Annotated in this window: 72 protein-coding genes (2 of these 72 running past the window's edge); 23 read left to right on the top strand and 49 right to left on the bottom strand. The window is 61.1% G+C overall.

Going from position 1 to position 51,333, the window contains the following annotated elements; translation table 11 throughout:
• From B5X69_RS10905 to B5X69_RS10690, 45 genes are all read right to left on the bottom strand, one after another.
• Positions 1-431, bottom strand: partial view of a GP88 family protein gene (locus B5X69_RS10905; protein ID WP_079638732.1) — the 5' portion only. 376 nt of this gene lie to the left of the window's left edge; the window shows 431 of its 807 coding nt (coding positions 1-431); it begins with the start codon at positions 429-431; its stop codon lies beyond the left edge, outside the window.
• 18 nt (positions 432-449) lie between these two features.
• A complete protein-coding gene (locus B5X69_RS10900) occupies positions 450-815 on the bottom strand; it encodes a hypothetical protein (RefSeq protein WP_079638731.1) in 366 nt (121 codons plus the stop codon).
• Complete coding sequence (locus tag B5X69_RS10895) at positions 815-1,018, bottom strand: hypothetical protein (RefSeq protein ID WP_079638730.1); 204 nt, start codon at positions 1,016-1,018, stop codon at positions 815-817. The genes B5X69_RS10900 and B5X69_RS10895 overlap by 1 nt, the downstream gene beginning before the upstream one ends.
• The gene (locus B5X69_RS10890) at positions 1,008-1,202 is read right to left on the bottom strand and encodes a hypothetical protein (protein WP_079638729.1); all 195 of its coding nucleotides are present in this window, start codon (positions 1,200-1,202) and stop codon (positions 1,008-1,010) included. Before B5X69_RS10890 ends, B5X69_RS10895 begins: the two co-directional genes overlap by 11 nt.
• Positions 1,192-1,440 (bottom strand): hypothetical protein, encoded by a 249-nt coding sequence (locus B5X69_RS10885; protein ID WP_139375752.1) that lies wholly within the window; start codon positions 1,438-1,440, stop codon positions 1,192-1,194. The genes B5X69_RS10890 and B5X69_RS10885 overlap by 11 nt, the downstream gene beginning before the upstream one ends.
• Complete coding sequence (locus tag B5X69_RS10880) at positions 1,410-1,796, bottom strand: hypothetical protein (protein WP_079638727.1); 387 nt, start codon at positions 1,794-1,796, stop codon at positions 1,410-1,412. Before B5X69_RS10880 ends, B5X69_RS10885 begins: the two co-directional genes overlap by 31 nt.
• 32 nt (positions 1,797-1,828) lie before the next feature.
• The gene (locus B5X69_RS10875; protein ID WP_079638726.1) at positions 1,829-2,344 is read right to left on the bottom strand and encodes a hypothetical protein; all 516 of its coding nucleotides are present in this window, start codon (positions 2,342-2,344) and stop codon (positions 1,829-1,831) included.
• A 135-nt stretch (positions 2,345-2,479) separates the two neighbouring features.
• Positions 2,480-2,776: a hypothetical protein gene (locus tag B5X69_RS10870; protein WP_079638725.1), complete on the bottom strand. Its 297-nt coding sequence runs from the start codon at positions 2,774-2,776 to the stop codon at positions 2,480-2,482.
• Complete coding sequence (locus B5X69_RS10865) at positions 2,766-2,993, bottom strand: hypothetical protein (protein ID WP_079638724.1); 228 nt, start codon at positions 2,991-2,993, stop codon at positions 2,766-2,768. The genes B5X69_RS10870 and B5X69_RS10865 overlap by 11 nt, the downstream gene beginning before the upstream one ends.
• Complete coding sequence (locus tag B5X69_RS10860; protein ID WP_079638723.1) at positions 2,990-3,313, bottom strand: hypothetical protein; 324 nt, start codon at positions 3,311-3,313, stop codon at positions 2,990-2,992. The genes B5X69_RS10865 and B5X69_RS10860 overlap by 4 nt, the downstream gene beginning before the upstream one ends.
• A complete protein-coding gene (locus tag B5X69_RS10855; protein ID WP_139375751.1) occupies positions 3,310-3,537 on the bottom strand; it encodes a hypothetical protein in 228 nt (75 codons plus the stop codon). The genes B5X69_RS10860 and B5X69_RS10855 overlap by 4 nt, the downstream gene beginning before the upstream one ends.
• Positions 3,538-3,767: 230 nt before the next feature.
• Positions 3,768-4,865, bottom strand: coding sequence for a hypothetical protein (locus tag B5X69_RS10850; protein WP_079638721.1), 1,098 nt, complete (start codon positions 4,863-4,865; stop codon positions 3,768-3,770).
• The gene (locus B5X69_RS10845) at positions 4,865-6,835 is read right to left on the bottom strand and encodes an ATP-binding protein (RefSeq protein WP_079638720.1); all 1,971 of its coding nucleotides are present in this window, start codon (positions 6,833-6,835) and stop codon (positions 4,865-4,867) included. The genes B5X69_RS10850 and B5X69_RS10845 overlap by 1 nt, the downstream gene beginning before the upstream one ends.
• A gap of 11 nt (positions 6,836-6,846) precedes the next feature.
• Positions 6,847-7,209 carry a hypothetical protein gene (locus tag B5X69_RS10840; protein WP_079638719.1) on the bottom strand — a complete coding sequence of 121 codons (363 nt, stop codon included), beginning with the start codon at positions 7,207-7,209 and terminating at the stop codon, positions 6,847-6,849.
• Positions 7,206-7,511 carry a hypothetical protein gene (locus B5X69_RS10835; RefSeq protein WP_079638718.1) on the bottom strand — a complete coding sequence of 102 codons (306 nt, stop codon included), beginning with the start codon at positions 7,509-7,511 and terminating at the stop codon, positions 7,206-7,208. The genes B5X69_RS10840 and B5X69_RS10835 overlap by 4 nt, the downstream gene beginning before the upstream one ends.
• 53 nt (positions 7,512-7,564) lie before the next feature.
• Positions 7,565-7,993: a hypothetical protein gene (locus B5X69_RS10830; protein ID WP_079638717.1), complete on the bottom strand. Its 429-nt coding sequence runs from the start codon at positions 7,991-7,993 to the stop codon at positions 7,565-7,567.
• Positions 7,975-8,163 carry a hypothetical protein gene (locus B5X69_RS10825; protein ID WP_079638716.1) on the bottom strand — a complete coding sequence of 63 codons (189 nt, stop codon included), beginning with the start codon at positions 8,161-8,163 and terminating at the stop codon, positions 7,975-7,977. The genes B5X69_RS10830 and B5X69_RS10825 overlap by 19 nt, the downstream gene beginning before the upstream one ends.
• A complete protein-coding gene (locus B5X69_RS10820; RefSeq protein ID WP_139375750.1) occupies positions 8,163-8,633 on the bottom strand; it encodes a hypothetical protein in 471 nt (156 codons plus the stop codon). Before B5X69_RS10820 ends, B5X69_RS10825 begins: the two co-directional genes overlap by 1 nt.
• Positions 8,626-8,892: a hypothetical protein gene (locus tag B5X69_RS10815; RefSeq protein WP_079638714.1), complete on the bottom strand. Its 267-nt coding sequence runs from the start codon at positions 8,890-8,892 to the stop codon at positions 8,626-8,628. Before B5X69_RS10815 ends, B5X69_RS10820 begins: the two co-directional genes overlap by 8 nt.
• A gap of 137 nt (positions 8,893-9,029) precedes the next feature.
• A complete protein-coding gene (locus B5X69_RS10810) occupies positions 9,030-9,788 on the bottom strand; it encodes a hypothetical protein (protein ID WP_079638713.1) in 759 nt (252 codons plus the stop codon).
• Positions 9,789-9,971: 183 nt separating this feature from the next.
• The gene (locus B5X69_RS21445) at positions 9,972-10,121 is read right to left on the bottom strand and encodes a hypothetical protein (protein WP_176141568.1); all 150 of its coding nucleotides are present in this window, start codon (positions 10,119-10,121) and stop codon (positions 9,972-9,974) included.
• A gap of 150 nt (positions 10,122-10,271) precedes the next feature.
• A complete protein-coding gene (locus B5X69_RS10805) occupies positions 10,272-10,499 on the bottom strand; it encodes a hypothetical protein (protein ID WP_079638712.1) in 228 nt (75 codons plus the stop codon).
• 1 nt (position 10,500) lies between these two features.
• Positions 10,501-10,866, bottom strand: coding sequence for a hypothetical protein (locus B5X69_RS10800; protein WP_079638711.1), 366 nt, complete (start codon positions 10,864-10,866; stop codon positions 10,501-10,503).
• Complete coding sequence (locus tag B5X69_RS10795; protein WP_079638710.1) at positions 10,863-11,345, bottom strand: hypothetical protein; 483 nt, start codon at positions 11,343-11,345, stop codon at positions 10,863-10,865. The genes B5X69_RS10800 and B5X69_RS10795 overlap by 4 nt, the downstream gene beginning before the upstream one ends.
• On the bottom strand, positions 11,342-11,590 hold the full coding sequence (locus B5X69_RS10790) for a hypothetical protein (RefSeq protein WP_079638709.1): 249 nt from the start codon (positions 11,588-11,590) through the stop codon (positions 11,342-11,344). Before B5X69_RS10790 ends, B5X69_RS10795 begins: the two co-directional genes overlap by 4 nt.
• A gap of 54 nt (positions 11,591-11,644) precedes the next feature.
• Complete coding sequence (locus B5X69_RS21945) at positions 11,645-11,965, bottom strand: DUF2958 domain-containing protein (protein ID WP_245798702.1); 321 nt, start codon at positions 11,963-11,965, stop codon at positions 11,645-11,647.
• Positions 11,962-12,105: a hypothetical protein gene (locus tag B5X69_RS21940; protein WP_245798701.1), complete on the bottom strand. Its 144-nt coding sequence runs from the start codon at positions 12,103-12,105 to the stop codon at positions 11,962-11,964. The genes B5X69_RS21945 and B5X69_RS21940 overlap by 4 nt, the downstream gene beginning before the upstream one ends.
• Entirely contained in the window at positions 12,105-12,716 is a 612-nt protein-coding gene (locus tag B5X69_RS10780) for a hypothetical protein (RefSeq protein ID WP_079638707.1), read from the bottom strand. Before B5X69_RS10780 ends, B5X69_RS21940 begins: the two co-directional genes overlap by 1 nt.
• Before the next feature lies 1 nt (position 12,717).
• Entirely contained in the window at positions 12,718-12,969 is a 252-nt protein-coding gene (locus B5X69_RS10775; protein WP_079638706.1) for a hypothetical protein, read from the bottom strand.
• On the bottom strand, positions 12,962-13,219 hold the full coding sequence (locus B5X69_RS10770) for a hypothetical protein (protein ID WP_139375749.1): 258 nt from the start codon (positions 13,217-13,219) through the stop codon (positions 12,962-12,964). The genes B5X69_RS10775 and B5X69_RS10770 overlap by 8 nt, the downstream gene beginning before the upstream one ends.
• Positions 13,220-13,224: 5 nt before the next feature.
• Positions 13,225-13,542 (bottom strand): DUF6197 family protein, encoded by a 318-nt coding sequence (locus B5X69_RS10765; protein WP_079638704.1) that lies wholly within the window; start codon positions 13,540-13,542, stop codon positions 13,225-13,227.
• The gene (locus B5X69_RS10760; protein WP_079638703.1) at positions 13,527-13,847 is read right to left on the bottom strand and encodes a hypothetical protein; all 321 of its coding nucleotides are present in this window, start codon (positions 13,845-13,847) and stop codon (positions 13,527-13,529) included. The genes B5X69_RS10765 and B5X69_RS10760 overlap by 16 nt, the downstream gene beginning before the upstream one ends.
• A 223-nt stretch (positions 13,848-14,070) precedes the next feature.
• Positions 14,071-15,183 (bottom strand): hypothetical protein, encoded by a 1,113-nt coding sequence (locus B5X69_RS10750; protein WP_079638701.1) that lies wholly within the window; start codon positions 15,181-15,183, stop codon positions 14,071-14,073.
• Positions 15,176-15,487 (bottom strand): hypothetical protein, encoded by a 312-nt coding sequence (locus tag B5X69_RS10745; protein WP_079638700.1) that lies wholly within the window; start codon positions 15,485-15,487, stop codon positions 15,176-15,178. The genes B5X69_RS10750 and B5X69_RS10745 overlap by 8 nt, the downstream gene beginning before the upstream one ends.
• A 58-nt stretch (positions 15,488-15,545) precedes the next feature.
• Positions 15,546-15,872 carry a DUF7296 family protein gene (locus B5X69_RS10740; RefSeq protein ID WP_139375748.1) on the bottom strand — a complete coding sequence of 109 codons (327 nt, stop codon included), beginning with the start codon at positions 15,870-15,872 and terminating at the stop codon, positions 15,546-15,548.
• Positions 15,872-16,093: a hypothetical protein gene (locus tag B5X69_RS10735; RefSeq protein WP_079638698.1), complete on the bottom strand. Its 222-nt coding sequence runs from the start codon at positions 16,091-16,093 to the stop codon at positions 15,872-15,874. The genes B5X69_RS10740 and B5X69_RS10735 overlap by 1 nt, the downstream gene beginning before the upstream one ends.
• Complete coding sequence (locus tag B5X69_RS10730) at positions 16,093-16,494, bottom strand: hypothetical protein (RefSeq protein WP_079638697.1); 402 nt, start codon at positions 16,492-16,494, stop codon at positions 16,093-16,095. Before B5X69_RS10730 ends, B5X69_RS10735 begins: the two co-directional genes overlap by 1 nt.
• A gap of 380 nt (positions 16,495-16,874) precedes the next feature.
• A complete protein-coding gene (locus B5X69_RS10725; RefSeq protein ID WP_139375747.1) occupies positions 16,875-17,282 on the bottom strand; it encodes a hypothetical protein in 408 nt (135 codons plus the stop codon).
• Complete coding sequence (locus tag B5X69_RS10720; RefSeq protein WP_079638695.1) at positions 17,251-17,490, bottom strand: hypothetical protein; 240 nt, start codon at positions 17,488-17,490, stop codon at positions 17,251-17,253. The genes B5X69_RS10725 and B5X69_RS10720 overlap by 32 nt, the downstream gene beginning before the upstream one ends.
• Positions 17,491-17,642: 152 nt before the next feature.
• A complete protein-coding gene (locus B5X69_RS10715) occupies positions 17,643-17,849 on the bottom strand; it encodes a hypothetical protein (RefSeq protein ID WP_079638694.1) in 207 nt (68 codons plus the stop codon).
• Positions 17,842-18,156, bottom strand: coding sequence for a hypothetical protein (locus B5X69_RS10710; protein WP_079638693.1), 315 nt, complete (start codon positions 18,154-18,156; stop codon positions 17,842-17,844). Before B5X69_RS10710 ends, B5X69_RS10715 begins: the two co-directional genes overlap by 8 nt.
• A complete protein-coding gene (locus B5X69_RS10705; RefSeq protein WP_079638692.1) occupies positions 18,156-18,536 on the bottom strand; it encodes a hypothetical protein in 381 nt (126 codons plus the stop codon). Before B5X69_RS10705 ends, B5X69_RS10710 begins: the two co-directional genes overlap by 1 nt.
• Positions 18,529-18,711, bottom strand: coding sequence for a hypothetical protein (locus tag B5X69_RS10700; RefSeq protein ID WP_079638691.1), 183 nt, complete (start codon positions 18,709-18,711; stop codon positions 18,529-18,531). Before B5X69_RS10700 ends, B5X69_RS10705 begins: the two co-directional genes overlap by 8 nt.
• A 122-nt stretch (positions 18,712-18,833) precedes the next feature.
• Positions 18,834-19,328, bottom strand: a complete 495-nt coding sequence (locus tag B5X69_RS10695) for a hypothetical protein (RefSeq protein WP_079638690.1) — start codon at positions 19,326-19,328, stop codon at positions 18,834-18,836.
• Positions 19,329-19,409: 81 nt separating this feature from the next.
• Positions 19,410-20,075, bottom strand: a complete 666-nt coding sequence (locus tag B5X69_RS10690; protein WP_079638689.1) for a hypothetical protein — start codon at positions 20,073-20,075, stop codon at positions 19,410-19,412.
• Positions 20,076-20,401: 326 nt separating this feature from the next.
• Between B5X69_RS10690 and B5X69_RS10685 the strand changes: the two genes are divergently transcribed.
• Positions 20,402-20,719: a hypothetical protein gene (locus B5X69_RS10685; protein WP_079638688.1), complete on the top strand. Its 318-nt coding sequence runs from the start codon at positions 20,402-20,404 to the stop codon at positions 20,717-20,719.
• Here the strand turns inward: B5X69_RS10685 and B5X69_RS10680 are convergent.
• From B5X69_RS10680 to B5X69_RS10670, 3 genes are read right to left on the bottom strand one after another with little or no spacing between them, the layout of a single operon-like run.
• Entirely contained in the window at positions 20,716-23,205 is a 2,490-nt protein-coding gene (locus tag B5X69_RS10680) for a phage/plasmid primase, P4 family (RefSeq protein WP_079638687.1), read from the bottom strand. The genes B5X69_RS10685 and B5X69_RS10680 overlap by 4 nt on opposite strands.
• Before the next feature lie 2 nt (positions 23,206-23,207).
• Positions 23,208-23,732 carry an HNH endonuclease gene (locus B5X69_RS10675; RefSeq protein ID WP_079638686.1) on the bottom strand — a complete coding sequence of 175 codons (525 nt, stop codon included), beginning with the start codon at positions 23,730-23,732 and terminating at the stop codon, positions 23,208-23,210.
• Entirely contained in the window at positions 23,729-24,265 is a 537-nt protein-coding gene (locus B5X69_RS10670; protein ID WP_079638685.1) for a hypothetical protein, read from the bottom strand. The genes B5X69_RS10675 and B5X69_RS10670 overlap by 4 nt, the downstream gene beginning before the upstream one ends.
• 189 nt (positions 24,266-24,454) lie before the next feature.
• On the opposite strand from B5X69_RS10670, the gene B5X69_RS10665 reads away from it, so the two are divergent.
• The 15 genes from B5X69_RS10665 to B5X69_RS10595 all read left to right on the top strand — a co-directional run bounded on the left by B5X69_RS10665 (position 24,455) and on the right by B5X69_RS10595 (position 35,812).
• Positions 24,455-26,122, top strand: coding sequence for a phage terminase large subunit family protein (locus B5X69_RS10665; protein WP_139375746.1), 1,668 nt, complete (start codon positions 24,455-24,457; stop codon positions 26,120-26,122).
• Positions 26,123-26,125: 3 nt separating this feature from the next.
• Entirely contained in the window at positions 26,126-27,589 is a 1,464-nt protein-coding gene (locus B5X69_RS10660; protein WP_079638683.1) for a hypothetical protein, read from the top strand.
• A gap of 2 nt (positions 27,590-27,591) precedes the next feature.
• The gene (locus tag B5X69_RS10655; RefSeq protein ID WP_079638682.1) at positions 27,592-27,783 is read left to right on the top strand and encodes a hypothetical protein; all 192 of its coding nucleotides are present in this window, start codon (positions 27,592-27,594) and stop codon (positions 27,781-27,783) included.
• Positions 27,784-27,856: 73 nt separating this feature from the next.
• Positions 27,857-29,005 (top strand): hypothetical protein, encoded by a 1,149-nt coding sequence (locus B5X69_RS10650; RefSeq protein ID WP_079638681.1) that lies wholly within the window; start codon positions 27,857-27,859, stop codon positions 29,003-29,005.
• An 18-nt stretch (positions 29,006-29,023) separates the two neighbouring features.
• Entirely contained in the window at positions 29,024-29,446 is a 423-nt protein-coding gene (locus tag B5X69_RS10645; protein ID WP_079638680.1) for a hypothetical protein, read from the top strand.
• Between the two features lie 14 nt (positions 29,447-29,460).
• Positions 29,461-30,669, top strand: a complete 1,209-nt coding sequence (locus B5X69_RS10640; RefSeq protein ID WP_079638679.1) for a phage major capsid protein — start codon at positions 29,461-29,463, stop codon at positions 30,667-30,669.
• Positions 30,670-30,711: 42 nt separating this feature from the next.
• On the top strand, positions 30,712-30,954 hold the full coding sequence (locus B5X69_RS10635; protein ID WP_139375745.1) for a hypothetical protein: 243 nt from the start codon (positions 30,712-30,714) through the stop codon (positions 30,952-30,954).
• 8 nt (positions 30,955-30,962) lie between these two features.
• Positions 30,963-31,649, top strand: coding sequence for a hypothetical protein (locus B5X69_RS10630; protein ID WP_079638677.1), 687 nt, complete (start codon positions 30,963-30,965; stop codon positions 31,647-31,649).
• The gene (locus B5X69_RS10625; RefSeq protein WP_079638676.1) at positions 31,642-32,196 is read left to right on the top strand and encodes a hypothetical protein; all 555 of its coding nucleotides are present in this window, start codon (positions 31,642-31,644) and stop codon (positions 32,194-32,196) included. The genes B5X69_RS10630 and B5X69_RS10625 overlap by 8 nt, the downstream gene beginning before the upstream one ends.
• Positions 32,193-32,630, top strand: coding sequence for a hypothetical protein (locus B5X69_RS10620; RefSeq protein WP_079638675.1), 438 nt, complete (start codon positions 32,193-32,195; stop codon positions 32,628-32,630). Before B5X69_RS10625 ends, B5X69_RS10620 begins: the two co-directional genes overlap by 4 nt.
• Complete coding sequence (locus tag B5X69_RS10615; RefSeq protein ID WP_079638674.1) at positions 32,623-33,447, top strand: hypothetical protein; 825 nt, start codon at positions 32,623-32,625, stop codon at positions 33,445-33,447. Before B5X69_RS10620 ends, B5X69_RS10615 begins: the two co-directional genes overlap by 8 nt.
• Positions 33,448-33,522: 75 nt before the next feature.
• Positions 33,523-33,723, top strand: a complete 201-nt coding sequence (locus B5X69_RS10610) for a hypothetical protein (RefSeq protein ID WP_079638673.1) — start codon at positions 33,523-33,525, stop codon at positions 33,721-33,723.
• Positions 33,710-34,138 (top strand): hypothetical protein, encoded by a 429-nt coding sequence (locus tag B5X69_RS10605; protein WP_079638672.1) that lies wholly within the window; start codon positions 33,710-33,712, stop codon positions 34,136-34,138. The genes B5X69_RS10610 and B5X69_RS10605 overlap by 14 nt, the downstream gene beginning before the upstream one ends.
• 322 nt (positions 34,139-34,460) lie before the next feature.
• Entirely contained in the window at positions 34,461-35,303 is an 843-nt protein-coding gene (locus B5X69_RS10600) for a hypothetical protein (protein WP_139375744.1), read from the top strand.
• 104 nt (positions 35,304-35,407) lie between these two features.
• On the top strand, positions 35,408-35,812 hold the full coding sequence (locus B5X69_RS10595; RefSeq protein ID WP_079638670.1) for a hypothetical protein: 405 nt from the start codon (positions 35,408-35,410) through the stop codon (positions 35,810-35,812).
• A gap of 2 nt (positions 35,813-35,814) precedes the next feature.
• Here the strand turns inward: B5X69_RS10595 and B5X69_RS10590 are convergent, their stop codons facing one another.
• On the bottom strand, positions 35,815-36,270 hold the full coding sequence (locus B5X69_RS10590; RefSeq protein ID WP_079638669.1) for a hypothetical protein: 456 nt from the start codon (positions 36,268-36,270) through the stop codon (positions 35,815-35,817).
• A gap of 72 nt (positions 36,271-36,342) precedes the next feature.
• On the opposite strand from B5X69_RS10590, the gene B5X69_RS10585 reads away from it, so the two are divergent.
• The 7 genes from B5X69_RS10585 to B5X69_RS10555 form a co-directional block, all read left to right on the top strand.
• Positions 36,343-41,073 (top strand): phage tail tape measure protein, encoded by a 4,731-nt coding sequence (locus tag B5X69_RS10585; RefSeq protein WP_079638668.1) that lies wholly within the window; start codon positions 36,343-36,345, stop codon positions 41,071-41,073.
• A 52-nt stretch (positions 41,074-41,125) separates the two neighbouring features.
• Complete coding sequence (locus tag B5X69_RS10580) at positions 41,126-41,623, top strand: phage minor tail protein L (RefSeq protein ID WP_079638667.1); 498 nt, start codon at positions 41,126-41,128, stop codon at positions 41,621-41,623.
• Positions 41,620-42,075, top strand: coding sequence for an NlpC/P60 family protein (locus B5X69_RS10575; RefSeq protein WP_079638666.1), 456 nt, complete (start codon positions 41,620-41,622; stop codon positions 42,073-42,075). The genes B5X69_RS10580 and B5X69_RS10575 overlap by 4 nt, the downstream gene beginning before the upstream one ends.
• Positions 42,059-42,394 (top strand): Mov34/MPN/PAD-1 family protein, encoded by a 336-nt coding sequence (locus B5X69_RS10570; RefSeq protein WP_176141567.1) that lies wholly within the window; start codon positions 42,059-42,061, stop codon positions 42,392-42,394. The genes B5X69_RS10575 and B5X69_RS10570 overlap by 17 nt, the downstream gene beginning before the upstream one ends.
• A gap of 65 nt (positions 42,395-42,459) precedes the next feature.
• A complete protein-coding gene (locus tag B5X69_RS10565) occupies positions 42,460-42,957 on the top strand; it encodes a tail assembly protein (RefSeq protein WP_139375743.1) in 498 nt (165 codons plus the stop codon).
• Positions 42,957-44,120 carry a helix-turn-helix domain-containing protein gene (locus tag B5X69_RS10560; RefSeq protein ID WP_079638663.1) on the top strand — a complete coding sequence of 388 codons (1,164 nt, stop codon included), beginning with the start codon at positions 42,957-42,959 and terminating at the stop codon, positions 44,118-44,120. The genes B5X69_RS10565 and B5X69_RS10560 overlap by 1 nt, the downstream gene beginning before the upstream one ends.
• Positions 44,121-44,170: 50 nt before the next feature.
• Positions 44,171-51,333, top strand: the 5' portion of a protein-coding gene (locus B5X69_RS10555; RefSeq protein WP_079638662.1) for a phage tail protein. The gene runs 1,111 nt beyond the window's last position; only the first 7,163 of its 8,274 coding nucleotides appear in the window; its start codon is at positions 44,171-44,173; the stop codon falls past the right edge of the window.

The raw sequence follows: 51,333 nt of genomic DNA, 5'->3' as shown, positions 1-51,333 counted from the left end.
GCGAGTTCCTTCTTAACATCGGGGAAAAGCACGAATTTCTTGCGTTCCCACACGATATCGCTGGTTCCGTTGAGGCGAACTGCCGCGATAAGATTTTTCCTATCGGCTCGGCGCACGTGGTCGGCAATCTCGAGAACGAGAATGTTCATGAAGAGGTTACGGTCGTCAAAAAACAGCCGCGTACGCTTCAGTCGAGCCTGGGTTTTAGCCGTCATATAGGCCGGAGATCCAGCGAAGTGCAGACACGCCGCCGTACAGCCAGCCGAGCGCTTCGGACACACCTCTCGCCCCGACATATTACCGGGGGCGAGGTGCAGAACGGCGGTGCTAACGCCCAGTTTTTCGTTCTTCGCGACTTTGGGGTTGCTGCCTTCGTCAGACAGCAAGGAGCGGACCCCCGCGCGGGCGCGGAGGTCATTCAGCAGTGTCATAGGAAATTTCCTAGCTGATCAGCTGGAGGCCCAGCCGAAGAAGAGGTACTGGACGTCGCCCTCGCGGACCTCGATGAGCCCTGCCGGCCCCCGTTTATCGTCCACCCGAGGATCGCAGTCGTCGATCAGCCTCTCGGCGAGATCACGGGCTTCCGCGATAGTGTCGACAGTGTCGATCAGCACGAAGCTGTGCTTCATGCCGATGCCACCCGAGTAGCTGTGGCCGTTCTCGTAGCGGTCTTCGTCGCAGAGCCGTTCGAATGCCGTCTTGGCGTCCGGCCAATCCGCATATCCTGAACGATACTGGTTAGGCGCGAACTCGATGAGTTCACCGGTGGAATAGGTGCCGCGGCGGGCAGTGACGTAAAATGTGTTGGCGCCCATCAGTAGGGCTCCGCCGACGACTCGTAGATCGTCACGCCAGGGAGTACCGACGGGTCGAGCAGCTGCACGAGGCACGCGGTAACGTCGACGTCATTCTCGTCCCCGAAGATATCCCCGGGGTGAACGCCCTGTTCATCCATATAGCTCTGACGAGCGGCGTAGTAGAGGGATTTCTTGTCATCGACACGAAGGTCAATGGTCACTTGGTAATTCAAGGCGGTTCACCTTGCAGACGAACTCGATCGACGTGCCGTCGTCGTGTCCGAAGGGGTATTCGATCTCGGCCTCGATCAAGACTTTGACGGGGCCGTGCTTCTTGAGGTGGGTTGCCAGCTTGTGCCGGCCTTTGGTGACGTCGAGGAGGGCGAAGTCGCTACTAAACTTCATCACCGGGATGCCATGTGCCTGCCGCGCGCTCCGCCCACTTCGCAGCGAGAGCGTCGTCATCCTCCTTGGTGCGGACATTATCGAGAGACCACTCGTAGGACGTGACTTCGCGCTGATCGCTGTTGTCGAACTCGTATTCCTCGACGATGCGCTTGGCCTCATCGAGGGTGTCGGCTTCTATGTCGACCTCCTGAACTGTGCGTTCAGTCAAGTCGTAACGGATGGTGAAGACGGGCATCGTGCCAGCTCCTCAAAGCGCCACGCCACATTCTGGGCGAGGACAGCGAGCCGCGGCAGGTCGCAGCTCTGGATTTCTTCTTCGACCGAGATCTGGCGTCTGACCTCGGTCACGAATTCTTCCCGTTCGGGAACATTTGAAGGGGTCGGGGGCTGTTCAGTGCTAGTTTCTTCCCGTTCGGGAACACGCCCCTCGAGATCGGCGCGCATTTCGTCCATCAGCTTGTTCAGCTCGAACACCTCGTCGCACCAGCTTTGGGCGATCGCCAGCAGCCCGGCCTTATCGGTCGGGATGTCGAACTGCTCGAACTGCTTGTTTACAGCGCGAGCGTCAGCCTGCGTGCCGGCGATGATCATCCGGCCGTTCTCGTCTTTGGTTCGGTAGAAGATCACGGCAGCAACGCCTTCATCTCCGCCATCTTGGCGTCGAACATTTCCTTTGCCCGGCGGTTGATCTCCTCGTCGGTGAGACGATTGACGCGCTTTTCGATCCGGCTTTCGACGTCTACATCAGCGACTGCCTTCGCGATCGCGTCGGAGTAGGCTTTCGAGATCTGGGCGACAGCGTCGTCGATGACGGCGCTCTTATGAGCATCGACCAGCTTCTGGATCTCAGCCTTGACTTCGGGAGAAGGCTGGAAGCGGGAATACCAGTCGCTGCTGCGGCGAACGAGCCTGGCCTGCAGCGCGTGCTCAATCTTTCCTTGGATATCGCTGTCTTCCTGAACAGCGCGCATAACCGCCGAAAGAAGTTCCGGCTGTGCCACTTCAAGTAGGCGGCGTGCGTCTTTCTCATAGAACCGCCGGCCGAGCTCGGAGAGCAAAGCAGATTTCAGTTCCAGTTCGAATTCGGGGTCATCATCGACAAGCGCGCGAAGCGCCTTGCGATCGAGGGTGATTTTCATTCTTCAACTCCTGCCCAAAGCATCGCGTGCCCACCGAAACACAGGTGCCAGTAGCGCCAATATTTCAGGGCAAGCGGATCGCTCCGTTTGAGTTTCTTGCGGTGGTATTTGCGTAGGCGGTCGTGCTTCCAGCGGTCACGCTTCGGGATCATTGGGCACCCAAACCCACGCCATGACATAGGCGCCGTCGTCGCTAACCGAGACCACGGCGTGGTCATCGATCTCGCACTCGCCTTCACGGACGAAATCGAGCTCGGCCGCGACGGCCCGGTAGGCCGGGTCCTTGGCGTCGGGGCTAAGATAAGTGTCGATGCGGTTAAGCAGCAGCGACGTCTCGTCCTCGGTGAGGGGACGTCCGGCTTCGAGATAGTCCTTGAGAAGAGCCATCTCGCCGTTCGTGAAGCAGACCCAGGTCGCGCTGTCAGTCGACATCTTCGACCTCCTCGACGTCGTCGTCGACGGAGACGATCGTCATGGCAGGTGACACCGAAAAGTCCGGCAGATCCTCGTGGTCGAAGGGGAGACCGCTCACGTCGTAATCGGTGTCGATCTCGCCCTCGGCGACAACCGCGGCCCGGGCTTCTTCAGGGGTGTTCGCCTTCACATAGGCAGTGGCGGCGACTTGGCATTCGACGCGGAAAAGCTTCATGCTTCCTCCTTCACGAAGACCGAAAAATCCCCGTAGAATTTGCCATCGTGCTCGACGAGACCGTCGACGACGGGCAGGTGGTGGTCGGTGGGGTGGATATCGCTCAGCTCACGGCCGCCTGCCCACGATTTCATCTCGGCGAACTTCTCGGGAAAGAACTCCTCAATGACGTCGAGATGCGCTGCGATCTTGATGTCGCACATGTAGGTGACGTGAACATAGTCGAGAGGACCGATTGTCGGCCCATCGAACCCCCAGTCGTCGAGCTGTTCGTCAGGCGCGTTGCGGCCGTGGAAGAGGTGTAGATAAACGCCGGTCACAGGAGGGCCTCCTCAACAGCGACGAGCTCGTTGATCGCAACGCGCACGCGGCGCGCCGCTTCTTCAGCGTCGTCACAGCCCTCGTCCTCCGAGAGCTCGATCATCAGGAAGGTGAACAGGGTGTCGCCGACGTCGTGGATTTCGTCGGGCTGGACGTGATCGAATTCGCCGTCGGCATAGATGTTGGCGACGATGCGTTGGGGTCGATTGAACTTATTGGACATGGGGCCGTAGCTCCAATCGATCACTGGACGTTTCCATCCATAAGCGTGCTCCGCATTTCAGCGGCTCGTGCGGTCGGTAAACGAACCGGCCAACGACCTCGCCATCGACGACGAGATCGACTTCGTGGGCTCGCTCGGAGCCCCGATAATCCCGGAGGATTATCGGGGGCTCGTTGGTGCCGTGTTTCCGGTTGGAGGCGATGGCACACTGCGCGACATGGAGGATGCGCTTACGAGAGCGGCGGGAGTTCGCCATGGACGTGCTCGCCAGTGCTCAGGAAGAAGCCGCGCTTGTCAGGGCCAACAAGGACCCAGCCCAGCGGCGTCGTCGGTTCGTGGGGATGGGCGTCGGCGATCTCATAGGGGTCGATCCAGTCGAGGCACTCGACGAGATCCCAGTCGTCCTCGTAGGCGTCGCAAACGCCGTCTGCACCCGCCGTCACGAGGTTGCCACCGATCTGATAGACCGCCTTGTCCTCGGTTGTGCCTGGGAGGAGCTGAACCTCGGTGCCGTCGCCCGTCTCCCAAGTCTGGCCCGGCCAGTAGCGGAACGTCTTGGTCTCTTCCGTACCGTAGAAGACGGTGGTGGTGCCGAAATACTCGTCGATCTCGATGGGCGACGTCTCATCGATGATTTCCATCCGGCAGCACCGGCCCTTGGTGTCGTTGTAGTCACGCGGGATGGCCGTGACGTCAGCGGGGTCGATCTTCACGATCATCACCGGGTCGTCGCTGGAGCCGACAGGGCCTTTCTTCAGATACTCGATCGAGCAGAAGTGAATGCCGGAGGAGCAGGTGCGGTCAGGGTCCTCGTCGCACTCGCCCCGCGGCATCTCGAGAACGGCGCCAACCTTGTGAAAAAAGGTGCTGCCGGTCCTGTGATCCCAATAGTCTTTCTTCACTCGCTTGAAGGCGAGGATAAAGCCATCAGGGGTGATCGGCAGATTGGCCTTCTCGATCCACTGGTAAAGCTGCTGCTGAGCCCGATAAGATGGATTACCCTGCAAACGCTCCAGAAAGGCGACGAGCGGGGCAACAAGACCGTCCTCGCCACTCTTCAGGAAAGCGAGGATCTTGCGGGTGAGGTAGGTGTCGACCGGGCGATCCTGATATGTCAGGACGCCATCCTCAATGCGGACATAGCCCTGCATGTACCGGACCACGGCTTCCTTGATATCGACGAGACCTCGATAGAATTCGACATCGTCAACGCCATCGCGAAGGGCCTCGCGGACCTTCTCGAACTGGGCGTGCGACGAAGGAACGACAACGGGTTTGGACCCGAGCATCAGGGTGATGCTCTGGTCGGTCATGATATAGGGGATCATCAGATGAACTCCTTGAGGAGCTGCTTCAGCGGCTCGCTCAGATAATTTGCTTCGAGGAGGGCTTTCGCCCGCCACTGCTTGGTGTTGAATGCGTTGGCGAGCCGCTCAGTATTGAGGCGAGGCGGCAACTTGGGAGTGACGGCGTCCTGCAGAACGGCAGGGGCGCCCTTCGCGGGTTTGATGTATTGCTCGTGCAAGGCAAAAATCTTGCCAAGCGGCGTGTTCGGCTTCGGCGCCCGCGGGAGCCGATCGACATATCGCAGGAGGGGTCGCAAGTGCTCGTCGTTGAGCAGGGCCTTCGCCTGCGGCAGGGTCGGGTATTCGGAAAGCTTTCGAGCAAATGCGGTTTTGTAAGCTTTCTCGAAGGGCGTGAAATGCTTCACGGCCTTGGCATCGCCCTTGTTCACGAAATAGATCTCATCGAGCGGAATGAGGCCCGACAGGATCTGTTCCTGAAGCGAGTAAGGGATCCCGAAATTCTCCATCACAACGACAATGCCGTCATGAGGCATAACAATTTCCTCCATGTGATCCCGCCACTTAGCGCCCCATTTCGTGATTTGGCGGTATTGGAAAACACGGGCGTCAGTGCGCTGCGCACTCGCATATCTGGCCCGCTCGGGCTTCGGCAGATCCGAAGTCAGGATGACGTCCTGCGGATTGCCATAGGCTTCGAGTGCTTTCTCGCCACGAAGGACGAGAACTTCCTGGCCGCTGTAGAGGTTACTCTCGGCCCAATGACGGATGCGAGCGATGTTAGCGTTCTTCGAGCTCGGCTCGAGATCGTCATAGATGACGTACTTGATGCGGTACGGCGTGACGCTGAGGTGGCTTTCCCAACGCGCGGGTGGAACCTTGTGAGCGCGACGTGAGAGCTCGAACTTCCACGCTTCGACGCCCGACATCACCGGGGGAGTCAAATACTGCTTGATCTCCTGGCCGCGCCAGCGCGCGTACTGGGTCACGAGCTTGCCGCGGCCGATATGATATTCGCCGCCGATTTCTTCATGCATGGCGATCGTCGCCGCCCAGAGCGAGGGTTCCTTGTCGAACATCGTCGGGATCGAGGCGACGACCTCGTCGATGATCTCTTCAAGCTTGTCGGCGATCGTCTGGTTGGTGAGATCGCTGTAGAGCAGCGTCTCGCGCGACGGCGTGATGCTGACCGATCCGATCGGGACATAAAGATCGAGACCGCAATAGAAGAAGGGATTGAGCCGATTGTTAGACCGGAGCTCGTAGGGCAGCTTCGTCACTTCCACGGGGTAGCGCACGCCGCCCATGACGACGTGGAAAGTGCGTGTCTTATTGATAATGCCCCAGCCGTCGCCGAACTGGTCATATCTGACCGGTTCTATCGAATAATTGGTCACTTTTGGGAACGGAGTGAAGAAGGGGAGCACCTTTTCCGCGGCTTCGCGAAAAGCTCCGAAATCGCTGACTTCGACTGGGAAGCTGACCTCGACACCGTTGGGGGCGCTGGTCGGCTCCTGGGACAAGAGCGCGATCGCCGGGATGCTGTCCTCGTCCTTGTACACCGAATAGACCGAGCAGATGCCGTCGTGCGTGGAGACGACGACGTACTGGTCGGTGTAGGAGAAGGGCGCCTTTGAGCCGATCCCCCAGCCCCCGATTTGGTCGTTCGACTGGTCCTTGGTCGAGCCATCGGTGTAGGCCATGTACGACGTCATCATGAACTCGTGGCTCATGCCTATCCCGCTATCGGTGACACGGAGATAGGGATCGAACTCGTCGGGAAGCCAGACCGTGACCGGGGTCTCGATCTTGCCCGCCGCGGTGTGGGCGTCGATGCCGTTGGCGACGAGCTCGCGCACAATCGCCGTATATTTGTCCGCGTAGATCTGGGTGGCGAACATGTCGAAGACCTTCGCCGTGGCTTTGACGGTGGCACGCGCTGTCTCCATCACGCCCGAGGGCGTGACGTTGCGTGCCTCATGCTGAAGCAACATGTTGAAATTCCTTATCCGTAAACGATCTCACCGTAGACGGCGAGCTGCAGGAAGACGTCGGCGTCTTCCGCGTCGTAGGTTTCATCGACCACGGCGAGTGCCCGCCGCGGGTACAGTTCGTTGAGGAGGCGCCAGCCCTTTGCGAGGGTGTCGGCGTCGATCGTGTGAACGTCGCCCTCGCAATCCGTCAGCGCGAGCTTGAAGGGCGAGCAGTAGAAGCGGGGGTCGGCGTAGTAGGGGGGCTCGAACAGATCCGTGCCGCTGACGAGCTCGAGCTCGTGAGCCCAGTAGCCGCATCCGCCTTCAATGGCGGTCACCATCAGGTCGGCGAGCATGCCTGGGCTGAGGGAGTAGGTCACGGTTGCGTCGATCACAGCACGATCTCCCTGATAATCTTGGACATCTGCTTGTCGCCTTGGACGTAGCCGGGGCGGGGGGCGTCGGATGTGGGGGTGCCAAAGCCGGCCTCCTCGATCTTGTCGACGCGCAGGAGCGCCCAGCAGGGTAGGGGACGGCTTGCCTCGCCGTCGATCTGAAAGCCCCGGATAACGGGGGCGTTGTCCTTGACCGAAAGGCCCACAGCGTGGACTTCGATCGTCTTCGGCTTACCCTCATAGAGGATGCACAGGGGGATGGCGCGGTCGAGCGCCTCGACCGCGAGTTCGATAATGTTCATGTGGTGAGAGTCCCTAAAACGGTAGCGTTTGATAGGGCGTTTGGGGGTAATCGCTATGCGAGATAGTTGAATTTCTCGGGCAGCGGATCGGGTCCGCACGTGATGGCGGTGAGCTCGTCCTCGTCGGGGATGGGCTTACCGTCGAGTAACCATTTGATCCGAAGCCCTGCGCCTCGGGGCGTATCATCAACCAGCGCCCATTCGCCGCTGAAACACCATTCGGCTTCCTCCGACCACCAGCGCAGGCCAAATTGGCGAAGGCAGTAGCCCCGCCATCCTTCGTCTAACTCGGGTTTGATGCCGGCACGCGGCCCGTGGCCGAGCGCACAGGCAACCGTGCCACAGGAGTGCACCGAATCTTGGGGGAGATACTCGACCTCTGTTCCGGGGATCCTGCAGAAGGTCCCCATGTCGAAGTCGTCGTAGTCGGGGGGTAGGGCCAGCAGGTAATCTGCCAGCTTGTTCAGATTGTCGCGGTGCATTTTATCACCTCAAGGGCTTCGCGGGCGGCCTGGGAGAGCTGCTCGCGGGTCTGCCAATCGAGCGTCGAGTGAAAGATCACATGACGCATAACGTCTTCGATCTCGGCCAGCAGTTCGGGGTCAGCGACGCCAGTGGCTTCGCTGATCGTCTGGGTATATTGAGAGGTCATCAGTGATCTCCCTTGGGTTGAGCGAGGGCGGCGCGGAGCATGGCGTCCCATATTTCGTCCACGACGCGGCGGATTGGCTGCCTGCCTCCCCATAGGTCACTGCTGAAAGCGGCCAGATACATCGCCTCGGTGGGTTCGCGCGGCACGGTGACACGCTCGGTTTCATCAACCTCCTGTGCGGGGGTGGCGGAGAGGGCGGCGAGATCATCTGCGATATCGAGCGGGTCTGTATCGAGGATGCCGCTCGGAAGCGTCATATCGTGATCGTTGGCGAGAAGCCAATCGGAGATGGCGCGCAACCATTCTTCTGCTCGCTTTACCGCATCCTCCCCCGCCGCGCGGTTCTCGCCTGACGGGACGTAATTCGGGTCTGCCGCACGCGCTGCCGATTCCATTGCGGCCCTGAACGGCGCATAAAATTTCTTTGCACGTTCTGCTGCTGCACGCGCCTCGTCCCACGCATCACTCATGGACGCGCTCGATCATGGGGTTCTTGATCCACATGCGGTCCCAGTTTGCGCGATTGTCGTAGGCCATCCAGTGGGCGAGAGCCGCTGCAGCTTCCTCGTAAGTCGCAAAGACCGTGGCTTCGTCGGGGCGGTGGGGTCGGACAATATTGGGGCCTTGCCCAACGAAAAGCTGCCCGAAGCGAACCTGCCCGTAAGCATATTTCGCGCCGCGCTTGGCGCGGGAGGGCTTCTTGATGGTGAAGCGGATTCTATATGGCATTTCGCAGGGTCTCCAGACGTGGCCGGACAAGCAGGCCCTGCTCGTCGGCGTATTTGTTCCTCAGGTTTTGGAGGTGCGCCTCGCTTTGGCGAAGCTGGGTTTGCAGGCGGTCGTGGCGCGCAAAGGCGCGGCGGAGTTCAGCCGCCGTAGACTGTCGTGTCATAGAGGCGATCCCCGGTCGGAAGGTCGTTGTGCAGGGCGTAGAGGATGCGCTTGCCGGCGCCTTGGGGCGTGTTGTCGATCTCGCTCCACGAAGCGCTGAACATATAGTTGGTCAATCTGGTGTTGTTTCCGAAAACACGAGGAATGTAGTCGCCCCAATACTCACCCGGAAGCGATGGGATGCCTGCCATCGGTCCATGACCACCGGCGCAGGCGACGGTTCCGCATTCGGTCGCGCCCGGGCTACGGCCGTCCGCGGTCCACCACGACATGTCGAACTCTTCGTAGTCCTCGGGCAGCGCAATCAGATAGGCCGCGAGACGGCGCAGGTTCTGATACTGTTCGAGGGTCAGGCCGTGCGGATATGCGAAGCCTTCGGTCGAGTTGTGGGCAAGGAAGTGGCGGATGCGGAGGGCGGCCGCCCAGGGGCAGTCGACGTTGCTCTCACTGAACAGAAAACGGTACGCAGGGGAATAGAAGGGGGCACCGAGAAGATCTGCCGCCACATCGTTCCAATTCGCCTGCCCCTCCCAGCCGCTGATGCCCGTGTAAGGAACATGGCCTACGGCGCAGGCTGAGGTGCCGCAATGATCAGGATTACGGACGGAGATACCATCGAAAGACGTATCGTCACAATTATACACATCCATGTTGAAGTGGGCGTAATCGACCGGCAGCTCAATCAGGTAATCAGCCAAGATCGATAGGTTGTGCCGTTGTAGATCGGTGAGCATTGTCGAGCTCCTCGAGAATAGTGAAGCCAAGCGCGAAGGCTTGTTGCCGTGTTCGGCAGGATTTGATGAAAAGGGCTTTCGCCTGGTCGTACTGACCGGCGAGGAGAAGTTCGGTGATCGGATGATGGGCCATAGTTTTGGGTCTAAATAAGAGACCCGGAGCCCGTGACTTGTGAGGGGGAATTATGCGTACGCAATCCCGGCAAATACTGCGAAAAGACCGAAGGCCAGATCGAGGAGGTGGACGGGGCTGAAGCCGTGGTCGAGGATTTCGGCGAGCGCGCCTCCGAGAATGTAGCCGCCAGCAATGCTGGCTGCGAGTGCCGCTGTCATATTTCGTTCCTTTCCATGAACTTGATCAGGCTCTCGCGGTGCTTGAACCGGCCGAGGCGCTGGAGTTGGTCGAGGGTGTAGCCGTCTTCCTTCGCACGGCGGAGGACGCGGACCTTCTGCTGGTTTTGGATGCGGCGGGCGTGCTGACCCCTATGTGGTTGGCAGAGCACGCCTTTTCTCCTCGCGGCGCTGACGCGCCAGAAGATCCTTGGCCTTCGGGTTCGTAAGGCCGAGCCACTTGCCGCGGCCCATGTAGTGGACCTTGCGGGGCGGCATCGTGATGTAACCGAGGAGCTTACCAGTTTTCAGGTCGATCTTCGGATGGACGGGCTTGGAAGGGAGGACTTGCCGCTGGATGCGGCGGACGAGACTGCTCATATTACCAAGCTTTCTGGAATTGGGTTTTGATGACGACGTAGTGGTCGCAGTCGGCGATGCCGGAGACCACGAGGTGGCCGATGTTGCCGGGGTTGGCGACGTGGAGAGTGTCGGCGGCGGTGTAGGAATAGTCACCGCCTTTCCAGCCCTGGAAGGTGCGGCCGTCGATCGCGCTCTTGAGCTCGTCGTGCAGGTCGCGGACCGTGGGCTGCGCATCGGGCATGTTGGAGTGGCCCAATGCCGGCTCGGCATAGATGCCGCGCCACGAGGCTACGGTCGTGGGACGCGCCGGGAAGTCGAACTCGATCAGGGCGTCGGGGTCGCAGTTGCGAAGGAGAACGATAAGGTCGCCGATCGTGATCGTCATGAGGCGTACCTTTTGTCGAATTCGCGGTAGAGTTGGCGGTGACCCCGGCAGGGCTCGTCGCAATCTTTGGGGATTGGCTTGTCAGCTAGGACGTAGCGGATGCGCGCGGCGGCGCCCCAGTGGTGGTTGTCGACCTCGTCCCAACCTCCGCCAAACATCCAGTACCAGCGGGGGCCGAACTCGCCGGATTCACCCGTGAAGAGACAGGAGTAGCTGTTCCAGTCGACACGGTGGTCGTCGAAGATCATTTTGGGCGGGACGTAAATGCCTGCTGCAGGGCCGTGGCCGACTGCGCAGGCGACGGTTCCGCACGAGGCGACCCCGCCGTTGTGCAGGGCATAGTCCTTGACCGTCTGCACCGCCGCGTGATCGGGTACGAGATAGCTGTCCATGTCGAAGTGCTCGTAGGACTTCGGCAGGCTCTCGAGGTAGGTCGCGAGCTTGTCGAGACGCTTGCGGTTGATGGATTTCAAGGTCATGCTACTAAGTCCTTGATGCTCTCGATTGCGAGGCCGAGGCGGAATTTGAGGATCTCGCAGGCGAGACCCGTCGCAACGATGAACTCGCCGTTGTGCTCGAGCCGGTTCAGATTGAGGGTCAGGGAGTCGTAGGCCTCGGTGGCTGAGTGCATCGCGATATCGAGCACGCGCTCGGCCTGGTCCCGCTCGACGCCTTTGGCGATGAGAAGGTCGACGTTGGATTTGCGGAATTCTTCTGCGGTCATGTGCAGGGGCTCCCAGAATTTGGGGCGGACGGACAGGTGTTGCGGAGGAAGTCGCTATGCGACTTGCAGGATAGATCCCGCCGTGCGGGCCTTGTCGGCCCATTCGGTAATGGTCAGATCGGTTGAGAAGTGAATGTCTCGCTCGATGCCGAGGCCGAAGGGGAGGCGGAGGCCTTGTAGTTCCTGGAGGCTGATGTAGCCGAGCTCGGGACAGCCGAATCCCAGGTCGGCGAGGCCGAACAGGGTGTCGCCGTCTTCGTCAAGTTCGGAGACGAGCCACGTTGCGGCGCCGACGGGATTGAAGAATTTGACGAGGGGTTTGCCGGTCTGGTTCGTTTGAAGTGCTTTGACCAGCGACGCGGTTAGGAGTTTCACTTGCGTTTCTCCGCGGCAAGGGCTTGGCGAATGCGGTCGAGCACGGCCTTGCGGTGGTCGTAGAAGTCGTCGCTGTGGGTGCGAACGCGCTGGAGTTTGGGGTCGTATTCGCCGACGACGGGGCGGGGGCGGGGAGGCATCACCATGTTCTATGCTTTTCGGCGACCCACTCGCCGCCGTCGTATTCGCAGATCTCCCATTCAACGTCGTCGGGGATCTCAACGATTTCGAGCTGGGCGAACTCGCCATTCGCCGCGGTGCCGAGCTCCTCGACGGCGGCGATGAGGGCCGGGTCGTCGCGGTCGAGGTCTGTGTCCGAGATGCGTGCCGCCGAAAACTCGGCATTGATGCGCTGACGCTCTTCCAACGGGAGAGTTGCCCAGTTGTCCGGGACCTCGATCGGCTCCGGCACCAGCCAGTAGGTCCAGTATTTGACCAGACTGAATTTCCCTTGGCGGGGATAGAGGGTCAGACCCTTGTGCCGGGCGTAGGCGAGCATGCCCTCGTGGCTGAGGCTGAAGCCGCCGTAACAGCGGTTGACTACGATTTTGCGCGTTTCGCGAAGCGCCTCGCCATAGCTATTGGCCATTTCCTTGGCCGGAGTCAGCGTGTAGCTGCCGTCCCTGTTGTCCACCCAGATGACGCGCTTGGCGTCCTCCCAGTCGTGGACGAGCTCGAGGGGGAGGCGAAGGAATATGTCGCCGTTGGGGTCGCGATCGACCCACTGGCTAAAGACGTTGCCTTGGCGCATGTCAGAGTTCCTTGACGTAGGGCGGCAATTCGACCCATTCCGGCTGATCATCAGCAATGGGCAGGGCGTAGCTCTGAGCCTCTTCCTCGGTGAATACGGTAGCGGTAGCGAGAGCCCCGAAACCGTCCTCGTTGTTCCAGAAGAGCAGGGGTTCGTGCCCCGTGTCGTCGTCGAGCGAGCCGACGCGGGCGCAGATGACGTAGCGAACGCTCTGGCCCTCGGTGTTCAGGTAGGTTTTGCCGAGCTCAATCACCGGCGTTCTCCTTGAGCTTGAGGTAGGCCTCGATCAGCTCGTCGCGGTTGGCGAAGCCGGTGCGGCGCTCGATCTTCATGTCGAGGAACTGCGGGGTGTGGTCCTCGAAGTAGGAGCGCAGTTCGCAGAACTGTTCCACGCCAACGAGGTTGGCCTTGAAGATGTGCTTTGCCTCGGCAACGCCGTGGCCGTTGACGAGATAGACGTTCATCTCGCCGGGCATGTCGGCGAGCAGGGCTCGGAGTTCCATGACCTTCATAGCGCAGCGATCCTCTCGTCGAGCAGGGCGAGGACTTCGGCGTGGGTGTGGGTGTCGTTGAAGCGGACGTAGGAGACGCCGTTGAGGAGCGGGCTCGCGTTCAGGTGGTCCTCGATTTCGTTTATGTTCCCGCCGAAGTCGGACCCCTGCGTCTGGTAAATGGCGCCCATCAGGCAGAAGCAGACAGCCTCGCGGGCGGGAACGGTAATGGGTGTGCCCTCGATGGTGCGACCGCAGTAGTGCTGCGTCCAGCGCTGGGGGTCGGCGAGGAGGTCGCGGATGGCTTGGAGGTCCGCTCTCAGATCGTCGGCCATGCGAGTCCCCTTTTGGCGAGAAGACGGGTGAGCGCGGTGGTGTTGCTCGTGTCGAAGGCGTACTGGAGGTCTGACAGCTCCTGGAGCTGGTCCGGGTCGGCGAGATGCACTCGGTGGTCGGCAACAAGCATGCTGATCACCGAGGGGTCGCGGCCGCCGCGCAGCGGTTCATCCGCGGCCTCGCGTTCCTCGGGAGTCATCATTGCGCCGATGATGCAGGGCGCCGAATAGGTGCACTTGCCGATGTGGGGTGCGGCCTCGTCGACGTGGGCTTGGGTGAGGTTGTTGAGGTCGATTGTGGTCATTGAGAATTCCTCACAGTGAATCGCGTCTTCTCGTCGGCGGCAAAGAGCGTGCCGTCGTTGTTGACGTAGTGGGTGCACGCCCCGCGCACTTCCGAGGTCCAGGGGCTGGTTGGAAACTCGACGGGGGCGGCGTCCGGGCGATGGTGATAGGTGCGGTCTATCTTGACCCGAAAGGCCGGCCCGCCGTCGCGTGGCACGGCCTCGATGGGCCTATCCCAGTCAATCACGCTCGAACCTCGACGGTGGGCTCGGGCTTGATGAGGCCGAGCTCCTTGAGCACGAGAACGAGGTTAGTCTCGGCGCTTTGAAAGGGACTTCCGTTGCGGACGTAGAATGCTCGGGCCTCGCTCTCGGTCATGCGCTTGATCTCGACCGTGTCGGGGTCTTCCTCTTCCAGATCGGTAAGATTGGTCTCAAGATATCCGATCCAGATCTCGCCGTCGTCCCAGACGCCGCCGTGAAGCGCGGTGGGGTCGCCGGTGACTGTGCCGGTCTTGCCCCTCCGGTCCGGTGACCAGATGCCGGTGTATTTGACGCGCCGGGTTGGGGTTTCGGGGGCGACGGCACGGCGGTAGCCAATGATGTCGCCGGCGCAATTGCCGCGGTGGTCCCAAATGGCATATGGAGAGGGTGTCTTCCACAGCGTGCGGTCACGGAAGATAACTTCCTTGCCGTCCCAGTCAGCCGGCGCGTTATCACCGCCCGGCCAGTAGACGAAGTCGGTGCCGTGCTCCTGGTTGTAGCGCTGGACCGTGTAGTAGGGGTGGTCTTTGGGGAGGCGGATGCTGATCGGGCAGTCTCCTTTGCCACCCCATACCCACCACAGGAGAGTTTTGCCGTTTTCTCCGAGCCAGTCGTCGGGCGTGTTTTCAAAGAGACCGATGTCGTCTTCGCGGAGCCAGTCGGGGGCGACCCCGTTCACGATGATGCGGTCGCCGTATTTCTGGTCGGCGGGACGGTAGCCGATGATGTCGTATTCGGGATAGAACCGGCTCCTGGTCGGGGCGTGCTCCCAGCTGCGATCCGCGGCGTCGTCGAAGACGGTGCCATCGCGGTAAAGGATCTCGCCGCCGTCATAGTCCTCGGGCGCGCTCTCGCCGCCCGGCCAGTAGGTGAAGCCCTTGTCGGTTGCGAGGTAGTAGGCGTGGCCCTCGGGGAGGCGGATGGCTTTGATGACATGCCAGCACCAGTTGTAGGCCGGATTGCCTGCGCCGCGCTCGGAGCAGCGCCAGCCGGATGCGGTCTGGAGGTCGACGACAGTTTCGGTGTCGAGCAACCACGAAGGGCGGCCGTTGGGGGTCGGGATCGCGGGACCCCAGTTGATTTTGTCAGTCATGGATGTGGTCCTTGATGGTGCGGAGGTTCTGGATGACGCGGGAGAGGTGGTTCCGGTCGTTGTCGACCCAGATTTCGTCGAGCCGGACGTCGGGGAGGATCGCGCAGACCTCGTCGGTGATGGAGGCGTCGAGCTCGAGCTCGCGGGCGAGGTAGCCGAGGGCGCACCAGTAGCAGGCGCGGGGGTCGAGCACGTTTACCCTGTTGTTGTATTCGTCCTCGGCGAGGTTGCCCCTGCAGCGGTCAAGCGGGTCGGTTTCGAGCCATGCGATGGTGTTGTCGATGGCTTGAGCGAGGGTCACCACGACGAGTGATACTCGTAGTCGAACTCGGGCTTGGCGAGGCAGCGGTCGAGGCCCATGGTCAGGCTCCTTCGTTGCGGGCTTCGATGCGCCCGTCGATGTAATGGACGTAGCCGTAGTCGAGGGGGCGGCCGCCGTAAGGGGTCTCGGGCTCTTCGGTGCCTTCCTCGAAGAGGTAGGTGTCCCAGCGAGGGCCGCAGCATGGACAGGAGCCGCTGTCGTCGTAGCCCTGGATGATGGCGTCGAGCCGGCGCACGGCATCGTCGCGGTCAAGGGCTTCGACACAAAGCGCGAGACCGATACCCCTGGAGGCGTCTTCGTCGAAGTAGCCGCCGCTATTGTTCTGGCGGATGGTCCAGAACTTGGTGGTGATGGTTCGGGTGGGCATCATGAGGTCCTTTCACAGATGATCCGGCCGATCTCGCGGTCGACGGTGACGTTGAATTTTTGATGCGAGCGTTGGAGCGCCCGGCTGAGGCGGTTTCGGGGTTTGACGACACCGTGACCGGGGAGGGTCTTGAGGATGAGTTGGTCTCCGGGCTGGAGCTTCTTCAGCAACAGGCGAAGGACCGGGCGGTCGTCGGGCTCAATGATGATCTCGAGGCGCATCAGGCGGTCCTTGTGATGACGATGACCGGCTCCCCGCGGACTTTGCGGAAGTTGAAGTGGCGGTTCGGGAGAAGGCGCTGGCAGGCGCGGGTGAGGCGCCGCCACATGGTGGGGTAGTGGGGGCAGTGGATCGAAATGGCGTCGCCGGGGCGGGTGAGGGAGCGGAGGGTCTCGTCGAGGGTGTCGTGGAGGCTGAACGGTGGCAGGGGGGTCGCCTGAGGGGCGGGGGCAACGACTTCCTGCGGGTGACGCAGGTAGACCCGGCCCTGGTGGATCTTCAGGCGGACGCCGTGGCGCTTGGCGTACTGGCTGGCAGCGCTGCGGACCGAGGCGTATTTCTCGGGCGGGAAGGGGAAGCTGTCACCGGGAGTGGTGAGCTCTTTGAAGGGGTAGGTCGTCATGGCCCAGGTTGTGGCGCTGGTCGTCGCCGTTGTCGTGGGCGAACGGAGAAGTCGCTGTGCGACTTGACTCGGATATTAACAATCGGGGGTGTTCAATAACTCTATAGAGAGTTTGTTTTGTGCTAGTCGCTGTGCGACTTCTATTAGGATATTAACATCCCTTATATATAAAAATATTTTTAGAGAGAGAGAGAGAGAGAGACCAAATGTAGAGAATAGGAATATATTAGATAGGATATGGAAATATCCAAAAATTCCTTACTCGCCCCCCAGTGCCTATTTTTTAGGCACTGCCTAAAAAATAGGCACTCTCACCAACAAGTCGCACAGCGACTAGCACAAAACAAACTCTCCATAGAGCAATCGAACCGCCCCGATTGTTAATGTTTGCCCTTGAAAAGCAGCCTTCCTGACCGTTTCGCTCGCCTAAGCACCCGCGCATCGACGCCATGAACAGTGGCCCCAGATCGCACAAGTGCGACCGAATAGCTCGGCAACGCGCCCAGCTGCATGAACTTCACGGCATCTTCCTCGGTCACGCTGGCAACATTCCTTCTGATGTCCTCCTCGCGCACGACCACTTCCCGTAAGCCGCGCTCGATCTGGTCGCGGCGTAGCCCCGGCATCAGGATCATGAGGTCTCGCGGGCGGAAGCCCGGTGTCTGGCAAAGCACACCGAACTCGTAGACCCAGAACGGATTGACGCGCTCGAGCCTCCGCCGATAGAGGACGCTCTGGAATTTGGGGCTGGCCTGGTTACCGGACAGGATATCCATATCGAACAGCACGGCAGTATCCACCCTTCAGCTTCTGGCAATCCTCCAGCGTCAGGCCATAGTCGACGACGTAGACGTCGCCGCGGTCGATGACCTCGAACTGGTAGAGCGGTTCCGCCACGACCTCGGCCTTGTCGTGGTCGTCGTCGTTGGAGAGGTGGAGCAGGAGCGCGAGGGGCCAGCAGAGCAGGCCCACAATGATCCAGGGACTATCACGCATAACTCAATCCTTCCTCATGGATGCCGACGAGAATATCCTCGACGAAGCGCGGCTCGACGGCGTAGGAATTGCCCCACATCGGGGCGTCGTCCGGGAGGTGGCGGGCGCACCACGCCCTGGCGTCGTCGGTGATGAGACGGAGCCGGCGTCGCTCACAGGAACTGATCCTCAAGCATCGTGATCAGCCCGTCGAAGTCCTCCTCGGGGCCGAGGAGGTCCGCCAGCATGAAGACCATGTCGTGGTCGTAGCAGTCGGCGAGGTCGAGGAGGTAGTCGTAGCGGCTGGCAAAACCGTCCTCGGCGTAGCGCTCGAGCGGGATAGTCCTCTCCTCGTCGATGCGTTGGCGTGAACTAAGCATAGTATTTGCTCCCTAAAATGACCTCGGCGTGGCGGCAGACCCGGTCGTCGATGTTGGCGACGTCGTCGCGCATGAGCCGGTCCCGCGCGTCGTCGAAGAGGTCGCGCACGGCGTCGACGTGGTCGAAGACATAGTCCTCGAACTTGTCGCGGGGCTCAGCGTTGGGCGTCGTGAAGATCCAGACGCCCAGGAGCACCGCCACGACCCCGAGAAGGCGCAGGAACGCTGCGAGAAGATCGTCGAGAGGCATGGGGGCCGCCACGACGACGACCCCCAGCACGACCACGAGGAGGCCCAGGACGCGCATCACAGCGCGTACCTCTTCCAATTACGGATGGCGTCCTCGATCACGCGCTCGTCCACGCCCACGAGACGTGCCTTGTCCCGGCCGAGGCGCTTGACGACGCGCTTGAGGCTGAGGTCGGGGTGGCGGGTGCGCTCGAAAGTCGCGACGAAGCGGTCATAGATGCGCGCGGCTTCCTCATATTTGCCCTGGCGGCCGGCCCGGACCATGAGATTGGCCTGGAAGAGGGCGGCTTCCTCGGCGAGGCGGGACTGCGCAAAGCGCGGGCTGGGGTCGTTGAACGAGCGAAGATGCCGCTCAAAAACCTCCGAGTTGGTCTCGCCGAGGTCTACGGGCTCGTCGACGACGTCGGCGAAGTCGATATCAAGCTCAAAATCAGACATTACGGATCTCCCCATTGGAAAGGCGGACGCGCAGCTGCTGACCGGTCGCCGCGTTCAAAAGACCGACGACCCCGTCACGGCACGCGGCCGGAAGGATGGTGAAACCCTGAGCCGCGAAGCGCCGGGTTTCAGGGAGCGCTCCGAGGTCGAGTTGAAGAATGTTCCAAACAGGCATGATTCGTCTCTCCTTCGATGGGAAGTCGCACAGCGACTTGTGAATGCGTGCGCGACGCGCACGACAAATCACCCCGGAAAGCGGTGCCGCTCCGGGGTGATTTGTTTCAGATTGTCAGGGACTTAGTCGTCCGGGTTCATCGCCTTGTGATAGGCGTTGGCCATGCGCTCGAACTTGAGCGCGGCAAGGCGGGCATTCTCGGCTTTTTGGGTAATTACCCAGTTTTCGTGCTGCTGCGCGCGGCGCTCGCGCTCTTCCTGGGTCGCGTCCAGGCGCAATTCATCATTGTGCTTGAAAATGGCGGTAAAGGGCTTGTTCGGGCGGAGCGAGGGGTCGGGCTTGTAGGTGCGGCTTTCAACGCCCGCGCCCTCAAGCATGGCGCGCAAGACCTTGCGTTCCTCGACAATCGACTGGCGCAGCTGCTCGACCGGGATCTTGCGGTTGATCTCGCGGAATTCGGGCCGTGGAAGTCGCCGGTTTCGGGCCGCCCGAAAACCCGGAATATACCCCGGGCTTGCTTCGAGCCCGTCAGGGGTCGGATCGGTCCAGCGCGCGAGCTGCTCGGCGTTGGTGCGGACGCGCTGCGCGCGCACGAGGTCGTCAAGAATTTGCGACATGGCGTTGCCCTTTTCGTGGCGGGGAAAAAGGCCCGGTTTTGGGTAATTACCCAAAACCGGGCAGGGGGGCGGGACAGCCTTTTATGCGGCCTCTTTGTGCTCCACCGGGGCAAGGCTGGCGCTTGCCGTTTCAATCGCGGCCATTACCGCGACCAGCTCGCCTTGCACGCCCGCCAGAACGTCGGCGGGAAGCTTGCCGATATAGTCGGCAACGCTGGCGAGAACGCCCTTTGCGTGCTCCACCGGAGAGAGGGCCGGCGCTTTGCCCTCAGCCTCTTTTTCGGCCTCAGCCTCTTTTTCGGCCTCAGCGCTAGCGGGGTCATCCGCCTGAAGCTTCGCCTTGACCAGCGCCCGGATGCTATCGCGAAGGGCGTAAACCCCCTTGGCCGCGCCTTCCGCCTTGGTCACAAAGGCGTCAATGGCCTCGCCGATGGCCGGAACGCTCTCGCCATAGGCCTTGAAATTGTCGTCAATCTCAAAGATTGCCTTGAAGCAATTGCGCGCCGCTTCGCCGCCCTTGGCATAGCGAAGGCCATTAATGCTATCAACCGCCTTGCCCTTGGGGGTCTTGGGATTGCCATGCGCCGCGAGAACGGTAACCGTGAGCGCGGATTGCGTCACGTTGCCAGCCTTGAGGCCACCAAGCGCCATGCGCGCCACGTCATCGCTCTTGTTCGCAACAGCAACGCCGTTCTCGCGAAGCTTGCGAATGTCCGCACCGAGGGCGACCGCGTCAAAAGTAAACATAACCAATTTCCCTTCAAAATTTTGGGTAAATACCCAAATTTCTCCCCGGAATTTGAACGCACGTCTCCCTGCCCCGGAGAGGGGCGGCAGATAGACGGGGGGCATAGGGCAGCATCCGGCGAAGCGCACTTCGCAAGGACCGGCCCCCGGCCCACCCCCTTGATACAGACTTCGCCCAGGCGTTCGCTCCTAAGTTGCATGAAGGGTAACACGCTGATTTTACGTCATTTTTTAGTCGTGAGGGGGCCATTATCCCTTCTCTCTCCCCGGGAAATTTTGAAAATTTCCGCTTGTAATATTATTACGTCGAGGGCATCCTTCACGACATGCGCAACTATCTCGTCCTAGCCACCGCCCTGATCCTCAGCTCCGTGCCGGCGCAGGCCCGAAATCTCAGCCAGGAGCTCGCGCGAGCGCCGGTCGTAGCGCTCTCGTCAGCCAAACCTATCCACGTCGTGGAGCGGTGCCTCCTGCTGATCGATTACGCGCCGCTCGCCACGGCGTACCGGCCGCCCGAGACGCCGAACCGCGGCCTGATTGTTTGGCAGACCGGCGATGTGGTGGAGATCATAAAAAAGGAGGACGGCGTGACCGTCCTCCTTCGCAATACCCGCCTCGAAAAGAAGGCGCGTGACTGTCTCTAGACTTCGCCGAGTGCCTTGATCCGGACTTTTCGGAACATCGCCCGCTTGACCCCGGCCTTGTCCTCGTACGGGACCTGCGGGTAGCCCAGCTCCTCCATCATCTGCAGAAATCGCTCGAAAGTGACGTTGAAGCCCCGGGAAACCTCCCGCATGTAGAAGACATACTGGTCGAAGCACTCGCGCGCGTCCGCTGCATCCTCCATGCTCTCGGTCGGGCGCACCTTGTCGTTCGACTGGAGCCACGCGGCGACGCTGTTGTTCGCGCGCTGGATCTGGTCGAGCCGCGCTAGGTGGCTCTTGGGCTGGGTATAGTCGTTCTGCCGGAGCAGGCGCGCCAGACCCTGCACCGCCCATGCCGCGATCGCCTCCCGCTCCTCGGCCACGAGCACCTCATGATAGTCGGGAATGCGCTCTTCCGCCGGCACGACCTTCTCGAAGTCGAATATCTGCCAGCGGCGGACGAAGCCCATCGACGTGTCGCGCGATCGCGGCAGATGGTTGGAGGCGAACCAGTGTGCCGCGATGGGAGCGAAGGTGAAACCGTCGCGGCCCTTGAACTCGGTGCTCTGGGTTGCGCCTTCGACCACTTCCTTGAACGCCTTGCCGTCGATGACCGTCTCCTCGGGAAGCTCCCCGCACACGTTCAACGTGCGGCCGACCATCCCGGAGAGTTGGAACCGCTGGCCCCAGCGCTCCGGAGACAGGGCGCAGATCGCCTTTGGAGGCATCATCGCCTGCAGCACCTCAAGGGCCTGTGACTTTCCGGTCTTCGCCTTCCCGTAGAGCAGGAAGGCGCGCTGAAACCGCGGAGCGATCCCGAACATCGTGGCGGCAAACGCTTCCTGAAGCGCCATCACCTTCTCGGCATAGTCCTCGTCGTCGCCCCATGCGCTCTCGAGATAGGCGAGCCACTTGTGGGCCTCACCCGCGCGTTCGGGCACGTAGTTGAACGGCATGGTGAAGGTCTTGCCGTACTTCGGCGAGTGGTCGTGGAGCACGCCGCCGCTGTCGAGGAAGCCGTTCGCGAAGTTGATCCCGATCTCATATTCCTCGATGAGCTCGGAGCGACACAGCCGCGAGATCGTTTTGACGATCGCCTCATAGTCGTTGTGGCGCCGGGACAGGATATTTCCCTTCACCCCCGTCGCAACCGCCACGTAGACGTCCTCGTGATCGACCTGTCCGAAGCAGGACCCGCCCCACTGCCAGAAGCAGCCCTGCGAGAAGCGAAGCTCACCACCGCGGCTCATTTCCTCGATCACCTCGCGCGCGATGCTCTCGTGGTCGGCGGCCATTTCGCCGTCGCCGCTCGACTCCTGCCGGGCCTCTTTCAGCATCCGGGCGAGCGCGGGCTTGCCGATCCCAGTCTCCTTGCCGAAGCGGCTCTTGACGTAGTTGATGAGCCCGTCGCTCTCGAGCGAGCCGAAATTGTCGTCCTTGCCGACCTCGAGGAACAGTTCCCCGATCTTCGAAACGAGCCGGTCGGTGTCCTCGGGGTCCTCGGCCGCGCGGGCGTCGATCCAGTCGCGCGCCTTGGTGAGGGTCCAGCGCTGAACCTGGTTCTTCTCGATGAGTGCCTTGATGACGGCCCAGTCGCGCTGCTCGTCGGAGAGGCCCACGTCCCACCCGTCGGGAAGCGTGCGTCCGCCCTCGACGTCCTTCAGGAGAAACTCGAGCAGCTTCGCAACGCCCTTGCCGGGGTCCATGTCGTCGCCAGCCGCGCTCGCCGTGAAGTCGAGCACCCACGTCGTCATGTGCTCGATCGCCTCGGCCAAGCCGTACTTGGTCGTCCGGTCGATCCCGAGCACGACGCGGGCAAGATACCCAGCGTGGCGGACCATCTGGATATCGCGCTCGCCCTGCGGGATTACGTCGAGCGGGCGGGAGCGGACGCCCTGCGCCAGCGTGATGCCGCCGCCGCGGGACTTGAGCACGTCGCCGAGCGCGTCGCGCAGGTCCTGCTCGATGTCTTCGTCGATCGCCGGGATCTGATCGAGGACGTCCCACAGGTCGCAGTTGGCCTCGTAGGGCTTTCCGGTGTCGGGGTGGATCGACGGCGGCAGGACCATCTGGTTGCCTTGGCCGAGGAACTCGACGATCGACTTGTTTTCGCTGTCGCGAAGCTTAAAATTTCGTTGCCCCTTCCAGCGGTAGACGAGACCCATGCCTTTCTTGCCGACACGTTTCCACGGAGACTGCGGCAGCGTGTCGAGGATGACCTGAACGAGCTCCTCGTCCTCCGTGTCAATGTCGATGGCGCACAGGCCGGAGGCCGGGCCGAAGGGGAGGCCGATGTTGTGGTCGGGGTAGCTCTCGAGCCAGAGCTGCTGCATCGACACCGACGGCATGACCGCGGCGTAGCTCTGCCACTCGTTGAGGATCGGGGCCTTGCCGGCTCCCTTGCCGAAGGCATTCCACTTCTTGAGCGGAATAACGGGGAGCCCGGCGCTCCAGTAGCGGGGCGCAAAATCACCAAAGATGCTCATGCTCAGTCCTGTGAAAATGTGGGAAATAGGTCATTCGCTGCCGCAGCATAAACGGCGGCAGCCGACTCTGGAGTCTCGAAGACGCCGAGATGAATCTTCCGTCCTCGGTGCTTAATCTGGGCACGCCACTTACCAGTCCCGTGGTGAAGTGAGACCCCTCGGTAGCCTGAAGTGTTGAGCGAACTGAGCCCCTGATTAAACATGTTGTCCGAGCGAGAACAGGGTCGCAGATTTGACCAGCGGTTGTCGCTGCGGTTCCGGTTTTTGTGATCAATTTCACTTGGCGGCCATTTGCCGGTCATCAGCAAATGAGCGAGGCGGTGGGCTTTGTACATACGCCCGCACACTTTTATGGCCCAGTAACCGTCTCCGTGATCGCTGCCTGCCAAGGCTCCTGCCCTAGCGGTTCCTCCTCGTGATACCTTCCAATGAAACAGTCCAGTTTCAGGATCGTAGCGAAGCAGCGTGTCGGCCTGCTCAAAGCTCAGCGCATTATTTGAGACTGCAACTTTTTCGATTTCGCTCATGCGGCATCTTCTCGGTATGGCGCGATGCGGTCGAGGAACACTTCACGGTCTTCCTCCTTGACCAGATCGTCGAGGACCGAGATGACGACAGCCTCGAAATGCGCGATGCGCTTGATGTTGAGCACGCGCTCGCGGAGATTGATGATCTTCTCGATGATGGTGGTCTTGAGCTTGAAGACGGCGAGGCGGGCGGTCTGATCGAGGCCTTGCTGGCCTTCGCCCTCTTCCATGTCCTTGAGCTGCTCGAGGAGATCGGCGAGCTCGGTGGCGATCTTTTCCTGATCCTCCTCGTTCAGCCCCGGTGCCTTCTTCCGGCTCCCGGCACCGCTGTCATTGACCACGCGCTTCTCGACCACCTTTTCGACGATCTTTTCCTCGACGGTCAGGATTTCCTTGAGGACGTCCCGAACGTCGATGTCGTAAGGGCAGTCCTGGCGGTCAAAGATCTCGGGATCGGCCAGATAATGTTGTTTGAGGGTCTGGAGCGCTCGAAGCACCCCGATGCGGAGAGTAGGGAAGGCGATGTTTGTCATGCGCCCCACCTGAGTCTCATCGACTCGGCCCGCAATCTGTTTTCCTGAAGTCGCTGTGCGACTTCCTGCCGCCTCGCTCTAATTCACCCCCTCGTATGGACTTCGAAGCGCCCCGCTAGTCCCCCTCTCGCCGTGTTCACGGAGCTCTACAACAACGTCCGCCAGCGATACGGCCACGGCAGTGGCTCGATGAGCATGGGCGACTGGATCGCGGCCAACACCACGATCAAGCGGCGGCCGTTCAGCTACAGGCACTACCCGTTCCAGCAAGCAATTGCGGACGACATGCACCCCAATCTTTATGTTAAGAAAATCAGCCAGATAGGCCTTACCGAGGTGCAGATCCGTAAGTTCCTGGCGATGCTGACGCGGCACACCGGCATCTCGGGTATCTTCACCCTCCCATCGGAGAAGATGTACCGGAAAATCTACTCCGGTCGTATCAAGCCGGTGCTCGATGCCGACGCGATCTTCAATCCGCCGACCGGAACAGCCCCTGTTCGAAGCTCGAGCATGATCCAGATCCGTGACAGCTTCGGCTACATCACGGGCTGCACCGAGGGCGAGGCAACCTCGATCTCGGCCGACTTCCTCATGCACGACGAGCTCGACCTCAGCCCCGAGGACATGATCGCGCTCTACCAGTCGCGTCTGCAGAACTCCGAAATGAAGATGACGCAGCGCTTCTCGACCCCCTCGTTCAAAGGGTTCGGGATCGACCGCGGTTTCCAGCTCTCCGATCAGCGTGAGTATGTGATCAAGTGCGAGGCGTGCAACCACCACCAGATCCCGCTCTTCACGCCGGCGTTCGTCTACATCCCCGATTTCAGGTTCGACGTCTCGGACTTCGCCGATCTGACTGCGGCGCAGATCGCGACCCTCAACACCCAGGACGCCTACGTGCGCTGCGCCAAGTGTTCGGCGCGTCTCGATCTTGCCAATGCGGACCTGCGGGAGTGGGTGGCGAAATATCCGAGCCGCACGCTTGTGCGTGGCTACCAGATCCGGCCCTTCTCAACGAGCCGTCTCGATCCCGCCTACGTCTTTCAGCAGCTCGTGCACTACCAGTCGCTCGGTTTCCTGCGCGGCTGGTACAACACCGTGATCGGCGAAGCCTACACCGACGCGAATGCCCAGCTGCAGCGGGGGGACATCGAGGCATGCATGCAGGGGCCGCGCGTGCCCGAGGTTCCGACATCGCGGCGCGTCTACATTGGCGTTGACGTCGGCTTCGTCTGTCACCTGACCCTCTCGTTCGACGATGACGACGGCAATCCCGTGTTTTTCTACTTCGAGGTTGTCCCCATCGGGGCGCTTGAGGACCGCGTTCGCGATCTGCGTAAGATCTACAACATCGTGCAGGGGTGTGTTGACCGCTTCCCGTTCGAGCCGAACGCGGACGCGCTTCGCACCGTGACTAGCGATCTCGTGATGCCGGTGCAGTACCGCGGCACCGCGGCGCTCGCCCCGGTGAGGGACGAGCTTGGGCACATCACGCACTACTCGGCAAATCGCACCTACATCCTCGACCGCGTGCAGTCGCTGGTCGGACATCGCGGGCTGGTGCTCACTGGTTATGGCGATCAGCGGGAGACTTTGATCACGCACCTGACCGATAACGTGCGCAAAGAGGAACCGGACTATTCGGCGACATGGTTAAAATCACCGAGCGGGACCGACCACTATTTCCACTCGATCGCGCTCAACCTGCTGGCTCGGCGCGTGAATGAGCACGCCTACGCCCAGAACAAGGATGTGATCCGTCATTCCATCGCATGTGGATCAGCAGCGGTTGGGGGCGGAGCGAACGACAATCTCCTCGGCAAGGGCGCCGAGCGACTTTCGAGACTGGGTTAATCAATGGCACTCTCCGACAGCATTGCACAAATTCTCCTCCCCAAGGGGAAGGGCGTCAAAGGCGGCAAGGGCTACACGCCGACCTTCAACCCCCGTGACGAAAAGATCGCGGTTCCGGGTTACCAGCAGCATCTCGATGACCTGCTCAACAGCCGCATCGCGAACGACAGTCGTTCGCTTCTCAATACGATGGTCAACCACGACCCGGACGTGTCGTCGGCGATCCATTCCTATCTGACGATCGCGGGCTCGGCCGAGCCGGTAATCACCGCCTACAACCCCGATGGCGAGATTGACATCGAAGGCACCAAGCTGGCGCGCCGTGTCCTTGAGAACCTGACCACAGTGAACGATTACACCGTCGGCTACAGCGACAAGCCGACGCTATCGTCGATCGCTGACGAACTGCGTTACATGACGCTCCTCCGCGGCATGGTTGCCGCTGAGCTCGTGCTCGACAAGAGCTACATTCCGACCGAGCTTCGGATTGTCGATCCGGTGAGCCTCGAGTGGCGCGAGGCCAAGCCCGGCGTCTACCGCCCCATCCAGAAGCCTGCCGGCGCGAACACCGAGATTGATCTCAACATCCCGACCTTCTTCACGTCGCGGTTCCACCAGAACCCGACGAGCATCTACACCTTCTCGACCTTCGTATCTGCAATCAACACGATCACCGCCCGCACTGCGGTGATTAATGAGCTCTACCGGATCATGCGGATCGTCGGCTATCCGCGGATGGACGTGACCGTCCTGCAAGACGTGATCGAGCGGAATGTCCCGCCCAACATCCGAGATAATCCGGATGAGATGCGGAACTACGTCTCGCGTGAGCTCGACACGATCCGCGGTGTGATCTCCGGGCTGACCGCGCGCGACGCCTTCGTCCACTCGGACACGATCAAGGCGGAGATCATCAACGACAAGAACCCGTCGGCGGGTCTGCAGATCGAGCGCGTCATCGACATTCTCGACAACCAGAACCAGGCGGCGCTGAAGGTCATGCCCGCCGTTGTCGGCAAGTCGAGCAACGGGCAGGTCGCCTCGACCGAGGCGCGCCTGTTCGCGCTGAATGCCGACGCGCTGAACCGCGTGATCGGCTCGCTCTTCACCAAGGCGCTGACGCTCGCGATCCGTCTCGCCGGTAGCGAGAGCCGGGTTCATGTGCGCTACCGTCCCGTTGAACTTCGCCCGGTGCTCGAGCTCGAGCCACAACTCACTATGCGCGCCTCGCGCCTTCGCAATGAGCTTTCGCTCGGCACGATCACCGATGACGAGTATCACCTCGAGGTGTTCGGTCGCCCGGCCCCCGCCGGGGCTCCGCAGTTGTCTGGCACCAATTTCCTGAAGCCTGCTGATGCCGATGTAACGATCGACACCGAAGGGGTCTCGCCCAACGACGACCCGCTCGGGCGAGGTTTGACGGCGCCAGGGAGCGAGAGCGCAAAATCAAATGACGTGGAGAAATAGAAATGACCACCAGAGTAACGATCGACGCACATGCAGGTTGGCCGGTTGAAGTAACGCTCCGGGAGGGTGAGCCCGATTACCCGAAAAGCGCCAAGGTCGTGATCGTGCGCCCCGGCGGTCAACAGGATTTCTACATTCACAGCGGCCTCGAAATTCTCGGCATTCGGGAAATGAAGCGGGCCGAGGGTGGTTGAGGCAGGTTCACCCGTCCTCTCGTGACTTGAGAGTCGTCGCCTCCGCATAGCCTGCGGAGTGAAACAGCTTCCGATGACACCCGAGCTCGCGCAGCTCATCAAGGACCGGGTCGGCCAGGATGTCGATCCGACCAACTTTGCCGTCTTTGAAGCCATCGCGCTCAACACGAAGCCGCTGACGGGCAAGGACGGTACGCTCCACGAGCGCGCGGTCGTGGCTCCGGTCACGCTCCGTCAGATGGCGGATCACATCAAGAATGGCGGGCATCTGCCCCTGATCTCGGACCACCAGCTGAGCGGCGAGCCCAAGGGACGTGTCTTTGACGCCGAGCTGGTCTTCAACGGTGTCAACGACATCGAGCTTCGCGTCCTCTTCTATCTGGACCCGACCGAGGGCCGCCTGATTGCCAAGCTCAATGCCGGTTCGCTCGACGAGGTCTCGGTGTCGTTCTTCCCGACCCAGTTCCTCTGCTCGGAGTGCGGCTGGGACTATCTCGGGCCTGGCGCCCAGTACGACAACTTCTTCGACCGCACCTGCGCCAACGGCCACACCATTGGCGAAGACGGCGTTCACGCCGACCTCATCGGCCTTTCCGACTTCATCGAGGTCAGCCTGGTTGCGCGCGGTGCAGCCGATCAGCCGCGCATCATCGGCAAGTCCGATTCTAAGTTGCAGCCCGCATCGTCGATGCGCCTCGCGGCGCACGCAGATTTCAAGGATCGCCTGATTGTCCAGGCGTCCAGAGGAGAAGACCCTGTGAGCAATTTTGATCCAACCGCGCTGGTCACGGAACTCTCGGAAGCCAAGGCGGACGTGAAGATCCTGAAGGCCGCGAAGGAAGCAGCCGACGCGACGATCACGACGCTGACCAGCGAACGTGATTCCGCCAACACCAAGGTTACGGAACTGACCGCGCAGCTTGAGACGGCTCAGGCCGATCTCGAGAAGGCTCGGGCGGACTCGAAGGCGGACGAGGCCACCGCGGCGGTGACCTTCCTGCAGTCGGTTCTGAGCAAGGTTCTCGTCGCCGCGGGCAAGGAAGCGCCCAAGGCCGAAGACCTGCCGTCGACCGTTGCCGATCTCGAGAAGCAGATCAAGGAGCACACCTCCGATCTGACGGCGATCCTCCCCGTGGGCGGCGTCTCGAACCCGACCAAGACCGGTGAAGGCGAAGACGAGCGGAAGCTTGTCGCCAGTGCCTACACCAATCGCAAGCTTTAAAGAAGGAAGGACCGACCCGTGGCGTACAACCCCAACAGCGTCGTCAACTACACGTTCTCGTTCGAGGATTTCGTTTTCACCTACGCGCTGGCCGCGGGCACGACTGCCGCCGACGTGGGCAAGGCCGTCGAGCTCGACACGAGCGCAGCCGGCAAGGTGAAGCTGGCGACTGATGACGCCGCCGTCTTCGGCCGTCTCGAGACCTTCGAGGACCGCGGCAACGGCCTCCTGGTCGGCGCCGTCTCGCGCAAGTTCCGCACTAAGCTTCCCGTCAAGGACGGCCTTGCCGGGAACGAAGTCCCTGGGCTCGGCGACACCGTGGTCGGTGCCGGGGCCGGAGAGGTCAAGGCGCTCGAGGACGGCACCAGCAAGACCCCCGACCAAAACGTCAACACCGTGATCGAAGTCGGCACCGACTTCGTGATCGTCGAAAAGTTCTAACAAGGAGCACGACAGTGAAGCCCGCAAATCTCATCGAACTGGCCCGTAATCGCCAGCCGGCCGAAGTCCTGCTCGCGGACGTTCTCAGCGAGAACATGGCCGACAGCATCCGCGCTGGTCAGAACCTCGTGCAGGCGGCGAAGTCGCTGAAGATCAGTCTGCCTGACTATCTGACGCTCGCGATCGACACTGAAAAGGGCGATTACAAGGGCTCGAAGCTGAATGGCTTCGAGGCTGCGCTCGCGCACCTCGGCCTGCCGATCCGTGACGACTACGCCAACGGCATCCTCCTGCAGGCCGCTGCGGATACGTTCCAGACCTATCCCGGCACCCGCGCGATGTTCCCGCCCGTGATCGACGCGATCCTGCAGTGGAAGTACCGTCAGGACAACATCGAGTCGATCGCTCCGATCATCGCGCAGTCGCGCGGTATCTCGGGCAACGAGATGATCACGACCGTGGTCGATGATGACGCTGCTGAGTATCAGCAGACCGGAGTCATCGCCGAGGGCGCTCGCATTCCGATCCGCTCGATCCGCACGACTGAGAAGGGCGTCAAGTTCTACAAGTTCGGTGGCGGTTTCGAATTCACCTACGAATTCGAGCGTCGGGCGAGCCTCGACATCGTGACGCCCTACGCCGCGCGCATGCAGCGTGAAGTCGAGATCGGCGAGGTGGCGATCGCCACTGGGCTGCTCATCAATGGTGACGGCGTCAACGCTGCGGCCCCCGTGGTCAATGCGACCACGCTTGCTGCGACGATGCCCACGGACGGCCAGCCGGTCCCCAAGACCGGTCGCCTCGACTGGAACATCTTCCTCGCTTGGCTCGTGAGCCGCGCCAAGGCTGGCGTTCCCGTCGACACGGTCCTCGGCAACTACGACATGTATCTCGAGTGGCTGCGCATGTTCGCGAAGCCGACTGCAGATGCCGGCATGTCGCAGGGTGACATCCTCCGCAAGGCGGGCGTCGACGTTGCGATCCGTAACCCGCGCTTCGACTTCAACGTCGACTTCGCGCTCTCGTCCACGGCCCCGGCCGCGAAGCTGGTTGGCTTCATCAAGAACGAGACGCTCGAAGAGCTGGTCGAGAACGGCTCGGATATCGAGGAATCGACCCGGGCGATCGAGAACCAGAAGGTGAAGTTCGTGAAGACCGAGAACAAGGGCTACCGCCTGGTCTTCGGCGACACCCGCTCGGTCCTGAACCTCGACCAGGCCTAATTCTGAGGGGGTCTTCGGACCCCCTCAATTCGGAGAGCTATGATGAAGATCACGGTGAAAACCACGGGTTCGTTTCTGGTCCACGATGTCTTCGGCGGCCAAACTATCTCGCCCGGCGAAGAGAAGTCCGTCCACCTGACGGAGTATATCAAGCACGCGCTTAGTGAGGGTCGGCTTGAAGAGGTCAGCGACAAGAAGGCGGCCAAGGAAGAGGCTGAGCCTGTCGCCGATAAGGACAAGGGCAAGTCCAACGGTCCGACCTCGGGGACGGCCTCGAAGAAGTAAGGTAGATCATGCGCGCCGGGCTCGATTTTTCGCAGCTCGTGACGTTCGACGACGGAGCGCCTGACGGGGATATCTCGTGGGCGCTCTATCGTTTGGACGGAACGGAAGTTGCCACTGGGGCGATCACCCCTGAAGACGGCGCCGTTTCGGCGGTGCTTGTGGTTGCTGGAACGTATAACCAGCTTTCGACCGGGACGCTTCGCAACGTCCGCGAGCTGGCCTGGACCTACACGGTCGGCGGGGACATTCGCTCCGGCCGCGTCGAATATACCGTTGAGGGGCGTGTGCCCTTTCCGGTGAGCCCCCGTGGTGCGCGGGAGAAGCTGGGCGTCGGGCCTCAGGACTTGCCGGATGATGAGGTCGATCTGATCGGCGCCTATTGGGAGATGGGATCCCTCGGCCCGGTGACGGCCTACGAGAATCTCGAGACTGCCGAAGCCCACCTTATTGCCGACGGCATTGAGGCGCTGGCGGCTCTCGCCGTGCTCGACACGCTGCAGATTCGGATTGCCAAGATGGAGAGCAGCGGAACGAACGAGTATCAGCGCGGGTCGATCGACTGGGATAAGCTGCGCGCCAAGCTGCAGGCGCAGGTTGCGCGCGCGACTGACCTCTTGAACCCGACAGAGGCGGGGGGGGCCGGCGGCGGACCTCTCTTCGTACTCGCCACCATCTCGGACGATTTCAGTGGTTAGTCTCGCCTCGGTCACCGACCGCTTTTTGACGAATCTGCAGGTCCTCGTCGGGGGTAGCGGGACGCTGCGCGGGATCATCAGTGAGACCGACCAGACGCAGGTGCCTTCCTATATCTTCGTCTCGCCCCGTCATGTGCTCCGCACCCGCCACCCCTCTCCGGTGCGACTGGGGATGGTCATTCGGACGAAGGCGGGCGAGACATACATCGTGGGCGATAACGGCCCCGCGGAGCACGCTCAGGGGGTGCTGTGGGACAGCTACCGGCTCTTCCGTGCGACACATTTGGTCACCTGGCGCCGACGGACGAAGATCACCGACCCCGTCACCAAGCAGAAGACTGACGGCCCGATCGAGAACCTCGGCCAGATCTGGGTCGGCATTGAGCCGACCGACCGCGAGGAGAACGAGCGGCGCATGAACACTTCGTTCGAGCGTGCACGGTTCATTACAGGGGCGGACGTCAAGTCGGACGATCTGCTCGACGAATACGAAGTCATCCGGTCCGACGTCCAGTTGGGCCTGCGCATCGGGTTCCTTCAGTCATGATTATTTCACGCATCTACAAGTCGCTCGTGCGCCACGTGTCCGACATGATCGAGGAGCTGAACGCTTCTGGTGCTTTCGGCATTACCTATCACGTTTGGGAAGCCCGCGGTGAAGAGGACAAGCTGCCCAAGAACATCCTCTTGGGGGTCGATGGGTTCAACTTCCACGAAAACAGTGGTCTATGGATCGTTCGCTTTTCGATCTCCCTATCGTCCTATCAGGACACGCTCCTTCTCCGCGAGGCGGAAATCCTCGACGGCATCCACGCCTGGTTCGGGGAGAAGCAGCGCGTTCCGCTTCGCGACCCCGAGACGGGAGACGAGGATAATCAACTCGTTGTCACCGACTTTGAGATCGCCCCGATGGCACAGACGATGCTGCGCAATTACCGGACGGCCTCCATTGAACTGAAGCGAACCGCCAACGATGGCTGACATTCGGCTCAGGTTATTCTTTAACCTCGCTACCGGGGGGTCGTCCGCGCGCACAACGAAGCGCTGGGCAGCCACCGCTGCGTCGACGATCATCCAGAACGTCGCATTCGGATATGCCGACGGGTATCGCGAAATTCTGGTCCGGGACATCCAGAAACGAGTCGGCCTTGATGTCCGGGCCGAGATTGCGAATGCCGCGGCGCGTTATCGGCGAATTGTCATTGGACATGAGCGCGGTATGAGCGTGGGCGGGCTGCAGGCCATGACGGAGGGAGGCCCCCGGACCGTCCCAAGTCAGGGGATAGTCTGGAAACCGCGCAGTCCGAAATATCTCGCCCGCAAGGAGCGGCATCTCGGGCACACCCGCTGGTTCGAGGGGTGGACGCACCACATGGCCTCGATGCTCAGCAAGGGAGAAATGTGGACCGAGATCTTCGGCCCCATCAAGGTGTCCGTACGCTCAGGAAAGAGCCCTGGCTTTGGCGGGGCGGTAGCCCCGAACTTGGGGGGGCTCCGTTACCGGCCGGTGGCAAAGGAAGGGCAGGACCCCAAGGCCATTCGCATTCACATTGGCTCGGTTGAGGTCGCGGCCCTCGAGAAAATCACCCCGGCGATGCTCCAGTCCTACACCAAAGGAGGAATTCCCGCTGCAGTGGCCGCAGCGGGATATGAAGAACTGGCCTATCGGCTGGGTGGTCCGCCCGCCGCGCCGTATCGGCCTACCCTCGAGCCTTTTCTCAACTTTGTCCTGACGAAGGCGATCCCTTACGCCGTCCAGAGGCGTGTGCAGACTGGGCTCGGAGCTCGGATCAGGTAATTCACCCCCGAGAATGGCCCAACCCGGATCACAGACATAGACCTGCGCCACCACCGACAACCACCGCGAGGTCCAATGAACCCCGAAAAGCGCAGTTTCACGGTTCGAGTACCAATCGACCTGTATCTCCGGCTCGGACAGATAGCCCAATCCGAAGGCACCGATGTCAACGCGACTGTTAACCGGCTCATTCTTCTTGGGCTGGGTGAACGGGAAAGCCTGATGAGCCTGCTTCAGCGGCTCGTAAATACGGAGATCGAACGTGCAGCGGCCTGAACTATCAATCGAAATCAAGATCGGCGGGGATGCTCGCAAGATCAAGTGGACCTATGGTCTGAGCCAGGACATCCAGCGCCTTGTTCCGGACTTCAGCACTGCGATCAATGATGTGGTGAGCGATCCCAGCATCCGAGATTACATCGTGCGCCGCGCCCTGACGGAGAAGAAGGGTGTCGTGACGTCGGAGGAGGAGCTCATCTCGGTTGAAGAGATCGACGAGATTGACCCGTCCGAAGTGCTCCGTCTCCTCGAATGGGTCATGGAGCATCTCCTGTATTTTTTCGGCACCTCGGCGGGCACCACGTCCCGCCAAGCGAAGGAGTTCGGGAACGCGTTGGGGCTATCGAACCCCTCTACGGCTGGTTCTCCAGCCTCAGCTTCGACGACGCGGTCTGCTGGGCCTTCGGACTAGTCGAAGGCGACCTTGAAGAGCTCTACTGGACGCTCTCCTATTGGGAGCTCTCGAAAAAGGTTCAGCTGAAGTACGGCGAGTTATCCTCACTTCAGCTCTGCACTTACGCCGGCTTCGCTGAGATTGTCTCGGCAGTGCTGGGGGGCAAGAAGCAAGAGGAAGAGGTCAGCAAGATCAATACGGGGTCACTCGAAGGTGACATCGCGATGATTAAGTCATTGGCCCGGGTTGGTTGAGGGCGGTGCAGGAGGCGAAGATTCCATAGTCGGGGCACGGGCGCCACTGTTCCTTCCGAGTTTTATCGCGAAGAAGGAGCCCTCCTGTGGCAGCCGTAAAGAAATCCGCATTCATGCTCTCGAGCGCCACCGTGATGATGGCGCCCGCATTCACCACCGACGTTTACGCCCTCACGCCTGATGCCCACAGCGTGGGCATGGTGAAAGAGGTGGCCGTGCCCCTCGACAGCTCGATGATCTCGCTGACCAACGGTGTCTCGCAGGCAACTGTGGCGTCGCGGCGCACCAGCGTCCAGCCGACGATCTCGTTCACCTCCTATGAATTTACTGCCGAGAACGTCGCGCGCTCGCTGGCGATGTCGGGCACTATTGGAGCTCTGAAGCGTGGCGTTCTCACCACTGAAGCAGCTGCTGAGGCCACTCAACTGATTCTGGGCAGCAACCCTGTTCCGGGCGAGGCTGGTTCGGCTATCACTGCCCTCGGTGACATCCCGTCGGGTTCGACTATTCTGGTACAGCGCCCTGCGCCCAATCAGGACTACGTCTTCCCGACCAAGTCGAGCGGTGCGGCCACCGGCACGGAGTCGCCGTGGACGGTTCCGATCGCGGCGAACTACGCCATCCCGGCTGGCATGAGCTTCCCGGTAGGGTCACAAGTCTGGGTTCTGCCCGTCCTGCGTCCGAACATCGATCAGGATGATCTCTTCGGCGTCAAAATTACGGGCACCCTGGACTCGTACGATCGACCGGTCACGGTGGTTCTGCCCAAGGTCCGCGTCTCGAAGGGCTTTTCGCTCTCCTTCTCGGAAACCGAGTACGGCGGAATGCCTTGGGAACTGATGCCGCTTCTCATGTCGACGTCGGAGGCGACCGATCGTCTTGCTGATATCGGCACGAGCGCCTTCTTCGATATTTATATCGGCGCCTGATTCTTCGGCTGGCGGTGGGGAGACCCCGAAGCGAAAGCTTCGGGGTCTCTTTTAATTCACCCTCTCGTATGCGTCCTCGGCGCGACGGGGAATAAAGGCTCAGCATGGCGCTTGAGACCTTTGAGTTCTGCACGGGCACATTGGTGCCTGAAACCGTTCCGCCCGAACCCGTGGCGGTCACGTCCATGAACGGGTGGGAGTTCTCAGCTAAGCCCTCAGTGCCGTACCGGCGAAAATTCAAGGTGAACCTTCACGGTCTCAAGTGGTATCTGCACGCAAACGGTCTGTACGACCCTGACACGGACCCACAGCATAACGCCCACCGGCTCGAGCAATTCTACGCGGCACACCAACGCTGGCGAGAGTTTAACTGGGAGCATCCGCACATTGGGCTTCTCGTGGTGAAGTTCGCCGCGGCGGTCACGGTCCCGGCTGGCATTCCCAATAGCGGCGGTGTGATCGGGGCTGTCGAAATTCAGCTAATCGAGAGCAACCCGGGCTATTCCTGACCCTAAAGCCGACTACAGTCGATGTCGTTTTCGGCACACCAGGCGTGCTTCCGAAGAGACCGAATATCCTCAGCCCGCTGTTCCTCCCGAATTCGCCGTGCCTGTCGCTCCTCCGGGGTGAGGGGAGAAAACGACTTCAGGCACGTCTCGCGGAGAAATCCCGGGACGCGCCCTACCGGGATGCTTGTCCTTGTCGCGTAGGACTCAATGTCAGATTGCGTGGGGCGCAATAGGTTGCAGTCACCGCCGGGGGTCTCACCGACGGCTATGAGCTTCGCGTCGATGTCGGGGATATCCGGGTTCCGGGATTTCACCTTGGCGATCGCTGCGACGTAAGCTTCTTGCGCCCGAGCCTGGGGGGCACCTGTTGCGCTCTCGTACGCAATCAGCAGGCCGATACCCAAAGCGATGATCGCCAGTGCCCCCCAGGCGCCTTTCGAAATAGCGTTGATCTCCATAGCTCCAGATTCTCCCATACCTAATTCCCCCCGTCAACTTGTCTCTCCTCCCCATAAGGGCATCGGAGGAGAATGGCCGACCCCACGAACACGCAAACGGTTGACGTCGAACTGCTCGCACAAGGGGCAGACGTTTCGAAGGCGATGGATCTTATCCAGGCCAAGATCGAGAAGGCGCTGGCGGCGGTCAACCAGATCTCGTCTTCGGCGGATTCCGGTGTCAAGAACTTTGACCGAAAGCTCAACCAGAGCGTAAAGAGCCTGCAACAGGCGATGTCTCAGCTGTCGACGCTGGAGAAATCGATGTACGCGGGCGCCGGGGGTGTCCGCCAGCTCACGCAGGCTCAGCAGTTTGGTAAGAGCACCGAGGCCGCGGCGCGTTTTGCTGGCACAGTCAGGAGCGCAGGTAACGCAGTCGAGGCGGTCGGCGCTCGCATTAATGATCTCACAAAGAAAATGGCCGGACTTGGCCAGCAGGACTTCCTTCCGAAGCGCAAGCTCCTGCGGGCGCAAGACGATCTGCGTGCGATTGATCGTGAGCTCCGTTCAGTCGATCGCTCTCTGACCAATTTGAACACCAAGGCTCGCCAGAACGGCGGCGACTTCGCGGCTCAGCAGCGGCAGGTCGCCGAGGCGCAGGCGGCACTGTTCCGTTCTCTGCGGGATGGCCGGCGCACCAATTTCACGACCGAACTGAACCAGCTCCGTGACGCGATGGCCCGCTACGGCGCTGACGTGCGTCGTGTCGACGCTGACCTTCGTCGACAGGGGCAGGCTTACGACCAGTTGATTTCGAAGGCCCGTCAGTACACCAACGAGACGCGATTCCAGCAAGAAGGACGGCTCCGGCGCGAAGCGGGACGGTTGGCAATTCCCGACGGCGTCACCACCGCAGGGGCGGCGGAGAAGCTGGCCCAGGCGACCCTGCGTGCTGCCAACGCCAAGGAGCGTCTCAATGCCGCACTTGCCAGCAAGGCGGGTCAGGCCGAGCTCTCCAAGGCGGTTGCGGACTATGAGCGCTATAACCGCGAGCTTGTTGAAAGCATCGCTCTCCACAATAAACTTCAGGCCGAACTGAAACAAAGCGCCGCCGCGCAAGCGGCGGAGGCCGCTCAGGCTGCCCGAGCGGCGAAGAAGACCCAGCAGGCCCAAGCCCAGCGTGGCCCAGTCAGCACGATTCTATCGCCTGGCTACGGCGCGGCGGCCTTCGCTCGCACTTCGGTCTACGGCGCCGCGGCTATGGCCGCCTACGGGCTCTTCAACACTTTTCGAGATGGCGTGCGCTTCGTCTTCGAATTCGACGACGCCCTTGCCAACCTGCAGGCAGTGTCCGCCGCCACTGATGGTCAGATGACGCATCTGCGCGATACGATCCTCGATATCGGCACGAACTCGAAGTTCTCGACGCTAGAGATCACTGAAGCCGCCCAGCAGTTGGCGCAGGCGGGTTTCTCCACCAGTGAGATGGAAAAGTCGCTGAAGGCGGTGACCGAGCTTGCTGCAGCCTCGGGCGCCAGCATCAAAGAGAGCACCGATCTCATCACGGCCAGCATTGGCGGCTTCGGTCTCCAGTCCAGCGAGGCCGAGCGCGTTGCGGACGTGATGACTTCGGCTCTGAACCGCAGCCGACTGACCGTCCAGCAGGCAGGTCTCGCTGTGTCGTATCTCGGTGCGACTGCACACGACGTCGGCATCTCGCTCAACGACGTGCTGGCCTCGGTTGGCGCGCTCTCGCAGGCGGGTGTCCGTAGCGGCTCCACAGCTGGTACCGGCCTGCGCACCTTCCTGACCGATCTCCTCGATCCGTCGGAGAAACTGAAGAAGCAGCTTTCGGACCTCGGACTGACCTTGGGTGATGTCGACGTTCGCACGCGCGGCCTCCGCCCGGTCATGGAGACCCTGCGCAACGCCGGCTTCGGAGCCGCGCAGGCATATGGCAGCCTCGAAATCCGTGCGGCCGCGGCGTATCTGGTGCTCAGCCAGAACCTCGACGTGATGGATGACCTCAATTTGGCCATGCTACAGCAAGGCACGGCGGCCGAGGCGGCCGAGAAGTCGCTGGGTTCATTCAGCGCGCAGTGGCAGCGCTTCAAGAACATCATCGCTGACCGCGCTGATGACGGAAACAAGAAGATTGCGGACAGTTTCGCGGAAATTGTTAAGGGGATCAACGACTACCTCGAGCGTGCGGGCGAGACCAATGACAGGATCGCCCAAGAGGTGCAGGCGCGGCGTGACCTCGTTGCCTCCCTGAAAGAACAGGCTCTGGCCGCGCAGCAAGCGGGCGACGAGGATAAGGCCTATGCGCTTGCTCAGCGCGCGGCCTTTGAGGAGTCGGTGAACCGCTCTGCGGGCATTTATGCAGTTGCGCAGTCCCAAGAAGATCTCGAAACCAAGATTTCGAACACGAACGAGACGTTGGCGGCTAACAACGTCCGGCTAGGCGCCGTCGACGAAGCGATTGCTCGTCTGCTTGTCCAGCAAGACACGCTGACCGACAATAGCGCGGCTCTGAGCGCGGAGTTGCTTCAGCTCGGCCAGCGCTTCGATGGGCTGTCAGAAAAGCTCATGAGCAATGTTCAGAGCTTCCAGGGCGCGCTCAACGCACTACGGCAATATCGTGCCGAGGTTCTCGCGTTTCAGGGGCAGCAGCTGGGGATCCAGAAGAACCAGTTGGCTTCGCAGTATGACCTCCAGCGCAACCAGTATGTGTCGGCGGACCGCGGTCTGAACCGGATTAACGATCCCCAATTCCAGCGTCTCCGTAAGCAACTAACCTCTGCTATGGCAAACGGGTCATATGCTGACCGTTTCCGGGCTAACCAGGCGCTTTCAGACTATACCGAGTCCAAGCTGGACCCCCGCCACCGCGACTCTGCGCGGAGGTTTATCGGCGCGGCAGGTAAACTTGCGTCCACAACCCAGCAGTACGGGTCGGTAAAGCGTGACGCTGAGAAAGTGGACTACTTCCTCAGCAACTCGGGCCAATCGATCACGGAGAGTGGCTCGGTCATCTCAGCGGGACTCCAGCGAGCGAACGCCAACACGACCGGGCGCACAGACAGCGAACAGAAGCGCTATTACACTGACGTCGCACAGAAGACAGCAGCGGCAGCGGCACAAATCCGCAGGGACGCGGCGAACGCCCCCACAGAGGGCATGCGCCGTGGTATGCTCGAGCAGGCCACCTACCTCGACGGTCTGGCCGCGCAGGCCGAAGCAGCGACGAAGCCGTCTCTCAAGGAGTTGAAGGAAGGAGAGCGCGTCGCGAAGGCCTCGCAGCGCGCCGCCGCTCGTGAAGCGCGCCGGCGCCTGCGCGGTGACAAGTTCGTCTCGCAGGCGGCGCTCAAGACCGTCGACATGGATCTCAAGCAGGCGATCGAGGACAATTCCGAGCCCCTGAACCTCGACCAGTTCCTCGAGGGTGCGGCCGAGATCGACAAGCAACTCGAGCTTTGGATCGAGGAGCGCCAGAAGCTGATCGAGGCCGAGATCAAGGAGAAGGGCCTGACCGGTGAGGCGGCCGACACCTATCGGCGTGAGATCAGCGAGCAGATCCAGAACCGGAAGGAAGAGACGGAGCAAAAGCTCGCTGACGCGATTATCGCGATGGTCGAAAACAGCCTCGAGATCGCTGATCGGCTGGCTGAAGAGCACATGCGGCCATTTGAGTACGGCCTCGCCATGGCGGACGCTCGTATCCAGCGGCTCAATCGCACCGATATGGTCGGTCGTGTGCCGGACTATGTCCGGGAGAATGCCGAGTTCCGTAAGCAGCAGCTGGAAGAGAGTGCCGCCCGCGGGCGACTGACATCCTACGGCACGCAAATCGCGGCGCGAGAGCAGGCACTCCGGGATTATGAGATGGCGATTGCCTCCCGCAAATCGCCTTTGGAAGCGCTGGGATCAAGCGGCTCAGACGACGAGATTGTCGTGAGCGCCGAGACCAGGGCTGCCGTTGAGCGGTTCGCCGGGAAGAGCCTCAAGGAGCTTCAGGACGCTGCGTACGCGACGCAGCAAGAGCTGTTCCAACTGCGCACCGAGAGTGACGCGCTCAAGCTAAGCCTGGACGGCGCCTCAGAAATTCCTCTCACGATTGGCGAGGCATTCAATCAGGCCGCCGCGGCCTACGCGCGCGTGACCGGCCTGAACCGGACGATGAAAGAAAGCATCATCAATGACCTTGGTGGTGCCATCGAGCAGGTGCACGGGGCGTTCACGAACTTTTTCACGGATATGCTGACGAAGCCGGATCAGGTCCTTAATAATCTGCGGAACTTTGCGCTGTCCGTCATCCGCGTTCTTCAGGAAATGGCGGCCAAGGCGCTAGCCAACGAGATTTTCGGTATGCTGCTGAAGGTCGGGGCTTCGCTCCTTGGCGGGTCAGCGCCGTCCGGAGGCGGTAGTGGCGGGAACGCGACATTTGGCGGCCACGCGCCGTTCTTCAACGGGGGTCTGGTCGGTCGCGCCGAGGGTGGGCTCGTCACTGAGGGCGTGCCCAACCGCGACAGCGTGGCCACCAAGCTTGCTCGCGGCGAGTTCGTCACACGTAAAGCGGCGGTTGACAGCGTCGGGGTCGACTTCATGCGCGACCTCAACAAGCGGGGTGCTCAAGCTCTTCAGGGTATGGGTGTTAATGTTATTCCGCTTCGTCCCTCGCGCATGGAAACGAACGTGTGGGTTGTGGCACCAGAGGAGAAACCTCAGCTCGGTCCGAACGACGTGATCGCCGTCATGACTAATGAGATGCTGAAGGAAAGCGGTACGAAGAAGCTCATCAAGAGCATCGCTCAGGGAGGCTAATTCCCCCCCGCTTATCGTCGTCATTGCGCGACGGACCTAAGTCCTTCGTGCAATGACGACTATCCCATCCGAGCATATCGCCGATGCCCATCTGCTTCAGGCAGACGGAGAAGTCTATCTCTATGAGCTCAGCCCTTCAGAGGGCGTCGGCACAATCCGTATCAAGGCGGACAACTCTGTCACCTATCGAGGCAACCTCTATGAGGGGCTCCCCCTCAAATTCGAGGGCGAGAGCTATAGTTCCGATGGCACTGTGTCGCAGCCGACTCTCACCATCGGTGACGAGAACATTTCGCTGATCGCGATCAAACCGTTGCTCTTCGACGGTTCCATGGATGGAGGTGTCGTGATCCGGCACCGCATTCTCCTCGACGACCTCCTTAATAACCGCCTTATCCTCGAGACTCAGGAGTACCGGATCAAGCGCATCCCCGGGTACTCCCGCTCCCAGATTGGCTTCGTGCTCGCACGGCAAGCGGACGGGCTGAACTTCTCGCTGCCATTTAAGCAGTATTACTCTCCCGACTTCCCCTCGGTGTTCGTCCAATGACGGATTACGAGGGCATCCCCTTTCGTATGGGCAGCAATGACTGCCTCGGGCTCTTCCGTAAGTATTATGCTGAGGAATTTGGAATCAGCATCACGGATTACGCGCGCCCCAACGACTGGGAAAGCTCCACAATCGATCTCATTCGCGCCTGTTATGAGCGCGAGGGCTTCGAGATGATCACGTCCTGGAAGCCCAAGGACCTCCGCCCCGGCGACGTCCTCTGCATGGCGATTGGCGAGGGCAACGCAAATCACATGGCCATTTTCGTCGGTGAGGGAAAGATCCTTCACCACCCGGCCAACCGTCTCTCCGTGTGCGAGGAATACCGCGATTTCTGGCGGAACCTGACCTGCTACGTCCTTCGTCACCCTGACGTTCCCGACCTTCGCCCCACCTATCCGGATGTCACCATCGAAGAACTTCTGCGAGCCCGTTATGCAACCACTGATTGACCTTTATCTCGAGGGACACACTGTCGAGCGGTGCGGTTTTATCTTCCGCGACGGCTCCATCGTTGAAATCGACAATGTCCATTCCGAGCCCGAGCGCGGGTTCCGGATGGACCCGAAGCAAATTCTCGAACACGTCGACAACCCCGATCTCGTTGGCACTTGGCACACCCATCCCGGTGGAGACCCGAACCTCAGCCAGGAAGACTATGCTGGGTTTCTGAGCTGGCCACATCTCGAGCATCACATCGTAGGGGAGCTTCGCGGTACCCCCACGGTTGAATCCTTCGTGATCGACAATGGACTGGTCCTGAAGAAATGAGGCTCGTCTTCCACGGATCGCTTCGCGAATATTTCCCCGCGTCTGTCAATATGAACGCGCGCACAGTGGCGGATGCCCTCGAGGGTGTCGCGTCTCAGGTCACCAACCTTCCGCCTCATCTGACCGTAGAGGTCGTCGGATACGACACAGACGAGGCCCTGTTCGCCCCTTCGGATGTCGACGAGGTTCACATTGTCCCGTCGATGTACGGCGGGGGCGGCAAATTCTTCGGGATCATTCTCGGCGGCCTGATGATCGCTGCGGCCGTTGTCTTTGCACCGGCCGCGGGTGTGTTTGCGAGTGCCCTCACCAGCAGCCTGTTTGTTAGCGGTGCTCTTATGGTTGTTCAGGGCGTTGTCGGCCTGTTCATGAAGGCTCCGACGATATCCAAAGCAGAGGACCCGCCGGCATCGAAATACCTCGGGATCTCTCAGAACACGACCGCGCAGGGCACTCCGATCACGTTGGCTTGCGGCCGCATCAACCTGTCGGGTCACTGGCTCAGCCTTCAGTCTGATGCCGACAAGCTTTCCTTTGGCGTTTATCCGGCGACCCCCACATAATGGACATCTCCCCCGAACTCGCTCGCTTCGCGAGCCCCGCCCAAGCTCGTTACCTTGATGCAGTCCTGCGCTTCGGGAGTTGCCGTAAGGCTGCAAAGGAGCTGGGGGTCAACAAGGCCACCGTCTCTCGGTGCATCAAGGCGCTGCAGGACAAGGCGGCATCCAAGGGCTATTCACCGGAACACGATATGACCCATGTCGTACCCGATGGCTTCCGGGTGAAGGGGGTCTCGTCCTATTACAACCGAGACGGCGAGCTCACCGGCCAGTGGGTCAAATCGACGACCGACCATGAGCGTCGCGAAGAATTGCTCCGCGCCGCGGTCGAGGCGATGTCCGGGGAGGTCACCCCGCTGCCACCGATTCCGGCTCCGAGCTTCTACGACGAGCGCTTGCTCACGGTTCTGCCGCTAGGCGACCCTCATTTTGGCATGCGCGCGTGGGCTGCAGAAACCGGGACCAACTTCGATCTGGCCACAGCCGAGCGCCTGACGTTCGCCGCGGTTGACCGCATCTCCGCCCGCACGCCTTCGAGCCACACCGCGCTCCTGCTCAATCTCGGCGACTATTTCCACGCTGACAACGGGACCAACCGGACACCGCGCTCCGGTGCAGATCTCGATGTCGATGGCCGTTTTCAGGAGATCGCAAGGACGGGGGTCCGAGCTCTCATTAGGTGCATTGAGCGTCTTCTCGAGAAGCACCAGAAGGTGATCGTTCGCAACAACCCGGGCAATCACGACCCGCACCAGGCAGCGATGCTGTCGATTTGCCTTGCAGCGCGGTACCACGACAACCCCCGGGTGGTCATCGACGAGAGCCCGTCGAGCTTCTTCTATTTTCGCTTCGGCAAGACGCTCATAGGGTCCACTCACGGCGACGGCGCTAAGCTGACGGATCTACCCCTCATCATGGCCCGCGACGTCAAAGACGACTGGGCCGCCAGCGACTTCCGTGTCTGGCACTGTGGTCACTTCCATCACGATCAGGTCAAGGACATGGTCGGCTGCACGGTTGAGACACACCGAACCCTCGCGTCGACAGACGCATGGCATACCCATCACGGTTACCGCTCCGGTCGTGATCTCAAGGCTATCGTCTACGATCGCGAATATGGGGAAATTGCCCGCCTACGGTGCGGCGTTGAACAGCTAGGGGACTAATTCCCCCCGCCGCCTAACCACCAGCCTCAACCACCCTTAGTCACCCGAACATGACCGGGTTCTTTGGTGCAAAAGGTGGTGGTGGCGGCAGCTTCAAACAGCGGCCCGACACGCTGCGTTCGACAGATACTTTCGAGGGGCTGCTCGGTCTCTGCGCCGGCCCCATCAAGGGCCTGACTCGAGGTCTGAAATCCCTCAAGATCGACGGCACGCCGCTCGAGGACGAGAGCGGTAAGCTCAATTTCGAGAACTTCGTCGCGATCTTCGCGGACGGCAACCCTGCAAATTTCCCCCAGAAGGTCGATCTCCGGCTCGGCGCGGGTGGCTCTCCGGTCAACGTCAATCTCGCGCTGTCAAACACCAACGCCAGCGGCCCCGGCCCATGGGTGACGCGGACGGTTAACAATCTCGGCGCTGACTTCCTCGATCTGCGAATTGTTTGCAGCCAGCTCTATCGTCAGGACAAGAAGGGGATCTACGAGCACAGCGCAAACATTGAGATCCAGCTTAAGCCAATCGGCGCAACCAACTGGATCTCGCCCATGCTCGGGGTCCCGTCGCAAACTTACGAAGAGGCGGGCTCGACCATACCGATGGCGGGGGGACGGCTTCTTATCCCACGCATCGTGTTCGATGGCGGGGGGTATTATAAGCCGGAGACCAACAACGGCTACTTTAGGATCTACGGGAAGACCAGCAGCCCCGCGGTTCATGAGCTGCGCATCGTGGTCCCCAATGAGGGTGCCTATGAGAATGTAGGCTGGGACGTCCGGTGTCGGCTCATCGAGAAGGAGAGCGTCGAAGCCGATCCGAATTTCGAGAAGCGCATGCTGACTTGGGAGTCGGTGTCCGCAGGCTACAACACTAAGCTGGGGGTCACAGAGCCGTGGCGCGGGCTTTCATGGTTGCAGCTCTACGGTAAAGCGTCGGACCAGCTCACGGGCGTGCCCGCGGTCGAGGGCGAATATGACACGCTCATCGTGCCGGTGCCGCCCTCGGGAGTCTTCGATCCCGAGACGCGCGAATACACCGGCGAGATCTGGGACGGCAGCTGGGCGCAGGCTTTCACGACTGACCCGGCATGGAACATCAATGGGCTGATCTCGAACAGCACTCACGGTATGGCTTCCCTCTCTCCGGGGGCGCATCTCAATAAGTGGGACGCGCTTGAGGCCAGCAAATGGTTCTCGGAACTTGTGCCCGATGGCGCTGGAGGCACTGAGCCCCGATCGTCGCTGAACATCGCCATTAACGAGCCCCAGAAGGCGAGCGAGTTCGTGCCCTATCTCGCGGGCGCGGTCGGCGCGCTCGCCTGGGAGGAGAATGGCGGCGAGTGGAGGATGAAGGTCGATAAGCCGGAGGTGCCGGTCGACCTGTTTACGCTCGAGGCGATCAACGGAGAGTTCAGCTACTCACACACCGACGTCGACACCCGTTTCAACGACATCACGATGGTCTTCCGCAATAAGGAATTCGGCTATCGCGAGGATCGTGTGCGGGTTGTGGACTCCGCGCACATTGCGCGCTTTGGGCGCAAGCCTACGACGATTGTCGCGATCGGTTGCACCGGCCGTCAGGAAGCTCTCCGCCGCGCAATTATGCGGCTCCGGGTCGCCACAAGGGAAACCCGTGCGGTCAACTTTACCACCAACCGCCGGGGGCGGATGGTGCGCCCGCTATCTACGATTCTTATTGCCGATAACGATCTCGGTACTCTCCTCGATTCCGATGAAAACACGCGCGCAACCGGGCGCATCGTGTCCATTGCGTCGGACCGAATGAGCATTACCGTTCGCGACCCGCTGCGGCTCGAGCTCGGCGTCGCGTACTCAGTGTCATTCACGGTGCCAAATCCGGACTACGCGCCGGACGCCGACGTCGACCCGCAGGGCGAGAATGTTTCTCTGCCTACTGTCACGCAGACGGTGTCCATCACGAACGACGCGGCCCATCGCGGCAACGTCACCACCATCTACCTGTCGTCCGCTCTGCCGACAAGCGTGGCCCCAAACGCGAACATTGCGCTTTCGGCTGACGGGCTCCCTGCGCTGCCGAAACAGTACCGCGTCACGAATATGTCGATCGACGGGGAAATGGTGTCAATCTCGGCAATCGAGATCGACACCGGCAAGTGGGACGCTTCTGACTCAGGTGTGGCGGAGGAAGGATACGTCCCGCCCATCGACGTCGTAGTCCCTCCGGTCCTCAACGCGACCATCACGACGCAAGGCTTTGTCAGCGACTATAAGCAGAACCTGGCCTTGAATGTGAACTGGGATCGGCCCGGCGCTGCCATGCTGGCCGGTTACCGCACAGAGTATCGCGTCAACGGCGCCGAGTGGGTGCAAATCAGTGCGCTCACGAGCCTGACCTCTATCGAGATCATCAATCCCCAGTTCGGCAATTGGGAGTTCCGCATCACTGCGGTCGACCGGATGCGTCGAACCTCGGAGCCGGTGGTGGTCTCCAAAGTGATCGATGAGGCCCTGCAGCCGGGCTACTACGGTGATGGCACACCGGTCGACGACTTGAGGCCAGCCGAACCGGGGGCGACAGATGGCGCTACAGCGGGAGACAACCTCAAGGACTCTGAGGGCAACCCTCTCGGCGACGGCGATATTATCACTTCCGAGGGCATCTCGGCCGACACGTTCAAAGTCGGTGGGGTTCTGTCAGAAGACGTCCTCGGTGCGATCTCCACAGCGCAGACTGACATCGACAACTTAATCGCGACTTATGGCGATACCGCTAGCGCCGCTGCAAGTGCGGACGCGGCGGCGCTGGCAGCCGCGAACGCCCAGCAGGCCGAAGACGATGCTGTCGCGGCCCGGAATGCCGCGCAGACGGCGCAATCCGACGCGGCCGCGAACCAAGCCGCCGCTGAGAATGCCGCGACGGCCGCGCAGACCAGTTCGGTCACCGCAGCGGTCAAGGCGGCAACCAAGGGCATGACGCCGAACGCGGACTTCAGTGAGGGCGTGAGCGGCTGGTTCAACGCCTATACCGCGAACCTCTCGGACACATCGCCCACGCTTATGGCCGCCGCGACCAACTGGAATGGCGCGGCGAATGTCGCCCTCAACGCCAGCAACGCGCGACGCGATATGCGCGGCAGTCCCGCACAGGTGCAGGCTGGCCGCGAATATCGCCTGCGCTATCGATTCCGCATCACGGCTGCGAACAGCACTCTGATCGGTATCGCGACGAAGGACGCGGCGGGGGCTCATGTCGCCTTTACCCACTTGGTCAACGCGAACGCCGCCGCGCTCAATACGTGGATCGAGGGTGACATCCTCATCGACAATGCAACCGTGATCAACGGGGCGCCGCAGATGGTCCCCTATGCGCTGACCAATACCGGCGCGGCGGTGGCGACCGTCGCCTTCGACTATCTCTATGTCGAAGACGTCACCGAGAGCGAAAACGCTGCCACATCCGCTTCGGCTGCATCCACGTCTGCGTCCAATGCCGCAGCGAGCGCTTCGGACGCCGGGGACTTCGCCGCTTCCGCAAGCAGCTCTGCAAACACGGCCACCACGAAGGCGGGCGAGGCATCGACCAGCGCCGGACAAGCCGCGACCTCCGCTTCCGATGCGGAAGGCTTCAAGAATACGGCGTCGTCGCAGGCGACGCTTGCCGCTGCAGCCAAGGATGACGCTGAGACGGCAGCATCAGCAGCTGCATCGTCAGCTTCAGTCGCTACCACCAAGGCCGCTGAGGCGGGCAACTTCGCTACGTCCGCGAGCACGGCTGCAAACAACGCCTCGATCGCGAAGGACGATGCGGAGGACGCAGCGAACGCGGCAGCCAACTCGGCCACTGCCGCAGCTGCCTCACAGACCGCAGCTGGATCCAGCGCGTCAGCTGCAAGCGAGGCGGCGCTTACGGCTCAAATCAACGCGGCAACGCGGGGTCTCACGAAGAATGGCGATTTCAGTGCTGGGCTCAACGGCTGGTATAACTACGCCAGTTCATCTGATCTTGACCCTCCGCCTCTACAGACGACGCACGAAGAAACCTATGAAGGTGCCTCGGGCGTCTTGGTCTGCGCGTCGGACGTCCGGCGCAATCTCATGTCGGGTCGCTTCGAGATCGACCCCACGCGTAAATACCGACTACGCGGTCGCATATTTTCCTCGAACCACGGTGCCACTCACTATCTTGGCATTCAGTGCCGCGACGCTGATGACGTGTATCTGGGTGTTAAATACGCGACCGTAGCTCAGGCGCTCCCCGAAGGTTGGAGCGACTTCGTCTCGGACGTTATTACCGGGGCCACGGCGACGACAACGGTCTGGAGTGCGGGCGGCTTCCACGTCGGCACGAAGCGCGTGTCGATGATCATCTTCGCAAACTATAGTTACACTGTTGGCCAGATCCTCGCGTTCGACAACTTCTATCTTGAGGACGTCACCGAGAGCGAAAATGCTGCCGCTTCCGCTTCGGCTGCCTCGGTTTCGCAAGCCAGCGCAGCTGCCTCGGAGAGTGATGCTGAAGCGGCTGCGTCAGCTGCATCCGGTCACTCCAACACCGCGCAGACAGCGGCAGGCACGGCGACTACCAAGGCGAGCGAAGCGGCGACGAGCGCATCGAACGCGCTGGGTTCGGCGAATACGGCATCCTCCCAGGCAACGCTTGCCGCAAACAGTGCGGCAGCCGCTGAAACGACCGCTCGTCAGATCTTCCGGTCCGATTTCCAAAACGGTCCGGGTTATTGGGTCGCTGGCTATGCTCAAACCAAGGCTCAGCTCCCTACCTATTATGACGTTGATGTCGGTAACAGCGCGGTAACGATTGAGACTGTTACCGGGGTAGGTAAAGTCCTTCAGTGTTCGAACGCCTACGTCGTCATGTCGGAGCGCTCGACGCGGCCATTCATTGATGGCCAGAAAATTCGTGTCCGTATCAGAACAAGGCTTACCTCAGACCAGACCACGCAGCCGCACGGGCATTATCTTTGGGTGGCGATGCTCGATGCGAGCGGCGCTAGCACGGGTTACTCTGCTGTCGGGGTTTGGTCGGGTCTCACGGTCGCCGATGGTTGGGTCACGCGCGAGATCGAGTTTGAGCCGACCACGAAACGCACAGGAGCGAATGCGAACGCGACCGAATGGCGGCTGATGGTCGGGCTCAATGGTTACAATACGATTTCAGCGGCAGGCGCGGTCCAGCAGATCGAATACATCACCTGCGACGACGTAACTGAAAGCACCGCAGCGGCAGGCTCGGCAAGTGCGGCAGCATCGTCAGCTTCGGTTGCCACGACCAAGGCCACCGAGGCCGGGAACAGCGCTACAAGCGCCACGACAGCAAAGAATGAAGCGCAGGCCGCACAGGCTAACGCAGCTGCATCTGCATCCGCAGCAGCAGGTAGCGCAGCCGACGCTGATGCGGATGCAGCTGTCGCTTCGACGAACGCAACTCTTTCGGCTGACTATGCTGGTGCAGCGGAGACCGCTGCTCTTCAAACGCTGCCTTCGACCTTTGAGCAGGACGGCCTATTTTTCTGTGAAGGAACGGGAGCCGGTTGGCTCGGTGCACCATCCAGTCTCCCCTCTGCCTCGGGATCGGGGGTCTACTCCTTCCAGACAATCGCTGGGATTGGTCGCGTTGCAGTGGCCACTTCCACAGCCTCTGTTCAGGACATCGCGCAAAAGGGCGTCGTTGCCGTCCGTCCGGGGCGCAAATACCGGGTCAGTGCGACGCATCAGACGTCCTCTTCTACCCGACCGATGGCCGTCTATGCGATCGCTCTTAATGCGTCCTATGGTTATATCGGCGGCTCCGTCGTTACGGTTCCGGCGACCTCCACCACCACATGGCAGACCACGTCGACCGCCGTGATTGACGGCGATACGCTGATTGCGGCGGGCGTTGTGTATCTGCGCGCTATGGGCCGGTTCAATGCCGGCACCCCCAACGGTCGGTTCTCCCAGCTCAAGATTGAGGACGTCACCGAGAGCGTTGCTGCCGAGACCCAAGCCGGTATCGCGACCACTCAAGCTGCATCGGCTACGTCGTCGGCTGCTTCTGCAGCGGCCAACGAGACCCTTACCGCGTCGGCAAAGACCACGATGATCAACAGCCTATCGGATCTGATGCCGAAGGCGATGAACCCTGATCTTTTCGGTGGCAGTTTGGCTGGAGGGGTGACGAGCGCACAGTCCGCACTTGATCCTTCATGGGTCCCGGCAAGCCGTGCATATATCGACGTGCCGTCAGGCGGTTACACCGTCTCAATGCGAGCTGCCGTCCCCATTAAGGATGGAGACGTCATCCGTCTAACCGTTGATGTCGAGCAGATTACGTCGGCAACTGCCAAGACGTGCTCCTCGGTCTACCTTCGTGTCCTCGATGAAAATTTTGATTTGATAACAAGCATCGTGGTCAACCCTAGCCGCATCAATCTTGCGACGGGTGAACGAGGAGCGATGTCTGTCACAATCGGCCGCAATAACGCGAATGCGGATTATAATCTTACCACTACCGGGGCGAAGTATATTCGTCCAAACCTCCTGATGAACCGCACAGAGAACGGGACGGCGCAGAATCCCGGCTCAGTTGCGCGGCTCCACGCCTTCTATGGCGAAGATGTTAAGGCGCTGTCCGAAGCGACGTCGCAGGCAGGCATTGCCACTTCGCAGGCTGCTGTAGCTACAGCTCAAGCGGCTGCGGCTCAGCAGAGCGCCGTCTTGTCGGCGAGCATTGGGCAAGGCTTCCTCAATAAGAACCCCGGCTTTGACGACTATCCAAGCGCGACGGTCGGGCAGCTTCCTACCAGTTGGACCAACTGGGTGGGCTCGGCCAACATGTATAGAGTCAACGATAACGTCGGCGGCTACTCTCTGCGAATGCCCGGCACGCCGGGGGCCAACACGGGGCTGGTCTTCTCGGGCCACTCGACGACGAACCTCGTCAATCCGGGCGACTACTTTGTCATTGAGGCGGAAATCACCCTGAACAGCGGAACCTTGGCTGGTGCCGCTGCCTACATGGCCATCTCCAACAGCGCGGGATCGGCGGTCCAGTCTGACCTGCGGTGCATCTTCGCGACCGACCCCGGTAATAACACGGGCGCACCGATCGGGAGCGGCGAGGTCGGCAAAACATACAAGTTCGCCAAGCTCGTCAAGGTAACTGCCGCGACGGCCCACGGCTATTTTCTATACGCCATGGCCCATTGGTCTACGGCTGGATCCACTGCCAACGCCAA

The sequence above is a fragment of the Sphingopyxis flava genome (assembly GCF_900168005.1).
Taxonomy (GTDB): Bacteria; Pseudomonadota; Alphaproteobacteria; order Sphingomonadales; family Sphingomonadaceae; genus Sphingopyxis; species Sphingopyxis flava.
The sequence above is the reverse complement of the archived record's forward strand: the minus strand, read 5'-3'. Positions and strand labels throughout refer to the sequence as shown.

Bases quoted from the DNA above. Each gene is read 5' to 3' on its own strand.
- B5X69_RS10735 (WP_079638698.1), bottom strand. From the start codon at position 16,093: ATGCGCCTCGAGATCATCATTGAGCCCGACGACCGCCCGGTCCTTCGC.
- B5X69_RS10705 (WP_079638692.1), bottom strand. From the start codon at position 18,536: ATGTCTGATTTTGAGCTTGATATCGACTTCGCCGACGTCGTCGACGAG.
- B5X69_RS10615 (WP_079638674.1), top strand. From the start codon at position 32,623: ATGGCTGACATTCGGCTCAGGTTATTCTTTAACCTCGCTACCGGGGGG.
- B5X69_RS10780 (WP_079638707.1), bottom strand. From the start codon at position 12,716: ATGCGCCAAGGCAACGTCTTTAGCCAGTGGGTCGATCGCGACCCCAAC.
- B5X69_RS10580 (WP_079638667.1), top strand. From the start codon at position 41,126: ATGACGACTATCCCATCCGAGCATATCGCCGATGCCCATCTGCTTCAG.
- B5X69_RS10835 (WP_079638718.1), bottom strand. From the start codon at position 7,511: ATGAACATTATCGAACTCGCGGTCGAGGCGCTCGACCGCGCCATCCCC.
- B5X69_RS10690 (WP_079638689.1), bottom strand. From the start codon at position 20,075: ATGTTTACTTTTGACGCGGTCGCCCTCGGTGCGGACATTCGCAAGCTT.
- B5X69_RS10560 (WP_079638663.1), top strand. From the start codon at position 42,957: ATGGACATCTCCCCCGAACTCGCTCGCTTCGCGAGCCCCGCCCAAGCT.
- B5X69_RS10865 (WP_079638724.1), bottom strand. From the start codon at position 2,993: ATGAAGCTTTTCCGCGTCGAATGCCAAGTCGCCGCCACTGCCTATGTG.
- B5X69_RS10685 (WP_079638688.1), top strand. From the start codon at position 20,402: ATGCGCAACTATCTCGTCCTAGCCACCGCCCTGATCCTCAGCTCCGTG.
- B5X69_RS10760 (WP_079638703.1), bottom strand. From the start codon at position 13,847: ATGACCACAATCGACCTCAACAACCTCACCCAAGCCCACGTCGACGAG.
- B5X69_RS10800 (WP_079638711.1), bottom strand. From the start codon at position 10,866: ATGACGATCACGATCGGCGACCTTATCGTTCTCCTTCGCAACTGCGAC.
- B5X69_RS10890 (WP_079638729.1), bottom strand. From the start codon at position 1,202: ATGAAGTTTAGTAGCGACTTCGCCCTCCTCGACGTCACCAAAGGCCGG.
- B5X69_RS10820 (WP_139375750.1), bottom strand. From the start codon at position 8,633: ATGAGTGATGCGTGGGACGAGGCGCGTGCAGCAGCAGAACGTGCAAAG.
- B5X69_RS10815 (WP_079638714.1), bottom strand. From the start codon at position 8,892: ATGCCATATAGAATCCGCTTCACCATCAAGAAGCCCTCCCGCGCCAAG.
- B5X69_RS10870 (WP_079638725.1), bottom strand. From the start codon at position 2,776: ATGTCGACTGACAGCGCGACCTGGGTCTGCTTCACGAACGGCGAGATG.
- B5X69_RS10695 (WP_079638690.1), bottom strand. From the start codon at position 19,328: ATGTCGCAAATTCTTGACGACCTCGTGCGCGCGCAGCGCGTCCGCACC.
- B5X69_RS10805 (WP_079638712.1), bottom strand. From the start codon at position 10,499: ATGAGCAGTCTCGTCCGCCGCATCCAGCGGCAAGTCCTCCCTTCCAAG.
- B5X69_RS10875 (WP_079638726.1), bottom strand. From the start codon at position 2,344: ATGAAAATCACCCTCGATCGCAAGGCGCTTCGCGCGCTTGTCGATGAT.
- B5X69_RS21445 (WP_176141568.1), bottom strand. From the start codon at position 10,121: ATGACAGCGGCACTCGCAGCCAGCATTGCTGGCGGCTACATTCTCGGA.
- B5X69_RS10850 (WP_079638721.1), bottom strand. From the start codon at position 4,865: ATGATCCCCTATATCATGACCGACCAGAGCATCACCCTGATGCTCGGG.
- B5X69_RS10700 (WP_079638691.1), bottom strand. From the start codon at position 18,711: ATGCCTGTTTGGAACATTCTTCAACTCGACCTCGGAGCGCTCCCTGAA.
- B5X69_RS10635 (WP_139375745.1), top strand. From the start codon at position 30,712: ATGAAGATCACGGTGAAAACCACGGGTTCGTTTCTGGTCCACGATGTC.
- B5X69_RS10670 (WP_079638685.1), bottom strand. From the start codon at position 24,265: ATGACAAACATCGCCTTCCCTACTCTCCGCATCGGGGTGCTTCGAGCG.
- B5X69_RS10885 (WP_139375752.1), bottom strand. From the start codon at position 1,440: ATGCCCGTCTTCACCATCCGTTACGACTTGACTGAACGCACAGTTCAG.
- B5X69_RS10655 (WP_079638682.1), top strand. From the start codon at position 27,592: ATGACCACCAGAGTAACGATCGACGCACATGCAGGTTGGCCGGTTGAA.
- B5X69_RS10585 (WP_079638668.1), top strand. From the start codon at position 36,343: ATGGCCGACCCCACGAACACGCAAACGGTTGACGTCGAACTGCTCGCA.
- B5X69_RS10575 (WP_079638666.1), top strand. From the start codon at position 41,620: ATGACGGATTACGAGGGCATCCCCTTTCGTATGGGCAGCAATGACTGC.
- B5X69_RS10855 (WP_139375751.1), bottom strand. From the start codon at position 3,537: ATGTCCAATAAGTTCAATCGACCCCAACGCATCGTCGCCAACATCTAT.
- B5X69_RS10650 (WP_079638681.1), top strand. From the start codon at position 27,857: ATGACACCCGAGCTCGCGCAGCTCATCAAGGACCGGGTCGGCCAGGAT.
- B5X69_RS10680 (WP_079638687.1), bottom strand. From the start codon at position 23,205: ATGAGCATCTTTGGTGATTTTGCGCCCCGCTACTGGAGCGCCGGGCTC.
- B5X69_RS10830 (WP_079638717.1), bottom strand. From the start codon at position 7,993: ATGCACCGCGACAATCTGAACAAGCTGGCAGATTACCTGCTGGCCCTA.
- B5X69_RS10675 (WP_079638686.1), bottom strand. From the start codon at position 23,732: ATGAGCGAAATCGAAAAAGTTGCAGTCTCAAATAATGCGCTGAGCTTT.
- B5X69_RS10845 (WP_079638720.1), bottom strand. From the start codon at position 6,835: ATGTTGCTTCAGCATGAGGCACGCAACGTCACGCCCTCGGGCGTGATG.
- B5X69_RS10610 (WP_079638673.1), top strand. From the start codon at position 33,523: ATGAACCCCGAAAAGCGCAGTTTCACGGTTCGAGTACCAATCGACCTG.
- B5X69_RS10710 (WP_079638693.1), bottom strand. From the start codon at position 18,156: ATGCGCGTCCTGGGCCTCCTCGTGGTCGTGCTGGGGGTCGTCGTCGTG.
- B5X69_RS10660 (WP_079638683.1), top strand. From the start codon at position 26,126: ATGGCACTCTCCGACAGCATTGCACAAATTCTCCTCCCCAAGGGGAAG.
- B5X69_RS10825 (WP_079638716.1), bottom strand. From the start codon at position 8,163: ATGACCTCTCAATATACCCAGACGATCAGCGAAGCCACTGGCGTCGCT.
- B5X69_RS10765 (WP_079638704.1), bottom strand. From the start codon at position 13,542: ATGGCCGACGATCTGAGAGCGGACCTCCAAGCCATCCGCGACCTCCTC.
- B5X69_RS10590 (WP_079638669.1), bottom strand. From the start codon at position 36,270: ATGGAGATCAACGCTATTTCGAAAGGCGCCTGGGGGGCACTGGCGATC.
- B5X69_RS10665 (WP_139375746.1), top strand. From the start codon at position 24,455: ATGAGCATGGGCGACTGGATCGCGGCCAACACCACGATCAAGCGGCGG.
- B5X69_RS10720 (WP_079638695.1), bottom strand. From the start codon at position 17,490: ATGCGTGATAGTCCCTGGATCATTGTGGGCCTGCTCTGCTGGCCCCTC.
- B5X69_RS10790 (WP_079638709.1), bottom strand. From the start codon at position 11,590: ATGACCGCAGAAGAATTCCGCAAATCCAACGTCGACCTTCTCATCGCC.
- B5X69_RS10750 (WP_079638701.1), bottom strand. From the start codon at position 15,183: ATGACTGACAAAATCAACTGGGGTCCCGCGATCCCGACCCCCAACGGC.
- B5X69_RS10770 (WP_139375749.1), bottom strand. From the start codon at position 13,219: ATGGAACTCCGAGCCCTGCTCGCCGACATGCCCGGCGAGATGAACGTC.
- B5X69_RS10620 (WP_079638675.1), top strand. From the start codon at position 32,193: ATGATTATTTCACGCATCTACAAGTCGCTCGTGCGCCACGTGTCCGAC.
- B5X69_RS10730 (WP_079638697.1), bottom strand. From the start codon at position 16,494: ATGACGACCTACCCCTTCAAAGAGCTCACCACTCCCGGTGACAGCTTC.
- B5X69_RS10810 (WP_079638713.1), bottom strand. From the start codon at position 9,788: ATGCTCACCGATCTACAACGGCACAACCTATCGATCTTGGCTGATTAC.
- B5X69_RS10715 (WP_079638694.1), bottom strand. From the start codon at position 17,849: ATGCTTAGTTCACGCCAACGCATCGACGAGGAGAGGACTATCCCGCTC.
- B5X69_RS10595 (WP_079638670.1), top strand. From the start codon at position 35,408: ATGGCGCTTGAGACCTTTGAGTTCTGCACGGGCACATTGGTGCCTGAA.
- B5X69_RS10900 (WP_079638731.1), bottom strand. From the start codon at position 815: ATGGGCGCCAACACATTTTACGTCACTGCCCGCCGCGGCACCTATTCC.
- B5X69_RS21940 (WP_245798701.1), bottom strand. From the start codon at position 12,105: ATGCCTCCCCGCCCCCGCCCCGTCGTCGGCGAATACGACCCCAAACTC.
- B5X69_RS10740 (WP_139375748.1), bottom strand. From the start codon at position 15,872: ATGCCCACCCGAACCATCACCACCAAGTTCTGGACCATCCGCCAGAAC.
- B5X69_RS10795 (WP_079638710.1), bottom strand. From the start codon at position 11,345: ATGACCTTGAAATCCATCAACCGCAAGCGTCTCGACAAGCTCGCGACC.
- B5X69_RS10570 (WP_176141567.1), top strand. From the start codon at position 42,059: ATGCAACCACTGATTGACCTTTATCTCGAGGGACACACTGTCGAGCGG.
- B5X69_RS10630 (WP_079638677.1), top strand. From the start codon at position 30,963: ATGCGCGCCGGGCTCGATTTTTCGCAGCTCGTGACGTTCGACGACGGA.
- B5X69_RS10880 (WP_079638727.1), bottom strand. From the start codon at position 1,796: ATGATCATCGCCGGCACGCAGGCTGACGCTCGCGCTGTAAACAAGCAG.